Origin of the sequence: Pseudomonas pharyngis, assembly GCF_021602345.1 — a bacterium.
Classification (GTDB): domain Bacteria; phylum Pseudomonadota; class Gammaproteobacteria; order Pseudomonadales; family Pseudomonadaceae; genus Aquipseudomonas; species Aquipseudomonas pharyngis.
Genome location: NZ_BQID01000001.1, coordinates 567,975 through 625,645 on the forward strand (window position 1 = coordinate 567,975; position 57,671 = coordinate 625,645).

45 protein-coding genes (2 of these 45 cut by a window edge) are annotated in these 57,671 nt (G+C 60.1%); 30 read left to right on the forward strand and 15 right to left on the reverse strand.

Going from position 1 to position 57,671, the window contains the following annotated elements; genetic code table 11:
- From L6D74_RS02640 to L6D74_RS02665, 6 genes are all read left to right on the forward strand, one after another.
- Nucleotides 1-245: the 3' portion of an alanine/glycine:cation symporter family protein gene (locus L6D74_RS02640; protein WP_064600511.1), read on the forward strand. 1,201 nt of this gene lie to the left of the window's left edge; 245 of the gene's 1,446 nt are visible here — the last part of the coding sequence; the start codon falls outside the window, past its left edge; the stop codon is at nt 243-245.
- Between the two features lie 99 nt (nt 246-344).
- Nucleotides 345-1,349 (forward strand): asparaginase, encoded by a 1,005-nt coding sequence (locus L6D74_RS02645; protein WP_236187602.1) that lies wholly within the window; start codon nt 345-347, stop codon nt 1,347-1,349.
- 167 nt (nt 1,350-1,516) lie between these two features.
- Nucleotides 1,517-2,515 carry an AraC family transcriptional regulator gene (locus L6D74_RS02650; RefSeq protein ID WP_236187603.1) on the forward strand — a complete coding sequence of 333 codons (999 nt, stop codon included), beginning with the start codon at nt 1,517-1,519 and terminating at the stop codon, nt 2,513-2,515.
- A 133-nt stretch (nt 2,516-2,648) separates the two neighbouring features.
- On the forward strand, nt 2,649-3,674 hold the full coding sequence (locus L6D74_RS02655; protein WP_007954279.1) for a histone deacetylase family protein: 1,026 nt from the start codon (nt 2,649-2,651) through the stop codon (nt 3,672-3,674).
- Between the two features lie 155 nt (nt 3,675-3,829).
- Nucleotides 3,830-8,395: a dermonecrotic toxin domain-containing protein gene (locus tag L6D74_RS02660; protein WP_236187604.1), complete on the forward strand. Its 4,566-nt coding sequence runs from the start codon at nt 3,830-3,832 to the stop codon at nt 8,393-8,395.
- A gap of 141 nt (nt 8,396-8,536) precedes the next feature.
- Complete coding sequence (locus L6D74_RS02665; protein WP_236187605.1) at nt 8,537-13,117, forward strand: dermonecrotic toxin domain-containing protein; 4,581 nt, start codon at nt 8,537-8,539, stop codon at nt 13,115-13,117.
- Between the two features lie 15 nt (nt 13,118-13,132).
- Here the strand turns inward: L6D74_RS02665 and pdxR are convergent, their stop codons facing one another.
- On the reverse strand, nt 13,133-14,686 hold the full coding sequence (gene pdxR, locus L6D74_RS02670; RefSeq protein WP_236187606.1) for a MocR-like pyridoxine biosynthesis transcription factor PdxR: 1,554 nt from the start codon (nt 14,684-14,686) through the stop codon (nt 13,133-13,135).
- 92 nt (nt 14,687-14,778) lie between these two features.
- Between pdxR and L6D74_RS02675 the strand changes: the two genes are divergently transcribed.
- The 5 genes from L6D74_RS02675 (at nt 14,779) to L6D74_RS02695 (ending at nt 21,388) form a co-directional block, all read left to right on the forward strand.
- Nucleotides 14,779-15,402: an FMN-binding negative transcriptional regulator gene (locus tag L6D74_RS02675; RefSeq protein ID WP_236187607.1), complete on the forward strand. Its 624-nt coding sequence runs from the start codon at nt 14,779-14,781 to the stop codon at nt 15,400-15,402.
- A gap of 10 nt (nt 15,403-15,412) precedes the next feature.
- Entirely contained in the window at nt 15,413-15,859 is a 447-nt protein-coding gene (locus L6D74_RS02680; protein WP_011336633.1) for a GNAT family N-acetyltransferase, read from the forward strand.
- 12 nt (nt 15,860-15,871) lie between these two features.
- A complete protein-coding gene (locus tag L6D74_RS02685; protein WP_236187608.1) occupies nt 15,872-16,543 on the forward strand; it encodes a GNAT family N-acetyltransferase in 672 nt (223 codons plus the stop codon).
- Between the two features lie 220 nt (nt 16,544-16,763).
- Nucleotides 16,764-19,721 (forward strand): autotransporter outer membrane beta-barrel domain-containing protein, encoded by a 2,958-nt coding sequence (locus L6D74_RS02690; RefSeq protein ID WP_236187609.1) that lies wholly within the window; start codon nt 16,764-16,766, stop codon nt 19,719-19,721.
- A gap of 200 nt (nt 19,722-19,921) precedes the next feature.
- Entirely contained in the window at nt 19,922-21,388 is a 1,467-nt protein-coding gene (locus L6D74_RS02695; protein WP_309295704.1) for an autotransporter outer membrane beta-barrel domain-containing protein, read from the forward strand.
- Between the two features lie 104 nt (nt 21,389-21,492).
- On the opposite strand, the gene oadA is transcribed toward L6D74_RS02695, so the two are convergent.
- Both oadA and L6D74_RS02705 read right to left on the reverse strand, forming a co-directional pair.
- Nucleotides 21,493-23,301, reverse strand: coding sequence for a sodium-extruding oxaloacetate decarboxylase subunit alpha (gene oadA / locus L6D74_RS02700; RefSeq protein WP_236187610.1), 1,809 nt, complete (start codon nt 23,299-23,301; stop codon nt 21,493-21,495).
- Between the two features lie 11 nt (nt 23,302-23,312).
- Nucleotides 23,313-24,728: an acetyl-CoA carboxylase biotin carboxylase subunit gene (locus tag L6D74_RS02705; protein WP_007954255.1), complete on the reverse strand. Its 1,416-nt coding sequence runs from the start codon at nt 24,726-24,728 to the stop codon at nt 23,313-23,315.
- Nucleotides 24,729-24,918: 190 nt separating this feature from the next.
- On the opposite strand from L6D74_RS02705, the gene L6D74_RS02710 reads away from it, so the two are divergent.
- On the forward strand, nt 24,919-25,881 hold the full coding sequence (locus L6D74_RS02710) for a LysR family transcriptional regulator (protein ID WP_039765068.1): 963 nt from the start codon (nt 24,919-24,921) through the stop codon (nt 25,879-25,881).
- Here L6D74_RS02710 and L6D74_RS02715 read toward each other — a convergent pair.
- Complete coding sequence (locus L6D74_RS02715; RefSeq protein ID WP_007954251.1) at nt 25,823-26,029, reverse strand: PA3496 family putative envelope integrity protein; 207 nt, start codon at nt 26,027-26,029, stop codon at nt 25,823-25,825. The two genes, L6D74_RS02710 and L6D74_RS02715, sit on opposite strands and share 59 nt — an antisense overlap.
- Nucleotides 26,030-26,137: 108 nt before the next feature.
- Nucleotides 26,138-27,004: a transcriptional regulator HexR gene (gene hexR, locus L6D74_RS02720; RefSeq protein WP_007954250.1), complete on the reverse strand. Its 867-nt coding sequence runs from the start codon at nt 27,002-27,004 to the stop codon at nt 26,138-26,140.
- 289 nt (nt 27,005-27,293) lie between these two features.
- Here hexR and L6D74_RS02725 point away from each other — a divergent pair, with 289 nt between their 5' ends.
- From L6D74_RS02725 to L6D74_RS02735, 3 genes are read left to right on the forward strand one after another with little or no spacing between them, the layout of a single operon-like run.
- On the forward strand, nt 27,294-28,787 hold the full coding sequence (locus tag L6D74_RS02725) for a DUF6531 domain-containing protein (protein ID WP_236187611.1): 1,494 nt from the start codon (nt 27,294-27,296) through the stop codon (nt 28,785-28,787).
- A 17-nt stretch (nt 28,788-28,804) separates the two neighbouring features.
- Entirely contained in the window at nt 28,805-31,495 is a 2,691-nt protein-coding gene (locus tag L6D74_RS02730) for an RHS repeat-associated core domain-containing protein (protein ID WP_236187612.1), read from the forward strand.
- Nucleotides 31,479-32,015 carry a hypothetical protein gene (locus L6D74_RS02735; protein WP_236187613.1) on the forward strand — a complete coding sequence of 179 codons (537 nt, stop codon included), beginning with the start codon at nt 31,479-31,481 and terminating at the stop codon, nt 32,013-32,015. The genes L6D74_RS02730 and L6D74_RS02735 overlap by 17 nt, the downstream gene beginning before the upstream one ends.
- Nucleotides 32,016-32,057: 42 nt before the next feature.
- Here L6D74_RS02735 and L6D74_RS02740 read toward each other — a convergent pair whose 3' ends face one another.
- Nucleotides 32,058-34,928, reverse strand: coding sequence for a GGDEF domain-containing phosphodiesterase (locus tag L6D74_RS02740; RefSeq protein ID WP_236187614.1), 2,871 nt, complete (start codon nt 34,926-34,928; stop codon nt 32,058-32,060).
- A 259-nt stretch (nt 34,929-35,187) separates the two neighbouring features.
- Between L6D74_RS02740 and uvrD the strand changes: the two genes are divergently transcribed.
- The 4 genes from uvrD (at nt 35,188) to L6D74_RS02760 (ending at nt 39,465) form a co-directional block, all read left to right on the forward strand.
- Nucleotides 35,188-37,371, forward strand: coding sequence for a DNA helicase II (gene uvrD / locus L6D74_RS02745; RefSeq protein WP_007954248.1), 2,184 nt, complete (start codon nt 35,188-35,190; stop codon nt 37,369-37,371).
- A gap of 53 nt (nt 37,372-37,424) precedes the next feature.
- Nucleotides 37,425-37,865, forward strand: coding sequence for an EamA family transporter (locus L6D74_RS02750; protein WP_064379739.1), 441 nt, complete (start codon nt 37,425-37,427; stop codon nt 37,863-37,865).
- A 175-nt stretch (nt 37,866-38,040) separates the two neighbouring features.
- Nucleotides 38,041-38,919 (forward strand): Tim44 domain-containing protein, encoded by an 879-nt coding sequence (locus L6D74_RS02755; protein WP_236187615.1) that lies wholly within the window; start codon nt 38,041-38,043, stop codon nt 38,917-38,919.
- A gap of 138 nt (nt 38,920-39,057) precedes the next feature.
- Nucleotides 39,058-39,465, forward strand: a complete 408-nt coding sequence (locus L6D74_RS02760; RefSeq protein WP_007954245.1) for an SMI1/KNR4 family protein — start codon at nt 39,058-39,060, stop codon at nt 39,463-39,465.
- A 21-nt stretch (nt 39,466-39,486) separates the two neighbouring features.
- Here L6D74_RS02760 and L6D74_RS02765 read toward each other — a convergent pair whose 3' ends face one another.
- A complete protein-coding gene (locus L6D74_RS02765; protein WP_236187616.1) occupies nt 39,487-41,250 on the reverse strand; it encodes a cation:proton antiporter in 1,764 nt (587 codons plus the stop codon).
- Between the two features lie 282 nt (nt 41,251-41,532).
- On the opposite strand from L6D74_RS02765, the gene L6D74_RS02770 reads away from it, so the two are divergent.
- A complete protein-coding gene (locus L6D74_RS02770) occupies nt 41,533-42,015 on the forward strand; it encodes an acyl-CoA thioesterase (RefSeq protein ID WP_003229693.1) in 483 nt (160 codons plus the stop codon).
- A 117-nt stretch (nt 42,016-42,132) separates the two neighbouring features.
- On the opposite strand, the gene pdxY is transcribed toward L6D74_RS02770, so the two are convergent.
- Nucleotides 42,133-43,005, reverse strand: a complete 873-nt coding sequence (gene pdxY, locus L6D74_RS02775) for a pyridoxal kinase PdxY (RefSeq protein ID WP_039765058.1) — start codon at nt 43,003-43,005, stop codon at nt 42,133-42,135.
- 117 nt (nt 43,006-43,122) lie between these two features.
- On the opposite strand from pdxY, the gene L6D74_RS02780 reads away from it, so the two are divergent.
- Nucleotides 43,123-43,536, forward strand: a complete 414-nt coding sequence (locus tag L6D74_RS02780; RefSeq protein WP_007954242.1) for a DUF3301 domain-containing protein — start codon at nt 43,123-43,125, stop codon at nt 43,534-43,536.
- Nucleotide 43,537: 1 nt separating this feature from the next.
- Here L6D74_RS02780 and L6D74_RS02785 read toward each other — a convergent pair whose 3' ends face one another.
- On the reverse strand, nt 43,538-44,509 hold the full coding sequence (locus L6D74_RS02785) for a CobW family GTP-binding protein (RefSeq protein WP_236187617.1): 972 nt from the start codon (nt 44,507-44,509) through the stop codon (nt 43,538-43,540).
- A gap of 25 nt (nt 44,510-44,534) precedes the next feature.
- On the opposite strand from L6D74_RS02785, the gene L6D74_RS02790 reads away from it, so the two are divergent.
- A complete protein-coding gene (locus tag L6D74_RS02790) occupies nt 44,535-44,891 on the forward strand; it encodes an NADH:ubiquinone oxidoreductase (protein WP_236187618.1) in 357 nt (118 codons plus the stop codon).
- Between the two features lie 4 nt (nt 44,892-44,895).
- Here the strand turns inward: L6D74_RS02790 and L6D74_RS02795 are convergent, their stop codons facing one another.
- Together L6D74_RS02795 and zigA are read right to left on the reverse strand one after the other, a co-directional pair.
- Nucleotides 44,896-45,546 carry a DUF1826 domain-containing protein gene (locus L6D74_RS02795; protein ID WP_236187619.1) on the reverse strand — a complete coding sequence of 217 codons (651 nt, stop codon included), beginning with the start codon at nt 45,544-45,546 and terminating at the stop codon, nt 44,896-44,898.
- The gene (gene zigA / locus L6D74_RS02800; RefSeq protein ID WP_236187620.1) at nt 45,546-46,751 is read right to left on the reverse strand and encodes a zinc metallochaperone GTPase ZigA; all 1,206 of its coding nucleotides are present in this window, start codon (nt 46,749-46,751) and stop codon (nt 45,546-45,548) included. Before zigA ends, L6D74_RS02795 begins: the two co-directional genes overlap by 1 nt.
- A 223-nt stretch (nt 46,752-46,974) precedes the next feature.
- Here zigA and L6D74_RS02805 point away from each other — a divergent pair, with 223 nt between their 5' ends.
- Nucleotides 46,975-47,349 (forward strand): hypothetical protein, encoded by a 375-nt coding sequence (locus tag L6D74_RS02805; protein ID WP_064600551.1) that lies wholly within the window; start codon nt 46,975-46,977, stop codon nt 47,347-47,349.
- Here L6D74_RS02805 and L6D74_RS02810 read toward each other — a convergent pair.
- Nucleotides 47,346-48,545, reverse strand: coding sequence for an N-acetylmuramoyl-L-alanine amidase (locus tag L6D74_RS02810; protein WP_064600553.1), 1,200 nt, complete (start codon nt 48,543-48,545; stop codon nt 47,346-47,348). The genes L6D74_RS02805 and L6D74_RS02810 overlap by 4 nt on opposite strands.
- An 84-nt stretch (nt 48,546-48,629) precedes the next feature.
- Here L6D74_RS02810 and folE2 point away from each other — a divergent pair, with 84 nt between their 5' ends.
- From folE2 to L6D74_RS02840, 6 genes are read left to right on the forward strand one after another with little or no spacing between them, the layout of a single operon-like run.
- Entirely contained in the window at nt 48,630-49,526 is an 897-nt protein-coding gene (folE2, locus tag L6D74_RS02815; protein ID WP_064600558.1) for a GTP cyclohydrolase FolE2, read from the forward strand.
- Nucleotides 49,523-50,191 carry a metal ABC transporter ATP-binding protein gene (locus tag L6D74_RS02820; RefSeq protein ID WP_236187621.1) on the forward strand — a complete coding sequence of 223 codons (669 nt, stop codon included), beginning with the start codon at nt 49,523-49,525 and terminating at the stop codon, nt 50,189-50,191. The genes folE2 and L6D74_RS02820 overlap by 4 nt, the downstream gene beginning before the upstream one ends.
- Nucleotides 50,191-51,057, forward strand: a complete 867-nt coding sequence (locus L6D74_RS02825) for a metal ABC transporter permease (protein ID WP_085612445.1) — start codon at nt 50,191-50,193, stop codon at nt 51,055-51,057. The genes L6D74_RS02820 and L6D74_RS02825 overlap by 1 nt, the downstream gene beginning before the upstream one ends.
- 11 nt (nt 51,058-51,068) lie before the next feature.
- On the forward strand, nt 51,069-51,944 hold the full coding sequence (locus L6D74_RS02830; RefSeq protein WP_236187622.1) for a metal ABC transporter substrate-binding protein: 876 nt from the start codon (nt 51,069-51,071) through the stop codon (nt 51,942-51,944).
- Nucleotides 51,941-52,501, forward strand: coding sequence for a gamma carbonic anhydrase family protein (locus tag L6D74_RS02835; protein WP_085612447.1), 561 nt, complete (start codon nt 51,941-51,943; stop codon nt 52,499-52,501). The genes L6D74_RS02830 and L6D74_RS02835 overlap by 4 nt, the downstream gene beginning before the upstream one ends.
- Before the next feature lie 3 nt (nt 52,502-52,504).
- Entirely contained in the window at nt 52,505-53,842 is a 1,338-nt protein-coding gene (locus tag L6D74_RS02840; RefSeq protein ID WP_236187623.1) for a dihydroorotase, read from the forward strand.
- A gap of 37 nt (nt 53,843-53,879) precedes the next feature.
- Here the strand turns inward: L6D74_RS02840 and L6D74_RS02845 are convergent, their stop codons facing one another.
- On the reverse strand, nt 53,880-54,398 hold the full coding sequence (locus tag L6D74_RS02845) for a DUF3617 domain-containing protein (RefSeq protein WP_039765036.1): 519 nt from the start codon (nt 54,396-54,398) through the stop codon (nt 53,880-53,882).
- A 146-nt stretch (nt 54,399-54,544) separates the two neighbouring features.
- Here L6D74_RS02845 and cls point away from each other — a divergent pair, with 146 nt between their 5' ends.
- Nucleotides 54,545-55,984 carry a cardiolipin synthase gene (gene cls, locus L6D74_RS02850; protein WP_085612449.1) on the forward strand — a complete coding sequence of 480 codons (1,440 nt, stop codon included), beginning with the start codon at nt 54,545-54,547 and terminating at the stop codon, nt 55,982-55,984.
- Nucleotides 55,985-55,986: 2 nt separating this feature from the next.
- Here cls and cfaB read toward each other — a convergent pair whose 3' ends face one another.
- Nucleotides 55,987-57,174: a C17 cyclopropane fatty acid synthase CfaB gene (gene cfaB, locus L6D74_RS02855; protein ID WP_064600572.1), complete on the reverse strand. Its 1,188-nt coding sequence runs from the start codon at nt 57,172-57,174 to the stop codon at nt 55,987-55,989.
- Nucleotides 57,175-57,351: 177 nt separating this feature from the next.
- Nucleotides 57,352-57,671, reverse strand: the 3' end of a protein-coding gene (locus L6D74_RS02860) for a heavy metal translocating P-type ATPase (RefSeq protein WP_236187624.1). The gene runs 1,588 nt beyond the window's last position; the window shows 320 of its 1,908 coding nt (coding positions 1,589-1,908); its start codon lies off the right edge, out of view; it ends in the stop codon at nt 57,352-57,354.

The window sequence follows — 57,671 nt, forward strand, 5'->3', positions numbered from 1 at the left end:
TCGCCGACATCACCATGACCTGCCTGGCCTTCGTCAACCTGATGGCCCTGGCCTTGCTGTTCAAGGTCGGCATGCGCGTGATGCGCGACTACGATGCGCAGCGCCGCGCAGGCGTCGACCAACCGGTGTTCGACTCCAGCAAGTTCAGCGACCTGGATCTGGACCTGAAAGCCTGGCCTGCCAACCCGTCGGCCGACACCCAGACTGACGCTCAGCCGCAAGGCATCCCGGCAGCGCAACGCTGATCGGGTAAAAACCGGGCGCAGATCCTGCGCCCGGCGTGACACAAGCAGCGGTCGGCGTCATGCTCGACCGCATGCTGTCCTCGTTCAGGAGAACTCCCCATGAATTCCTCGACCTACCCTGCCGCCCAGCACGTCATGGTGCTGTACACCGGTGGCACCATCGGCATGCAGGCCAGCGCCAATGGCCTGGCCCCGGCGTCCGGTTTCGAAGCGCGGATGCGCGATTACCTGCACAGCCAGCCGGAGCTGGTGGTGCCGCAGTGGCGCTTTCGCGAAATGTCGCCGCTAATCGACAGCGCCAACATGACCCCGGCCTACTGGCAGCAACTGCGAGAAGCGGTGGCCGACGCCGTCGATGTGCAAGGCTGCGACAGTGTGCTGATCCTGCACGGCACCGATACTTTGGCCTACAGCGCCGCAGCCATGAGCTTCCAGCTGCTCGGCCTGCATGCCCGCGTGTGCTTCACCGGCTCGATGCTGCCGGCCGGCGTCACCGACAGCGATGCCTGGGAAAACCTCAGCGGCGCACTGGTCGCCCTCGGCCACGGCCTGGCGCCGGGTGTGCATCTGTATTTCCACGGCGAACTGCTGGCCCCGACCCGTTGCGCGAAAGTGCGCAGCTTCGGCCGTCATCCGTTCAAACGTCTGGAGCGTCAGGGCGGCGGCGTGAAAGCCACGTCCCTGCCGGCTGCGCTGAACTACAACCAGCCGAAACAACTGGCCAAGGTTGCGGTGCTGCCGCTGTTCCCGGGCATCGGCGCCGAGATCATCGACGGCCTGCTCGACAGCGGCATTCAGGGTCTGGTGCTGGAGTGCTACGGCAGCGGCACCGGGCCGAGCGACAATCCAGAGTTCCTCGCCAGCCTCGGCCGGGCGCGGGACAACGGCGTGGTCGTAGTTGCAGTCACGCAGTGCCATGAAGGCGGTGTGGAACTGGATGTGTATGAAGCCGGCAGCCGCTTGCGTGGTGTTGGCGTGTTGTCCGGTGGCGGCATGACCCGCGAAGCAGCGTTCGGCAAGTTGAACGGACTGTTCGGTGCAGGCCTTGATACGGCTGAAGTACGGCGCCTGGTCGAACTCGACCTGTGCGGTGAGTTGGTCTGAGACCACGTCATCGCCCTGTGGGAACGGGCTTGCTTTCGAAAGCGCTATGTCAGATGCGTTGATGTCGTCTGACACAACGCATTCGCGTGCCAGCCCGCCCCCACAATTGACTCTTCGTGCGGCATGTAACTTGCTGCGTTCCAGCTATCCCAAGGCTGGAAGATCTTATGCTCCACTCCCACCTCACTACGCTCAATGCGGTCTCGTTGATCCTCAACACGTTCAAGACCGAAGGCCTACCCAGTGAAGCGCTGCTCGCTGGCAGCGGCATCCGTGCAGCCGATCTGGCCCGCGCCGACACCCGCATCACCACCAATCAGGAGATGCAGGTCTGCGCCAATGCGGTCGCGCTCAAGCACGACATCGGACTGGAACTGGGCCGGCGCATGCATGTTTCCTGCTACGGCATCCTCGGTTACGCGCTGCTGACCTGTGCCACCTTCGGTGACGCTTTACGGCTGGCGATCCGTTATCCGGCGCTGCTGGGAACACTTTTCGAGCTGAGCCTGGAGGACGACGGCGAGCGCGTCTGGTTCGTTGCCGCCGATTACCGCGAAAGCCCGGCAATGGCGGTGTTCAATGCCGAGTTCTGTCTGGTGTCGCTGAAAGTCATCTGCGACGACCTGCTCGGCCATCCGCTGCCATTGCTGGCTGCCCGCTTCGAACACGCTGCGCCGGACTATCGCGACAGCTACGCCGAGCACTTCAAGGCGCCCGTGCATTTCGGCGCCAAGGACAACGCCTTCGCCTTCGACCGATGCTGGCTAGACCAGCCGCTGCCACTCGCCGACATCATCACCCATCAAGCCATGGCCGAGCGGTGCCGCAAGCAGAACATCGAGTTCACTGGCCGTCAGGCGTGGCTTGGGCGGATCCGTCAGTTGCTCTGCGCACAACTCAATGCCGCACCGGGGCTGGAAGGTCTGGCGCAGCAGATGAACTGCTCGCCGCGCACCCTGCGCCGGCATCTGAAGGACATGGGTTGCAGCTATCAGGAACTGCTCGACGAACTGCGTTTCGAGCGGGCCAAGCAGATGCTTTGCGAGGATCAGTTACCGATCTACCGCATCGCCGAAACCCTGGGTTTCAGCGAGACGGCAAGCTTCCGTCATGCCTTCGTGCGCTGGAGCGGCGTGGCACCGAGTCAGTTCCGGCCACACGGTTAAACCGTCGAGGGGCGATATCAGGTCAGTATTTTTGGCCACATCGATCCTCTTTTGGCCTCTCTGGCCGTTCTCCGATTCGTCCCGCGCCGCAACACTGGAGCCAACCGAATCAGCCCCCTGCGGAGAACAACAAATGTTGACGATCTACTCTGACGATCACCACCTGCACCATGGCCGCTGCGAGTTGATCGACGGGCAGCTCAAGCCTTGCTTCGAGATGCCGTCGCGTGCCGACCACGTGCTGCAACGGGTAAAAAATCAAAACCTCGGCCCGGTCGAGGCGCCGAAGGATTTCGGCCTCGGGCCGATCGAGCGCATCCACAGCCGCGACTACCTCGACTTCTTCAAAGGCGCCTGGGCGCGCTGGACCGAATTCAACACCGACGGCGATTTGCTGCCTTACACCTGGCCGGCGCGCACCCTGCGTCAGGTCAAACCGACCAGCCTGCACGGCCAGCTCGGCTATTACAGCTTCGACGGCGGCGCACCGATCACCGCCGGCACCTGGCAAGCGGCGTACAGCGCGGCGCAGGTGGCGCTGACCGCACAAGCGGAAATCCAGCGTGGCGCCCGGGGTGCCTTCGCCCTGTGCCGTCCGCCGGGACACCACGCTGCCGGCGATTTGATGGGCGGTTATTGCTACCTCAACAACGCCGCCATCGCCGCGCAGGCGTTCCTTGATCAGGGCCACAAGAAGGTCGCGATCCTCGACGTCGACTATCACCACGGCAACGGCACTCAGTCGATTTTCTACGAGCGCAGCGACGTGCTGTTCACCTCGATCCACGGCCACCCGGAAGCGGAATTTCCGTTCTTCCTCGGCTACGAAGACGAACGCGGTGAAGGGGCCGGCGAAGGCTTCAACTTCAACTACCCGCTGCCGGCCGGTTCCGGCTGGGATGTCTGGAGCGCAGCGCTGGATCAGGCCTGCCAGGAGATCGATAACTACGGCGCCGACATCATCGTCGTGTCGCTGGGCGTCGACACCTTCAAGGACGATCCGATCTCGCAGTTCAAGCTCGACAGCCCGGATTACCTGGCGATGGGCAAGCGCATCGCCGCCCTCGGCAAACCGACCCTGTTCGTCATGGAAGGTGGCTACGCGGTAGAAGAAATCGGTATCAACGCGGTGAATGTGCTCGAAGGTTTCGAGCAATGAGCCGCTTCAAGTCCGCCACCTGATACCCCGACCCGCACACGCGGGTCTTTTTTTGCCTGCGATATTTATGTACCGCAACCGCTCCCGTCTCGCCCGCTACCTTGCTCGACCCGGCGCCGCTTCCGGCCGCCTGAGGTTCAATCAAGGAGATGGCCATGCCTGAAATCCCGACGCCCAGCGCTGTCGACGTACTGACCCAACTGGTGACCGGTCCGTCACTGTGGGAGGTCGCCACGAATACCTTGCGCCCGGCACTCAAGACCCTGTATCCGGAACTGGAGCTCGACCCGCGCCAGACCCTCGTGGTGACTCCGGTCTGGCAAATCGACGGAGATCGCGTGATTCCTGGCCGAAGCCGCTCCGAATCCCTGACCAATGTGCTGGTGCGTCTCGCACTTGGCGCGACCACCGTCACCTGGATCGATGGGGAGCATTACCTTGTCCGGCGCTCGACGAATGAGCAACCGGTCACGCTGGCGGTCAAGATCGATGCGCTCGCCCGCTTGATCAATGAACTCGCGCCACTGCTGTTCGTGGCTTATCAGGAACAACAGATCGATTACTGGAACGAACCCACAGGCCTGTCGCATCCGCGCTGGTATTCGTTGTCGGACGCCTTGCGTGCACTGTGGGACGTCAAGGATACAACCGACTGGGACGAACATCGGCTGGCCATGGCCCGGGCCGTTTTCGCCGATCCTGACAAAACGCAGCGCCTGCCCCGGGACAAGTACAAGACCCGCGCGTACCTGATCGATGTCGACGCGGGTGACGAGGTGCAACGCCGCCATCTCCACGTCCTCGACACCGCCGTGCTGGTCGGCTCGGTAGCCGGGCGCACCCTGATCCTGAGCCACTCACTGCCGCTGGGTTTCCAGCGCTTCGACTCTTTCGAGGAGCTGGGCGAGGCTATCAGGAACGCGTATCCGGCGAAGGCTGTTCCGGTCTCGCTGAACTGGCGGCTGATCGAGCCGGAGGGCAATTTTTTTGATCGCCAGGCCTGCATTCTCATCGCTCTGGAAGCAGACGCCATCGGCGCGCTCGGGTCGCCGCCCTCTACCCGGCCGGGCGTTCTACCGCATCCGGGCACGCTCGGCAGACACACCGCAGAGCTGCCACCGCAACTCCAACCCCAGGCCGAGCACTTGCGACCACTGCTGCCGTCCTGGCTGGACCAGGCCAGGGCCGATGACCAGACCTGCTACAGCCGCCACCTGCTGGATCTGGTGCTGATACAACACCAAAACGCCGGCAAGACGTTCCAGAACGAAGTCCCCGACCTGCGCACTTTCACCCTCGAAGCCCTGAGCGCACAGATCCGCAGAGAACAACCCCGGGCAAACGATGTAAGGGTCGACAACCTCGAAATCAGCATTACCAGCCTGGTGGTCTGGGGCACGTTCATGTGGCCGGGCAATACCGAGACCCTCACGCTGTCCCTCACCGATCTCGCCTTGCAGAATCTGGCCGGGCTGCCGCCGGGCAACAAAGTCGTGCGCTGCAAGGACGGCACTCCGGTGCCTGACTGGATGAGTGCCGATTATCTGGAAAGGCTCGTGACCACCGTCGACATCGGGGCCCGTTACCCGGCCATGCTGAAACGCTGCCTGGTCGAGGACAGCACCCGGGCCTCCACCCTGCAGCGGCTTTACACTCGACAGTTAGCCGCCGAGCTGCCGCTGCTGGCGTTGCAACACAAGATCCGTGGCGAAATGGATATCGACGAACAAGGCTATCGGTACATTGTCGCTGCACTGGCCGACACCGCCAGCGAACGGCAAGTGGATGGACAGCAGATCGTTGTCCGCCCGCTGGCTTTCATTGTCGGCCAGCGCCCCCGTGACATCGTTGCCAATATGTTCATCATCGGTCCGCGCCAGACCGACCAGGGCCCCTGCCTGCTTTACCGGCCTCTGCTCGATCCGCCACTGATCCAATACGCCAGCCCCGCCAACCTGCTATACGCAATCAAGCATTCACGCTCGATTCGCCAGGCGGTACTGGCCTGGTTGCCTGACGACGTGCGCTTCAATTACGAGCAGTACGTATTTCCCGCCAGGCTGCCTTCGATCTGGACGATTCCCCAATCGCTGGTCGATCCGAGCGCCGCCCTCGATATGAGCGGTCCTGTTTCGTTGGCCAGCGACGTGATCGAAGACCCGATTTTGCCAGCCCTGTTCAACGCCAATGTGCAAGCCATGCTCACCCAGTCGGACCGGCAGTCGGTATCCAACGCTGAAGCACGCTGGGCTTCGCTGAAGAATGGTGGCTGGCGGATTTTCAATGCGGCGCTGCCGTTCCTGGGGCGCAGCGTGGGGACGGCGGCGTGGATCTGGCAGATCATCGATGACTTGCAGGCAATGAATGACGCCGCCAATGAGGCTCCGGCCCGACTCGACTGGAGCGCGCTGGCCGACATCCTCCTGGCACTGGGCATGGTACTGGCCCACAGGGCCGCTGTTGGCAGAAGGCCGGTCCATGAATCAACGGCGTCGCCGCAAACCGTCGTTGAAACACCTGCCCGAACGCTATCCCCGGCCATCAAGGTGCTGCGCCTGCCGGACATCGGCGACCGCGAACTGTCCGCCAGCCATGACATCTCGGTCAACGCCATCGGCGCTCTGGACCGCTCGCAACCGGGGCTTGGCTCGCTGCTCGACAGCCTCCAGGTCCCCAGGCCCGAAGGCCTGGGTGATGCCCAGGACGAGGGCCCATACCAACACCTTCATGCCCATGGGCGCGCCTGGTATGCAGCAGTCGGTCAGCGCTGGTTCGAGGTGATCGTGAATGACGACGAACGTGTCCAGATCAGCGATTCGCGCCAGCAGCCTGCGCGTACCGGGCCGCTGCTGACTCACAATGCCGACGGTCAGTGGTTCGTCGATCTTCGCCTGCGCCTCAACGGTGGCGGCCTGCGCAGCCGGCTCAGGAAACTGCAGGACGAGAACCGGGCGCGGCTGATTCAGATGAAGGCAGCGCTCACCGACTTCGACGCCACCTTGCAGGCCAAACAGACCCAGCTCAAAGAGGTGCGCGAGGCCATGCTGCAGGCCACCCCCGATAACCGTTCGAGCGCCCGGGAGCAGTTTCTCGACACCCTGGAGGTGCAGATCAGGGCGTACGGTGAGCATATCCAGCAGCTCAAGGCCATGAACGTCGTCGAACCTATCCCCAATTACCGTACCGCCATGATCGAGCGGTTATCACTGCAGCTGTTTCTGGTGCAATCCTGGCTCGACGAACAATCGTCCGAATTCCGCAGCAGCCTGAGCACTACCCTGGCATTGCTTGACGAACCCTCGGCACCCCTGTCGGCAGAGCGCAACGCGCCTTTTACCAAAGCCAGTGACATGACCCAGGACATGATCGACAAGATCGAATACGCCCGTAGCCGACTCGATGAACTGAGCCTGCTGGGCAGGGACGCCCTTGAAGTCACGCGAGACTACAAGGCGAAACTCCCCCGCTACACGATCGATGACCTCAAGCTGCTGCAAATCACGCTGGAGCAGGAGCTGTGCATCAGGCCGGACCTGACACAAGAGCCGGTCGATGCGCGGCTGGCGCTGGAAAACCTGATCGATGATGCGGCGCTGAACATCCAGAGCTCTCTGGAAGTGAGCAACGAGGAGAGTCTGCAAAATCTGAGTCAGCGGATCGAGACGATGAGCAATCTGGCCGAACAGTTCGTCGCTGTCGATCAGCGCTTTGCAGACCTGCTCGTCGAGTATCCGGAGCAACTGCTTGCCGATCGCATCGAACAGGTACGCCGGCGCGTTGCCGGATTTGCCGACAGGACGGTCGACCGGCTGGTGAACCTGCTGCGCGACCAACGACAGTTCGATCCCGTACCGGGCCCTTCTAAACCATCGACGGCGTCGGCCAAAAAGGTCATCAAGACCCGTTACAAGGGCACGGTCGTCGGTGAGCCACGCAAGGACGCCAGTGGCCGGGAAACCGATCTGGTCGACGTGCGCGCGCCCCTGACGGGCAAGATCATCGCCACCTTTCACGAAAAGAGTCCGGGTGTCTGGCTCGAAAGGGTCACACCCAAACCCGTGTCAAAAGGACCGGCACCCAGCCTGCACCGCTGTATCGAGGAAGGCCAGGCGCTGATCGATGGCCTGCCTGCCTTTCACCGGCGCACGGAGGCCCACATCAACCGGGCCGCGCGCATTCCGAGCGAAATTCAGGATCTCTACTACCTGCATGCCGACCGGTTGCGCGAAGCGAGGGATGCAATCGACCGGGCCCTGACCGCGCGCAATCTCACCGATGATCGCAATGCCACGGCCAGCACCCTGAACAGAGAACTCGCCGATGCCGCCACCGCGCTTTATCAGCGCGGCCAAAGCGCACGCATCCGGATCATCAAGCAGCAACCACCCACCGCGGCCCGTGTCGAATGGCTCAAGAGCAAGGGCCAGGTGGACATCTCGAAAGCCGCTGCCCGGCAGCGGCTCAAGGGCTCCGGGAAGGGTTACCTGGACGAGTACGAGGTGCTTGACCACGAAACCCGCGCGGTTCTGTGGTACGCGCACTTTCACTACAGCGGAATCGATGATCCGGTGACCGCCTTCAACGCCGCGCACCTGAAAACCGTAGAGCAACGCCGACTGGGTGGACGCTTCGATCCGCGCACCACCGGCAACCAGGAACTCATCGCCATTTACCGCGGTGAAATCAATCGTGCGCAGGCCGCTGCGCTGTTCTTTTCCTGACGCCGGTGCGCCGCTGCCCGCGAAATTCGGGCATCGGCCGACGGCATATATCTATGCACCGCCCTGCCCGATGCCCGCCCGGATAACGTGCGTCGCATCAGGGCCGCCAGCCGCGCTGCCCTTTCACACGGGATCTGAACCATGACTGAAACCGCCGCCGGCACCACGCCTGCCTCTTCCCCGTTTTTGCTCGAACAGAGCCGGCTGATCGATCTGATCAGCCAGGGCCCGACGCTGAATCAGGTGGCCTCGACGCTACTGCAACAGGCGCTGGGAAAGCACTATGCACACCTGCAGATCGACCCCGATCACACCATGCTCGCCACTCCGGTTTGGCGCGACGATGAACAAGGGTTCGCGATCGAGTCTTTCCGGTTCGAATCCCTGACCCACGCGCTCATCCGACAGAGTGTCGAGAAAACCCGAGCGAACCTGATCGAAGGCGAACATTTCCTGACGGTCACGCCGGACGCCCAACCGGCCACTCACCTGGCCGTCGACATGGATGAGCTGACATCGCTGCTCAACGAGCACGCCGCATTCTTTTTCATCGCCTTCGCACAGCAACAACTCGACTACTGGAATGGAACCGGCGCACATTGCCCCCGCTGGCAGGAGCTGTCCGACACACTGAAAACCGCCGTGGACGTGCAATCCGCTGTTGGCTGGGATGCCGACGCCTGCGCCTTGGGGCGGTGGGTGGCCAACCATCCGGAAAAGCCCATGCGTCAATCGACACTAAACGGATTCAGCCAGATCCGCGCCTGCCTGCTGGATATCGACCTGGTCGAGGGCTCGAACACCACCCACTTGACCATCGCAGGCGCGATCGTGCTGACCGCGACCGTCAAACAGCGCGAACGGTTTTTGATGTACACCATCGGCGCCGGCCACGAATCGTTTTCGTCCCTTGCCGAACTGGGAGAGTCACTGCCCGGACGCCTCGACCTGGACCTGAGCGGGCGCAGCCTCGAGTGGCGACTGGTGGAGCCGCAGGAAAACATTTTCGACAGTTGTACGTGGGCATTGGTGAACATTCAGCTGGACGACATCAAGGCCCTTGATCCCGCCAACCGCCCCGTCGTTCCGACTGCCCTTTCCTCGCCATCGCACAACAGGCATTTAAGCGGCAGGGACCATGCCCGGCTCAGCCAGTTGAACCGGGCCATTCCCAAGTGGCTTAACACGGGGTCGATCCGTGATTTTCAGGCTTACACACGCTACATCGTCGAACTCGGAAGGCTTCATAAGGAGGAACCGAGTGATAACGTCGGACAGCCTCTGCTTTCGATCAAGTCCTACGCCCAACAACAGATGCGCGAGGCGATTGTCGCCGACAAAGCTGCCGAAGACGCCGCCTCGCTGCCGCTCGACGACCTGCAGATAACCGTCACTCACAGCTTCGAGGTTGCCGGCCTGACCCTGCCCAACCCTCTGGAGCAGGAACATCAGACCCTCGGCGAGTTCGCCCTTGAAAACACCACGCCGTATCTCGCCAGCGTCGCGTTCACCAATGGCCATCGCGTGCCGGCATGGTTGACCGTCGACTACCTGACGCAGATGGCAGAGCAGGTCGATATTGGAGGCCATTACCCGGCACTGATAAAAAGGGCACTGATCGACGACCCGCAACAGGCCGCCCGCTACCGGCGCCAGCTGCCGACCCTGCTGCCGCTGTTGGCCCTGGAGTGCAAGCTCCGGCATCGAGGCGATGTCGACGAGCGCGGTTACACGTATATCTGTCAACTGATGGCATCCATCAGCGCGGGACAGTCCGACACCGAGCCCGGCGTGTACATCCGCCCTTTGGCCTTCAGGCCTCGATACCGCATGAGCAACGTGGCCGACACGGTGGCCAACACGTTCATCATCGGGCCGCGCGAGCCGGAGCTGGGCCCCTGTGTGCTTTACCGGCCATTGTCGGACACCCCGCTGCGGCAGTTCGCTTCCCCGCAAAACCTGCTCTACGCGATTTATCAGCCTGGAGAGTTGCGAGACTCGGTGCTGGCCTGGCTGGCCAGCCCGTCGCTGAGTTTCGAATACGCCCAGTTCGTTTTTTCCAGCGGCATTCCGTCACCCTGGATCATTCCCCGGATGGCGTTCGAGCCCTTTATCCACTTCGACTTGATCGGCCCGATCGGACTGGACGATACGCCGCTGACCGGCGATATCCTCGACGCCCTTCACACTGCCAACAGCCAGGCGCTGGCCGAACTGGCCGACCGCCAGTCAGTCTCCAACAGCGAACGTCGGCGAGCCTTGCTCGCGAACAGCGGCTGGGCGGTGTTCAGTATCGCGTCCAATTTCATGGTTGGCGCAGCAGGCACCGCCGTGTGGGTCTGGCAAACCATCGAACAGATCCAGCAGGCAATCGATGCCCGGGAACAGGGAGACACACTGGTGGAGTGGCGCTCCGTCGGAGACATCCTGCTGACCCTCGGCATCATCCTGACGCAGCACATCGCCACGCTGCGCAGTCGTACGCCCCTGGCGCTGTTCGAGACCTCGGCTGAACAGACACTGGAAGAGATACCCGCCGTTTCCGTTGCTTTCCCGCCAACGCCGCCGACCATCCGTTTCAACGCAAACGCCATGACCGACGTGATTGCCCCGAACCATCTGTCGAGCGTCGAGCCAGGCACTCTGGTACGCCCGTCAACCAGCGCCGGATTCACGGCCATGCTGGAGCGTTTCCAAATACCCGATCCGGATCTGGACGGACATTCGATTTCCCCGGTCAGCCACCTCTACACCCTCGGCGATCGGTTATGCGCACGCGTGGGAGCGCGCTGGTTTCAAGTGACGGCGCCCGACAATGAACCGGTCTGCATCGTAGACCCGGCCGACCCTTCGCATACCGGCCTGGCCATCAAATTCGATGACACGCTGGGTGAGTGGCACTGGGACCCGAAACTGCGACTGCGCGGAGGCAGCCCGACCGGGCGAATCGAGGCGCTGCGGCGCGCCAAGGCGCAAAACAAGGAAAAAGCCTGGACGGCCCTTCATCAGTTCATGGCGCAGGAAGTGATCCGCAAAAACGCAGTGAGCAGCGCCCTGCTCGAGTTGCCACGGGACGGTTCCTCGAGTGAATTCGAACCCAGGGCCCAACGCTACCTAGCGTTGGCCGAGGCGCTGGGTGACGAATACACCCAGGCGCTCGGACACCTGGAAACCTGGCGTCAGAGCGGAGGCGGTGGCGTGTTCTATCAGTCCCAACTGATGCGCCTGACCGCAGAACAACACCGATGCCTGGGCGGTGCACTGCGCCTGCAGATGCGTGTCTATGCACAAATGACCGAAAAATTCGCCAACAGTGCAAGCACAGATATCTCCCTGTCACGGGACGAACAGATCGATATCACCACCCGAGCCACGGCACTGAGCGACCAGATGATCGCCCGGCGGCAGGTTCTGCGTCAGTCGCTGGACACCCTGGGACAACTGGCGGGGATTTCGAGCAAAGTGGGGCACGATCTGGAACGGCTGCTTCCGGCGTTCACCGATCTGGACCTCAAGGCCAACGAAATCAGCATGGCTTACGAATGGTGCGTGCGCGAACAGCCCGGCCCGGCCATGGAAGATGCCCGAGAAGCCGTCAACCTCATCACCGGCAACGCTTCGACTGCCAGCCATGACCTGATCGAGCTGACCAGGGCTGAACCGATCGCTGGCGCGCAGCACCAACGAATCGAGCAATTGGCCCGCTTGAACGACCGCTTCGCCAGCCTCGCGCAAGAAATCGAGCAGTTGCCCGCCGCCCACCCGGGACTGTTCGTGCAGGCGCGACTGGATCGCATCCATGAGCTGATCGGTGAATTCCATGCGCTGGCCGGCGCGCGCCTGGTCGCAGAACTACCGGAGCGCACCGAGCAGCCGGTCGTGTCCGTTTCGCAGCCGGGACCGTCGACGTCGAGACCAAGGGTGAAGGTCAGCAAGAGCCGCCCTCGTCAGGGCGCCAGCGAATCGTCACGCGAGAGCGAAGAGTCCGGTGCTATCAGGGAAATCCCCTTTATCAAACTGTCGCGTTCGCGGCTCCCCAAAAAATCCGATGCCGTCGATGTCATCGCGCGGGCATTGGAACTGAATCTGAAAATCAACGAGTTCAACCGTACAACCCGGGAAGATGCCAAACGTCCCGGCCGCATTCCAGCGGACATACGTGACATGTTCGAACAGCAATCGGTCAGGCTCACGCAAACGGCCAGCGACGTCGACGCTGCGCTCGCAGCCCAGCAAAGGGCTGGGCGCCCCCCTCTGCCGGTGGCCTCTCTCAGTCAGGAACTACGCAACGGAGCGCAACGCACCCGGACCGAAGGCATCAGCACCTATGCCGCGATGCTCAAGCAACGCAAACCCCGGGAGGCGTACTTTCACTGGCTGTATGACAACGGGCTGGTGGAGGTGGTCAAGGATGAACGCGGACGCATCCGCACCCGGCAACGCGGGGATTATTTTCAGGAATACCGGATCCTCGACAAAGCCCGCAATAATGAACCGCTTTGGGTGGCGCATTTCCATTACGACGCCCTGAAGGACCCCGACGCGAAATACACCACCGCCCACCTCAAACCCGCCGAGCCCTACTTGCAAACGCTCGACGCGGCGACGCGGCAATCCTTGAGCACGTTCGATGCGGTCGAGAATGCGCTGCGTAAAATTGTCGATCCGGTGGTTCGGGACCTGTTCCTGAAGCCGCAGCCCCGCGACCCGGTCGACGATTGAAGTCACGTCGCAGGCTCACACCCGCCAGGCCCGGCGCAAACGGCCCAGCGCCGAATCGATCGCCGGCTCCGGGACGGCGGCGAAACCCAGCACCAGACCGGCTCGCCGATCGAGCGGGGTCAGCGAGTCGGGCAGCCAGTAGTTACTCAATCCGCTGATCTCAACCTCTACGCTGCGCGCCAGTTCGATCAGCTGGCGCTCGCGCTCGACGCTCTCCACCGGCACCGTCAAATGCAGGCCGGCGGAGACCGCGGGCAGCGGGCCGACACCCTCGACCTCCTGCGGCCAGCCACTCATCAAGGTGTCGCGCCGGCTCAGGGCGGCTCGGCGCATCCTGCGGATATGCCGCTGAAAATGGCCGGCGGCCATGAACTCGGCCATCACCGCCTGAGTGCTGACTTCGGAATGCCGTACGTCTACCGCGCGACGTTGCGAGAAAGCCTCGACCAGGCCCGGCGGCAACACCAGATATCCCAGGCGCAAGGCCGGAAACGCCACTTTGCCGAAAGTACCCACGTACAACACCCGTCCTTGCCGGTCGAGTGCAGCCAGAGGGGCCAGTGGCGCACCGGTGTATCGGTACTCTCCATCGTAATCATCCTCGACGATCCAGCCCTGAGTGCGCTCGGCCCAGGCCAACAGTTCGAGACGACGGGCCAGGCTCATGACCACTCCGGTCGGGTATTGATGGGACGGCGTGACATACGCCACCCGGCAGTCTTCGGCGGCGGCCAGGGCCGTGCAGTCGATGCCCTCCTGATCCACGGCGATGCCCTGCAACCGGCCACCGGCCAGCGCAAAGGCATGACCCGCTGCGCGGTAGCCGGGATTCTCGATGCCCACCCCGGCGCCCGGCTCCACCAGCAACTGTGCACAAAGGCTGATTCCCTGTTGTGCGCCACTGGTGATCACAATTTGTTCAGCCGAGCACTGCATACCCCGCGAACTGCGCAAATAAGCGGCAATCAGACCGCGCAGGCGCGCATCGCCTGCCGGATCGCCATAACACAGCTGCTGCAAATCGGGTTTGCGCCAGAACGCCGCGTTCAGCTTGGCCCAGACGTCGAACGGGAACAGATCGAAGGCCGGAACACCGACCCGGAATGCTCGCGGCGGACCGCTTAGTGGCGTCGGTAAATGGTTCTCTTCAAGCCGCTGCAACGCACCGCTGTGGATAACTTTGCTGGATAAATCACCAGTGGAATCTAACGAAATTGTGGATAAGGCTGTGGGTAAGCCTGTTGAAAAACCTGTGGATACTTTTGTGGATAGTTTTTTCGCGGGCGCCAGCGATTGCGGTAATTGCGCCACGTAAGTGCCGTCCCCGACCCGCCCTTCGATAAAGCCTTCGGCATACAACTGATCGTAGGCACGCACCACGCTGTTGCGGGAAATCGCCAGTGCTGCCGCCAGATCACGGCTCGCCGGCAACCGCGTGCCGCTGGCCAGGCGCCCGTCGAGTACCCGCAGGCGCAAGGCCTGGTAGAGCTGACAGCTGAGGCCTTTGCGGCGGTCGAGTTCGATACCGGCAGGGTTGAACGGCAGCGACAGTGTGGTCGGATCGGGCATGACAATGGACCTATGAAATTGGTCATCAATGGCTCTTACAACAGACCAATAGCCTGCCTACGATGCAGGCATTCGCCAAGGAAATTTTCTCCATGTACACACCCCGCGCCTTTGCCATCGACGACCTGTCCCAACTGCACGAACTGATCCTCGCCGCCCGCCTCGCCATTCTGGTGACCCACGGCGAACAAAGCTTGCAGGCCAGTCATGTGCCGGTGCTGCTGCATCGTGAACAAGGTCCGAACGGTACGCTGTACGGGCATCTGGCCAAGGCCAATCCGCAGTGGAAAGACCTTCGCGACGGCGCCGAGGCCCTGCTGATTTTCCCCGGTGCCGATGCCTACGTCAGCCCGGGCTTTTACCCGAGCAAGGCCGAGCACGGCAAAGTCGTGCCAACCTGGAACTACGTTGCCGTGCACGCCTACGGTCACGCCGAAACCTTCAGCGATGGCGGTCGGCTGCTGGATATCGTCAGCACCCTCACCAATCGCCATGAGGCCGGCCGCGCCCAGCCCTGGTCGGTTGACGATGCCCCGGCCGATTACATCGACGGCATGCTCAAGGCCATCGTCGGGTTTGCCATTCCGATTGACCGGCTCGAAGGCAAGCGCAAGCTCAGCCAGAACCGCAGCGCCGAAGACATCGCCGGCGTGCGCGAAGGCCTGGCCGCCAGCCCCGACATCAACGATCAAACCCTCGCTCACTTGATGCGTTAAGGAAATCACCATGAGTCAGATCGACATCCGTCCGGTCAGCGCCGCCGATCACGCCGCCTGGCTGCCGCTGTGGCAGGCCTACCTGCGCTTCTACAACACGGAATTGCCGGACGCCGTCAGCCAAAGCACCTGGCAGCGCTTTCTCGACCCGAACGAACCAACCCACGCCGCCCTCGCCTGGGCTGACGGCAAAGCGGTGGGCATGGTGCATTTCATCTACCATCGTTCGAACTGGAGCATCGAAAACTCCTGCTACCTGCAAGACCTGCTGGTGGAGCCGCAAACCCGTGGCACCGGCGTCGGTCGCCTGTTGATCGAACACGTCTACGCCACGGCCAAGGCCGACGGTTGCTGCAAGGTGCACTGGCTGACCCACGAAACCAATGCCACGGCGATCCAGCTCTACGAGCGCATCGCCGAACGCCCGGGTTTCATCCAGTTTCGCAAAGCCATTTAAGGAGCCACGCGCATGACCATTTCTCTCGCTGACTGGAAAGGCGTGCCGCCGCCCTCGACCACCCTGATCGAAGGCCGCTTCATCCGTCTGGAAAAGCTCGACCCGGCGCGCCACGGCGACGAGCTGTTCAACGCCCTGCAAGGCCCGGGCGCCGACCCGAAACTCTGGGATTACTTGCCCTACGGCCCGTTCCCGGAACGCAGTGCCTTCAATGACTGGCTGAACAACCACGCCGCCCACAGCGATCCGTATTTCTTCAGCGTCATCGACCGCGCCAGCGGCCAGGTGCAAGGCATCCTCAGCCTGATGTCGATCGTCCCGGCTCAGGGCCGCATCGAAATCGGCCACGTCACCTTCGGCGCCCCGATGCAGCGCTCGCCGAAAAGCACCGAGGCGGTCTACCTGCTGGCCAGGGAATCCTTCGCCCTCGGCTACCGCCGCCTGGAATGGAAATGCAACAACGGCAACGCCCGCTCCAAATACGCGGCCGAGCGCCTGGGCTTCAGCTTCGAAGGCGTGTTCCGCCAACACATGGTGGTCAAGGGCCAGAACCGCGATACCGCGTGGTACTCGATTCTGGATTCGGAATGGCCGGCGATTGCGGCCGGGTTCGAACGTTGGTTGAGCGATGAGAATCAGACGGCGGATGGGCAGGTGAAGGGGTTGGTCGAGTGCCGCGGTTGAGCCAGTGAACGTAAAAGAGCGCAGCCTGCGGCATCTCATTCAAACGATGTCCAAGGCTGCGATTTCGACTCTGCACCACCGTCGGATCTGCAATGAATTGCAGATGAACGTCCAAATCTGAGGCCTGAACTGCAAAAGAATGCACATAGGCCGTACATCATTCTGTAAAAACCCTCCGCTATACAGGACGCCCCGCTTATAACAAAAAGGACGTTCTCCCATGCCCTTCCCGCCCCAGCGCCTGTCATTTGCCATCGCCCTGTTGATCGCCACCAGTGCCGCCCACGGCAAGACCGTGCAGATCGACACCGCCACGACTGCATCGCAGACATTGGGTGGCAGCGACACGCTGACGATTTCGGCGCCGGGCAGCATCACCAACAGCGGCAAGGCTGTGAGCCTCAAGGACGGCACCAGCGGCGTCGGTGTGATCATCGATAACGCCGGCAAGATCATTTCCAGCGGCGGCCGGGCTATCGACAGCAGCGGCGATCTGACCCAGGCACGCAACTACGCGATCTACAACCGCAGCGGCGGGCAGATTCTCGGTTCCAACGATGCGATTCGCATCGACAGCAACTTTGTCAGCGGCAGCCTGTTGATCGACAACAGGGGCACCATTCGCTCGACCACCGGCCAAGGCCTGGATCTGGATGCGTTGCGCAGCGACGGGGTAAAAACCACGATCATCAACCGCGCGGGCGGGTTGATTCGTGGCGACGCCAGCGACGGCATGAAGACCGGTGCCAACGCGACCATCAGCAACTACGGCGAGATTTCCACTGGCGACCCGCACAACGCCGACCAGAAATTCGACGGCATCGATATCGACACCGCGACCGGCGTCAGCGTGACCAACTACGGCGTGATTTCCGGCGGCCGGCATGGCATCACCACCGACCTAGGAGCGACGCTGGTCAACTACGGGCAGATCACCGGGCGCAATGGCTCCGGTTTCGGCTCCGATGGCGACGGCACGGTGATCAACCACGGCACCATCACTGGCGCCTATTCCGGGCTGCAAGCCAATGGCGACGGCGACGGCGTGGACATCGACAAGATCGCCCACATCGAAAACTACGGCACCATCCAGGGCGTCGGCGCCGGCGGTGTGGACAAGGGTGGTTTCGCCAATGGCAGTGAAGGCATTGCCCTGGGCGGCGGTTACATTCTCAACGCCAAGGATGCACTGATCAGCGGCGCCAACAGCGCCATTCTGGTAGATGACGGAAGCGGCGGTGCAGGGCTGGCGGCCACCACGCTGGAGAACTACGGCACTATCCAGGGCCTCAACGGCTTCGGCGTGAAATTCGTCGGAGAGTTCGCCGACAGCGTGATCAACGGCGGCACGATCAGCGGCAGCAACGGCCTGGCGCTGGACCTGGGTGGCGGCAATGACAGCCTGACCCTGCGCAGCGGCAGCCGCTTTGTCGGCGTGGTCGATGGCGGCAGCGGTTACGACCGGGTGGTGATGGACGACGCGGCGGGCGGCAGCTTCGGTGCCAGCCGCAACTTTGAATGGCTGGAAGTCAAACAAGGCGCCTGGACGCTCACCGGCAGCGGCGACTTCAGCGACGGCGGTGCCGTGCGCAACGGCGCCACTTTGGTCAACCAGGGTGGCATCGCCGGCAACCTGACCGTGGACGCCGGTGGTGTGTATGCGGGTGGTGGTTCGGTGGGCAACCTCAACGTCAATGGCACGTTGCGCACCGACACCCGCCTCGGCACCGCGACCATCGTGCACGACTTGAACATGGGCAGCGCATCTACCCTCGCCTACGGCGTCAACGCCGATGGCAGCAGCGCGCCAGTCCAGATCGGCGGCACGGCCAACCTCAACGGCGCGACGCTGGCGGTCAATCCCGGTAGCGGAACCTATCCGTGGCAGAGCCATTACACAGTGCTGCAGGCAGCGCGGGTCAACGGCAAGTTCGGCGCGGTCACCAGCGACTACGCGTTCCTTACGCCGACCCTCGCCTACACACCAACGCAGGTCGACCTGACCTATACCCGCAATGACGTGGCCTTCAATGAATTCGCCGCCACCGGCAACGGCAGCAACGCCGCCAACAGCCTGGCCTCGATCGGCAAGAACAATGCGCTGTACAACGCCTTGCTCAACACCACTCAAAGCAGTGCAGGCGCGGCCATCGAGCAACTGGCCGGCGCCAGCAACGCCAACCTGACCAGCGCCACCCTCGGCGCCAGCAGCCAAGTCGGCAGCAGCATGCTCTCGGCCATGCAGCAAATGGGTGGCAGTCCCGGCTTGATGGTCGGTCTTGATCAGCGTGATACGCCGATCCTCGCGGCTAACGGCGTTCCGTCCGAAGCGCGAAACCTTAATGACCCGAATGCCCGGGGCCGGCTCTGGCTGCAGGCCATCGGCGGCTATGGCAAGCTGGATGGCGAACACGGCAGCAGCGGTCTGGAACAGCGAACCAAAGGCAGCGTGCTCGGTGCCGATTGGGCACTGAATCCACAATGGCGACTGGGCGTGCTCGGTGGTTATTCGAAGACCGATCTGGACGCCACCGGCGTCGACGGCAATGTCGAGAGCTGGCACGCCGGCGTTTACGCGCTGCATCAAAACGGCCCGCTGGCCCTGCGCCTGGGCGCGGCGTACAGCGGCCATCAGGGCGAAAGCAAGCGCACCATCGCATTCAATGGTTTCAGCGATCGTCCCAAAGGCGATTACGACGCCGACAGCCAGCAAGCCTTCGCCGAACTCGGCTATGCCATGGGCACTGGCCGGCTCAGCGCCGAACCGTTCGCCAGCCTCGGCTACCAGCGCTATCACCGCGACCGCTATCAGGAAAAGGGCGGCGCGGCGGCCTTGCAGGTCGACAGCCAGACTCAGGACAACTTCAGCAGCACCTTCGGCGTGCGCCTGGCGCACCTCGGCTCGCTGGACAATGGCATGAGCCTGACCCCGCGCATGGCCGCTGGCTGGAAGCACACCTACGGCGATGTCAGCAGCTCGACCCGTCAGGCCTTCGTCGTGGGTGGCACGGCGTTCAACGTCGATGGCAGCTCGCTGGATCGTGACAGTCTGGTGCTCGAAGCAGGGCTGGATCTGGGCATTTCTTCGCGGCATACGCTGGGGGTTGGATACAGCGGCGAGATTGGCAGCAACAGTCGCAATCACGGGTTGATCGGGCAGTGGCAGATGAGTTTTTGAGATTTTGCCAATCCGGATTTCAGCGGGTGTTGTAGGTAAAAGCGTCTGGACGATTGGGTAATCATGGCGGGTTCACCTCCCGCCGGCGACCGGGCTACAAAAGCAGACGCTATCACCTGCATGTGGCTCGGAATTGCCCGGCATCGGAGGACCGGCGTCGACTTTTACAGTTTGACCTCATTTCACCTGAGGCGAACGGAATGCCCATTCAATGCAAATACAAGCTCCAACATCTTGTCCTGGCGGTTGCGCTGGCAGTCGGTTGCGTGGAATTTTCTCTGGCGGAGCAGTCGGAGCCCGACGTGCCGGTGGTGAAAGAGGTGAAACCCAAGAACCCGCGCAAACCTAAGGACAAACCTACTCCACTCAAGGTCGCTGAAGAAACAACGCGTGAGGAAAGGATCGCTCCACCCCTGGAAAAAATCCCCGTCAGCACCGAGATTCCCGTGGTACCCGCTCACCCAGCCGACGACATTCCATCCAAAACAGTCGCCACGACAGAGAGTGGCAGCGCGCTCGAAGAAAGCCTTGAAAAACCAGCGCCCTTAACGGAACCGGTTCTGGCCGAAACATCCGCAGCTCAACAAACCCAAGCGGTAGACCAGCCGCCGTCAACGGATTCCCCTCCACCTCCAGGCAATGCAGCCATTGCAGCCCTGCTCGCTGCCGACGAAACCACAGCCGCCCTCGCCTACTATCAACTGGCGGGCGGCAGCAATGCCAACCTCGCCAATGCAACCCTGAGCAGTGTCACGCCGGTCAGCGCCAGCCTGCTGTCAGCCATGCACCAACTCGACAATGCCCACGACTCACCGGGCAACTCACCACGCCATGCGGCCGGCAACGCAGACACCGGCAGGGTCTGGCTGCAAGCCCTTGGCCACAGCGGGAAACTCGATCGCGAATTTGAACCGATGCAACACTCCACCAAAGGACTGCTGCTCGGCGCGGACTGGCGTCTTGACGAAGACTGGCGTCTTGGCTTGATGGGCGGCACCTCCGACACGCGCATCGACAGCAAAGAACTGGACGGCGATCTCGACAGTTGGCACCTCGGCGCCTACGCCTTGCGCCAGACCGGCCCGCTGTCACTTCGGTTAGGCGCAGCCTGGAGCCGTCATGAAGGCAATACCCGTCGCGAAGTCGCGTTCGGCCGTTTCCATGACCGGCTAAAAGGCAACTACCAGGCCAGCACCCAGCAAGCGTTCATCGAATCGGGATACAACCTGGGTCGGGCCAACGTCAGCATCGAGCCGTTTGTCGGCCTCGGCTACCAACGCTACCAGCGCCACGGCTACACCGAAAAAGGCGGGGATGCGGCGCTCAAGGTTCACGCTCAATCCCAAGGCAACTTCAACACCACCGTCGGCCTGCGCATGGCGAAAGTCAGCACGCTGGATAACGGCATGCGCCTCACGCCACGACTCAGCGCGGGATGGAAACACGTTTACGGCGAGACCTATACCAGCACCCGCCAACGCCTGGCCACGGAAACTGAAGACTTCACTGTTTACGGCGCCAAACTGGATCGCGACAGCTTGAAACTCGACACCGGGCTGGATCTTGCGGTCTCGAACAGTCACACATTGGGTGTCGCACTGTCCGGAGAGATCGGTACCGACAGCCGAAACCACGGCGTATCGGGGCAGTGGCAAATGGCGTTCTAAGTCCGGACGGGTTGCTGCCGCAGGTTGCGGCAGCACTTCGAAAGCAAAAAAAAGGGGAGCACATGCCCCCCCGAGGTTTAAAGCGTTGTATCGAGGCCGTTATCTCAGCCTTCGATCTCGATCAGGATTTCGCCCGGGTTCACCCGGTCGCCCTTGGCAACGTGGATAGCGGTCACCTTGCCGGCAATCGCAGCCTGAACTTCGGTCTCCATCTTCATCGCTTCGGTGATCAGCACAGCCTGGCCCGCCTTGACGGTGTCGCCTTCCTTGACCAGCACATCGACGATGTTGCCCGGCATGGTGGTGCTGACGTGGCCCGGCGCCGAAGCCTGCTTGCGCTTGCTGCTGCCGCCGCCGACGAATTCGTTGAGCGGTTCGAACACCACTTCTTCCGGCATGCCGTCGATGGACAGGTAGAAGTGACGCTTGCCTTCAGCCTTGACGCCGACACCGGTGATGTCCACGCGGTAGGTTTCGCCATGTACGTCGATGACGAACTCGGTCGGTACGCCTTCGCCGCCGGCCGACGCCACCTTGCCCGCTTCCGGGATCGGCAGCAGCACTTCCGGGGTAAGGGTGCCGGCGGCACGCTCTTCGAGGAACTTGCGGCCGATGTCCGGGAACATGGCGAACGTCAGCACGTCTTCTTCGGACTTGGCCAGTGCGCCGATATCGGCACGCAGCTTGGTCATTTCCGGCTTGAGCAGATCGGCCGGGCGTACGTCGATCACCTCTTCGCTGCCGATGGCCTGACGACGCAGCTTCTCGTTCACGGTGCCCGGCGCCTTGCCGTAGCCGCCTTGCAGGTAAAGCTTCACTTCGTTGGTGATGGTCTTGTAGCGCTCGCCGGCCAGCACGTTGAAGAACGCCTGGGTGCCGACGATCTGCGAAGTCGGGGTCACCAGCGGCGGGAAGCCGAGGTCTTCACGCACGCGCGGGATCTCCGCCAGCACTTCGCCCATGCGGTTCAGAGCGCCCTGCTCTTTCAGCTGGTTGGCCAGGTTGGAAATCATCCCGCCCGGCACCTGGTTGACTTGAACACGGGTGTCGACGGCGGTGAATTCGCTTTCGAACTGGTGGTACTTCTTGCGCACGGCGTAGAAGTACAGGCCGATTTCCTGCAACAGCTCCAGGTTCAGACCGGTATCGAACTCGGTGCCTTTGAGCGCAGCGACCATCGATTCTGTGCCAGGGTGACTGGTGCCGGAAGCGAAGCTGGAGATCGCGGTGTCGATGTGGTCGGCACCGTTTTCGATCGCCTTGAGCTGGCACATCGCTGCCAGGCCAGCGGTGTCGTGGGAGTGGATGAACACCGGCAGCGACTGTTCGGCTTTCAGTGCACGTACCAGTTCACCGGTCGCGTACGGAGTCAGCAGACCGGCCATGTCCTTGATCGCCACCGAGTCGCAACCCATGGCTTCCATTTGCTTGGCCTGGGCGACGAACGCGTCGATGGTGTGCACCGGGCTGGTGGTGTAGGCGATGGTGCCCTGGGCATGTTTGCCGGCAGCCTTCACCGCTTCGATCGCCACGCGCAGGTTACGCACGTCGTTCATTGCGTCGAAGATACGGAAGACGTCAATGCCGTTGACCGCGGCCTTGGCGACGAACGCTTTGACCACATCATCGCTGTAGTGGCGGTAGCCCAGCAGGTTCTGCCCGCGCAAGAGCATTTGCAGACGGGTGTTGGGCAGCGCGGCGCGCAGTTGACGCAGACGCTCCCACGGGTCTTCTTTCAGGAAACGCACGCAGGCGTCGAAGGTCGCGCCGCCCCAGCATTCCAGCGACCAGTAGCCGACTTTGTCGAGCTTGTCGCAGATCGGCAGCATGTCTTCGGTGCGCATGCGGGTGGCGAGCAGCGATTGGTGAGCGTCGCGCAGGATGGTATCGGTGACAAAGATCTTCTTGCTCATTCTTGTATTCCTCACAGGCCTGCGTGGGCGGCGATGGCGGCGGCGATGGCCAGGGCCAGCTCTTCGGGTTTGCGCTTGATCGAGTAGTTGGTCAGTTCCGGATGGCTTTCAACGAAGCTGGTATTGAACTGGCCGCTACGGAATTCCGGGTTGCGCAGGATTTCCTGGTAGTACGCGGCGGTGGTCTTCACGCCTTGCAGACGCATGTCGTCGAGGGCGCGCAGACCACGGTCCATGGCCTCTTCCCAGGTCAGCGCCCAGACCACCAGTTTCAGGCACATCGAGTCGTAGAACGGCGGAATGGTGTAGCCGGTGTAGATCGCCGTGTCGGTGCGCACGCCAGGGCCGCCGGGAGCGTAGTAGCGCGTGATCTTGCCGAAGCTAGGCAGGAAGTTGTTTTTCGGGTCTTCGGCGTTGATCCGGAATTGCAGGGCAAAACCGCGATGCTGAATGTCTTCCTGCTTCACCGACAGCGGCAGGCCGGAGGCGATGCGGATCTGTTCGCGGACGATGTCGATCCCGGTGATTTCTTCGGTGATGGTGTGTTCCACCTGCACCCGGGTGTTCATCTCCATGAAGTACACCTCGCCCTCGGCGAGCAGGAACTCCACGGTGCCGGCGTTCTCGTAGCCCACGGCCTTAGCTGCACGCACCGACAGGTCGCCGATGTAGGCGCGTTGTTCCGGGGTCAGTTGCGGGCTCGGGGCGATTTCGATCAGCTTCTGGTTGCGACGCTGGATCGAGCAGTCACGCTCGAACAGATGCACGACGTTGCCGAAGCTGTCGCCGAGGATCTGCGCTTCGATGTGTTTCGGATTGACGATGCATTTTTCCAGGAACACTTCCGCCGAACCGAAAGCCTTGGTGGCTTCGGAAATGACCCGGGGGAAATTCTGTTCGAGTTCTTCGCGACTGTTGCAGCGACGGATACCGCGACCGCCACCACCGGAAGTTGCCTTGAGCATCACCGGGTAACCGATGCGGTCGCCCTCGCTCAACGCTTCCTCGATGCCCGAGACGTTGCCTTCGGTGCCCGGCGTGACCGGTACGCCGGCCTTGATCATGCTGCGGCGTGCTTCGGTCTTGTCGCCCATGCGGCGGATGACTTCCGCCGACGGGCCGATGAATTTGATCCCGCGTTCGGCGCAGATGTCTGCCAGCTCGGCGTTTTCCGAGAGGAAACCGTAGCCGGGGTGCAGCGCATCGCAGCCGGTTTCCACGGCCAGGTTCACCAGCTTGCGCGGGTTCAGGTAACCGGCCAGCGGCTCGGCACCAATGCTGTGGGCCTCGTCCGCACGCTTCACATGCAAGGCATGCCGGTCGGCGTCGGAATAGATCGCGACCGAACGGATGCCCATCTCGGCGCAGGCACGCACGATTCGTACGGCAATCTCACCACGGTTGGCGATCAGGATCTTTGTTATCACTTGGAGGTTTCCTTGAGCCGGTGGCACCACGACCTGCTAGACCCAGGTCGGCACGTGACCAAATGTTTCAATCTGGTCTCGGCCCCACACTAGCGCTGACAAGGGATTAACAAAAATGAATAAAAATTGGGTCAGGCATAAGTAAAGACTTATAGTCAGTGCATCAGCCAATGGCCAGAGTCGGTAGAAAATGCGTAAGTCCCTGATGCGTATGACATTGCGTCAATTGCAGATCTTCAACGAAGTGTGTGATTTACGTTCCTACAGCCGCGCAGCCGAGGAAATGTCGCTCACACAACCGGCCGTAAGCCTACAGATTCGTCAGCTCGAAGAGCTGATCGGCCAGCCATTATTCGATTACGTCGGCAAAAAACTCTACATGACCGAGGCCGCCGAAGCACTGCAGCGCGCCAGCCGGGACATCTTCGGCCGCCTGGAAAACCTCGACATGCAGCTGTCGGACATGCAGGGTTCGCTGCAGGGCCAGTTGAAACTGGCGGTGGAATCCAGCGCCAAATACTTCGTGCCGCACCTGTTCGCGGCGTTCAAGCGCCAGCATCCGGAAGTGAACCTGCAACTGACAGTGGTCAACCGTGGCCAGGTGATTCGTCGACTCTCCGACAACCGCGACGATCTGGTGATCATGTCGATGGTGCCGCAGGACATGGGCCTGGAATTCCTGCCGTTCCTCAACAACCCGATCGTTGCCGTGGCGCGTCCCGATCATCCGCTGGCGCACATGGGCCCGCTGCGCTTGCAGGACCTCGAGCCATACACCCTGCTGATCCGCGAACCGGGTTCGGGTACGCGGCTGGCCTGCGAGGAGTATTTCAAGGAGAAGCGCGTGCACTTCACCCAGACCCAGGAAGTGGCGTCGGCCGAAGCCCAGCGTGAATGCGTGGTGGCGGGTCTGGGCCTGGCGCTGTTGACGCGCCACGCCCTGAACCTGGAGCTGGCGACCGGCGGCCTGGTCGAGCTGCCGGTCGAAGAGTTGCCGCTGTTTCGCAGCTGGTGCCTGGTGCAAGCCAAAGCCAAACGGCTGTCACCGGTTGCCCACGCCTTCCTGGCGTTTATCCGCAGCGAACGGGTGCAGATCAGCGCGCTGGTTGAGCGCTTCGACGGGAAGCTGCCGGCGCTGCCTGCCAGTGATTGATGTCCTCGGGAAAATCGCCGATTTCGGCCTGAAGCTGGCGGAGTTCGAAGCGATCTTCGATAGCGCGGCGAAATTCCATGCGGCGCTGGTCTTCCTGCTGACGACGGGTTTTCGCGGCGCTGTTGCGTTCTTCGTAAGGCTGAGCCATTTCGAGTCTCCCAAGGCGATTACGGGAGTTTCACGATAGGCCCGGGGGATGACGGTTTGGCTTCGTCGGGGTTACAGGCAGATGAATATTGCCTGCACCCCACAACAATCAGTCATCCAGCGCTTTCACCGATTTTGGCGACAGCCGCAAGCTGCGCAGGCTGCGCTTGACGCTCTTGAGGTGGTTGACCAGGCTCGGCCCGCGCGCCATCGCCACCCCCATCGCCAGCACGTCGATCACCACCAGGTGAGCGATACGCGAGGTCAGCGGGGTGTAGATTTCTGTGTCTTCGTGAACGTCGATCGCCAGATTGACGGTCGACAACTCGGCCAGCGGTGTCTGGCTCGGGCACAAGGTAATGAGCGACGCACCGCTCTCGCGAACGAGGTTGGCGGTGATCAGCAAGTCTTTGGAACGGCCGGACTGGGAAATGCAGATCGCCACGTCGGTCGGCTTCAGCGTCACCGCCGACATCGCCTGCATGTGCGGGTCGGAATACGCCGCTGCCGTCAGCAGCAGACGGAAGAACTTGTGCTGCGCATCCGCCGCCACCGCACCCGACGCACCAAAACCATAGAATTCGACGCGCTGGGCCTGGGACATCAGCGTCACCGCCCGTTGCAGCTCCAGAGGATCGAGCTTTTCGCGAACCTCCATCAGCGTGTGCAACGTGGTGTCGAAGATTTTCAGGCTGTAGTCGGCGACGGAATCGTCTTCATGGATCGCGAACTGACCGAAGCTGGCGCCGGCCGCGAGGCTTTGCGCGAGCTTGAGTTTCAGATCCTGGAAACCGGAGCAACCAATGGCACGGCAGAAGCGCACGATGGTCGGCTCGCTGATGCCGACGCTGTGGGCCAGGTCGGCCATGGAACTGTGCATCACTGCCGCAGGGTCAAGCAGCACGTGGTCGGCGACCTTGAGCTCCGACTTGCGTAACAGGTGACGTGACTGGGCGATGTGTTGCAGCAGATTCAAGGGGCTGGACTCTTCTTATGGTCGGGGATGTAGCAAGCTTGTAGTTATACTACATGAATTGGCTTTTTGCCTGCTCAATGCGTAACTGAATTGTCTCACCGCCCCCTGTTTTCGGCGCGTGCACCTTGTGTAGCCATTTTTAGCCCCCAGACGAATCACCCCAATGACCTGGCAGAGTGGTGACTCTTTAGCTCCGTTTGCAAATGCAATATATATGTACCGCACTTCAAGCGACTTCAGACGCGAGAATCCAAGAGATTAAGGACAACAAATACTCTAAGGATTTTCGATGCGTTCAAAATCATTGGCACGCTATGCATCACTTTCACTTCTATTAGGCATTTCTTTTCAAGCATTATCGGAGGATTATTATTGGCACATCCAACCAGAGGCATATGACTGGATAGAACCTCAGAAAAAGCACTCCTCCCCCGAACTGGCATGCAGGTCGCTCCATACAGATACCGAGTATGGCGAATATGAATACTACAGTGCCACACCCACACCCAGTGAAGACCAATGGACCTGCAACTTTCTTTATGGACCTGATCCAAATGAAGACATCATGGCACTTTCCATTCACAGGTACGGAAATTCGTGCGCACAAAACAAATCATTCAACTCCCTGAATGGACAGTGCGAAACTCAAGGCACTGATAAAAACTTCTGTATCTCGCCAACCGTTGGCAACCCAATCAATTTTACAACCGGTTATAAACTTCAGACAGAACAAGACCTTCCGCATTCGACAGTAGCTGCAAAAAACAAATTAAAATTTATTAAATACTACAGTAGCGCCAATGGCCTTTGGACCCACTCTTACTCCGACAGAATACTGAACGATGGCAAAACAATCACTTTAGCTCATGCCAACGGCGAAAGATCTTTCTTTGACAAAAAATCAGAAACCTATGTAGCCAGACACCCAGGGACAGGATCGATATCAAACATCTCAAATACCTGGGTTTATTTATCAGCAGACAACAGCACCCTTAGTTTTGACTCAACAGGGAGACTGCTCGAGTTCAAAAACCATGAAACGAAATATTCCATCACCTACACCGACAAACACCTGAAAATAACCAACGCACATGGAGATACGCTGGAAATTTTCGAGGACACAAAAAAGCAACCATTAAAAGTAAAAACAAACAACACAGAGTTAGTTTACGACTATAACAAATACAAGCAATTAGTCTCTATGACACGTGCACTCCATGGCAGCTCACAAATTAAACGGTATCTATATGAGGACGATAATGACAGCAGACTTTTAACAGGCATTATCGATGAACGCGGCGTGCTCTACGCCACTTGGAAATATGACCAACATGGCCGAGCGATCTCAAGCGAGCATGCGCAAGGCGCTCAGAAAGTGACTATTGAATATCACCCTGACGATTCCACCACTGTAACCAACGCTCTGGGCAAAAGCACAACTTATAAATTCGGTTATTTTCAGGGTGCCAAGCGCATAATTGCGATTATTGGAGAACCTACCGCTAACTGTCCAAAAAGTAATTCGACATTTACCTATGACGAACGCGGCTTACTGACATCGCAAACTGACAGTAAAGGAATTACTACGCTGTACACCCATAATGATCGCGGCCTGGAAACATCCCGTACCGAGGCAAGTAATACACCTGAATCAAGAACCATTACTACAGAGTGGCACGATACACTATCCCTGCCCTTGAAAATCAAACAGCCAAAGCGATCAATCCAATACACTTACGACGCTGAAGGACGCAAGCTTACCCAGACAATCAAAACACATTGATTCAGAAGGATCTGAACATGAACACACTGATAATAAGACTAGGCCTTTTAGTGCTAGCAATCGGGGGCACCTTCCTTACCGCCCCACTTTTGCAGACGCCAGAACGCGGATGGTTGTTTACCTACAATGCCCGTGGATTGCTGGAACTCTCGGACGGACCAAGAACCGATGTAAATGATTTCACTCGCTACGAATATGACTCACACAGCAACCTGACGCGTGTTATTAACGCAGTCGGGCATACCTTCGAGATGTCAAATTTCGATTACTTAGGAAACCCGCAAACAATTGTTGATCCCAATGGCGTCTTAACCTTATTAACCTATACGTCTCAGGGTTGGTTGTCGTCTGTCAGCATCGAAAAAAGCACCCTAAAATTCGATTACAACGCTACCGGGGACATAACCAGACTGACCCAAGGTGATGGCGATTGGATTGCTTATACTTGGGACGATGCCAGACGATTGATTCGAATTGAAAATAACCTGATGGAGCAAGTTGAATTTGAACTCGATCCGATGGGCAATCGAACAGCAATACGTTTGAAAGACAAAACAGGGAATATAACGAACCAGCATCGAAAGGTATATGACGAACTGGGGCGTTTACTTTACTCAGTAGGTGCTAATGAGCAAACGAGTCATTTGAAATACGACCTTAATGATAATCCTGTTGCGTTCGTCACTCCTCGTGACACTCACTATGGTCACGCTTACGACCCACTCAATCGTTTAATAAAAAGCACCGACCCGCTAAACGGGACGTCTCAGTTTGAGTATGACGCTCAGGACAACCTCACCCACGTCAGCGACGCACGCGGGGTAAGCACCCGGTATCACTTCGATGGCTTGAGTAACCTGACCCAGCTAGACAGTCCAGACAGCGGTACTAGCAAATACAAATATGACGCCGCTGGCAACATCACAGAGAAAACGGATGCTCGAGGGGTTGCCTCGTCCTACGCGTACGACGCTCTCAATCGTTTGCTTAGTCGTCGCTATCCAGCAAACCCAAAGCTTGATGTACGCTTCCATTACGACTCTATCGCTGAAGGCAACAAGGGAGTTGGGCGCTTGACGGCGATTGAGGATGCGAACGGTGTGCAGACCTACTCCTATGACGCACACGGCAACTTGATAGCGCAACTGCACACGCCCTCCATGGCAAACATGGCTCAGTCCGAAAACGTTAGATACGGGTACGACTCGGCCAATCGACTCAACCGAATCGACTACCCGGCTGGATTCAATATTCACTATCTTCGCGACACTGCCGGACAGGTCACTCAAGTGCAGATTCAGGATGGCAGCGAAAAGCCAGTTACCCTCGCACGAGACCTCACCTATTTACCATTCGGCCCATTGAAAAGTCTCACGTGGGGGAATGGCATCACGCTTCAGAGTACCTACAATCGGGATTATTTTTTAACTGCACAGGCGGTTGCTGACAAGAGCAACATTTATAGTTACGACCAAAATGGCAATATCACCAAAATACAAAATAATCATTTTGGCGATACAAGCTATGCATATGACTCAATGGATCGTCTTGTAGAGAAGGACGACGATAGCTCCCAGCAAACATATTCTTATGACGCAGGGGGCAACCGAGTTAAGAGCACCCATAGATTCAAAGGTTTCGAACAAGAGAAACCCAACACTCAAGTTTCGTACCGATATGGAGAGAGCAGCAATCGATTAGTAAAGATTAATGATCAATTAATAACTATAGATCCAACTGGCAATATAATAAGTGACCAACCCCATCGCCAGACCATATATAATGATAACAATCGCATGACTAGCGCAAACATCGATGACATGCCACTGATACATTTCCACTATAACGCTACAGGCCAACGAGTTAGGAAAGAGACTTCGACACAGGTAACTACATTCCTTTACGGATACAACAGAAAATTACTAGGTGAGACACGCCTAAATGAAAAAGGAAAAAGACTTTCTAGCCAGTATTACTTTTGGTTAGACAACATCCTGCTGGGCGGAATCACTATTGATTATGACTCATCCGAGAATGAGATAAAACGTTCCCTTTTCTACATCCACAGCGATCATCTTAATACGCCACATAGAATAACGAATGACGCAAAAGAAATTATTTGGACTTGGAGACCCGATTCTTTCGGTAAAGGAGAGCCTAATGGATCTTTGGTCTTTAATTTACGCTTTCCTGGGCAGTATTACGATATTGAAACAGGATTACATTACAACTATTTTAGATATTACGACCCAGAATCCGGACGCTATTTAGAAAGTGACCCAGTAGGTCTTAGGAGTGGCTTTAATACCTACGCATATGTCAACGGCAATCCGTTGAAATATGTTGATCCCCTTGGATTGGAATCTGTGTTTGAATGGTCGTCAAACGCCGAGAAAATTGCAGAAAAGAGTGGTCTCCCAGGACCATACAATGGCCCCCAAGACGCTTACAGGCACTGTGTTGCATCGTGCATGATTGCGGCATCAAACTGGGGAGAATCAGTAAGCCGATTCGCCGGGTGGGCACATGAAGTATCGAATTTTGGCCAAAACAAATATGAAAGGGCTATGGATGACTGGAATAACCAAGCCGGATTATGTGCTGCCAAAAACAGCGATGCTCCTAGTGACTGCCCCAACAGCTGCATGACTCTTATTGAAAACAATGCCCTTATTATGGAGGCAACATCACATGGCGCCTATTATTAAACGTAGACATTCAAAAACAGCAACGACCTCGGCGGTATTTCTTCTCGCATGCTTTGTATTAGCCATAGCAACACAATACTACTATCCCGCAGATATAGATCAAATTTGCGAAAAAGAATCACCACTGCTTGTGAACAACATCCAGAGTTGCAGCCTCACTCAATCGTTAATCAGCGACCTCAAAAACCAAGGCTACACCCCAATTATTTTAGAAAGTTCCGAGAGTAGCAGAGGCCCATTTAAAGCAAAATTTAATTATGAAGTTTTTGAGGTATTGAACTTTAAGATAGATGAGAATTCTGGCAGCGGCACAGCTCAATTCCGATTCATTAACGGCCGACTTTTTTCAATAGTATATACCCCCGAAAAATCAGGGTCTGCGTTCGAACTGTTCCCTGAAAACAAAACGAAAAGCATAACTATTCAACACTCATCAAACCCTCAAAGGCAGAAATCTATATCCTGGTCAAACAATCAACTTGAGGCATATATTTCGTGGTGGATTAGACGCTTCGCCTAAAGATGATCCTGCTGAGTCAGCAATATCTGCTGACTCAGCAACTCAATTAGCTTCTTGCCCTCGTAATAGGTTGCCTAAGCCGGTTGAGTCCACCGGACGGCTGATCAGATACCCCTGCACTTCATCGCAATGCTCGGCCCGCAAAAATTCCAGCTGTTCCTGCCGCTCAACACCTTCGGCTACCACTTTCAACGACAGCCCATGAGCCATCGCAATGATCGCCCGGGTGATCGCCGCGTCTTCGCTGCCCTCGCCCAACCCGCGGATAAAGGCCTGATCGATCTTCACGTAATCCACCGGAATCCGCTTCAGATAGCTCAGCGATGAATAGCCGGTGCCAAAATCGTCGATGGCCAGTTTCACCCCCAGATCCCGCAACTGCTGGAACGTGGCGATGATGCGTTCGACGCTGTCGAGCAGCTGGCTTTCGGTCAGTTCCAGTTCGAGGTAGTGCGGCGCCAGGCCGGTTTCTTCCAGCACCTGGCGCACCAGACTGACCAGTTTGCCTTGACGCAGTTGATGCACCGACAGGTTCACCGAAACCCGGATCGGCGCCAGCCCCTGACGCTGCCATTCGCACGCCTGCCAGCAAGCCTGACGCAGGACGAACTCGCCGATCGGCCCGATCAGCCCCGTCTCTTCGGCCAGACCGATGAAGTCCCCCGGCGGCACCCGCCCCATGGTCGGATGATCCCAGCGCACCAGCGCTTCCGCCGCGTTGAGACGGCCGGTCCCCAGGCACAGCTTCGGTTGATAGAAGACCTTGAGCTGCTTTTCCTCGATGGCTTTGCGCAGCTGGTTTTCCAGTTGCAGGCGCTCCAGCGTGCTGACCTGCAGACTATCGGTGTAGAACTGGAAGTTGTTGCCGCCCAGGTGCTTGGCATGTTGCATGGCCATGTTCGACTGGCTGACCAGCGCGGAAATCTCCCGGGCGTTGTCCGGCAGCATGCTGATGCCCATCGAGGCGCTGACTACCAGCTCATGCCCTTCCACGGTCAACGGCAGGCGCAGCTTGCTCGACAGTCGCGTGGCGACCCGCGCCAGGCTCGACAGGTTGCCGTAGGCGTCGAACAGTACCGCGAACTCATCGCCGGACAGCCGGGCGATGGTGTCGGCTTCCGGAAGAGCATTGACCAGACGCCGGGACATCTTTTGCAGCAACTGGTCGGCAATCTCGTGGCCAAGGCTGTCGTTGAGCAGCTTGAAGCGATCCAGATTGATGTGCAGCAACGCCAGACTCCGACGCCCGCCCTGTAGCACGCGCTGATGGGCTTCGTGCAGGCGTTCGCGGAACAGCGAGCGATTGGCCAGGCCAGTGAGCTCGTCGTAGTGGGTCAGGTAGCGCATGCGCTCTTCGGATTCGCGGCGCGCCGACAGATCGGCGAAGAAGCCGACGATATGACTGACATTTCCCCGACTGTCGCGCACGGCATTCAATTGCAGCCACTGCGGATACAGCTCGCCGTTCTTGCGGGTTTCCACCAGTTCGCCCTGCCAGCTGCCGTGCTGCTCCAGCGCGTGGCGGATCGCGACGTAATGACGGCGGGCGTCGCGACTGCACGGCAGTTCGACAACGTTGCGTCCGAGCATGTCGTCGATGTCATATCCGGTGACCCGGCTGAAAGCCTGATTGATGGCGATCAGCGAGTAATTCGGGTCGAGAATCACGATGCCTTCGCTGGCAGCCTCGAACACCGTCGCCGCCAATTGCTGTTGGGCTTCCAGGCTTTTGCTGACGCTGATGTCACGGCGGGTTCCGACCATGCGGGTGACCCGGCCGTTCTCGTCGCGCTCCACCGCTCGCCCACGGTCTTCGATCCAGACCCAGTGGCCGTCGCCGTGACGCACGCGGTATTCGATCTGATAATCCTCGGTGCGCCCCTTCAAGTGCTCGATCAGCGCTCGTTTGAGCGGCGGCACGTCTTCCGGGTGCAGCCTTGGTCGCAGATGCCTGAGCAGCCCGGTGACGTATTGCGGGTCAAGGCCGAACAGTTCCTGAATCTGTGTGTGGTGAACCTCGTCGGTCTGCAGGTTCCAGTCCCACAGCCCCAGCTCACTGGCCTTCAACGCCAGGGCCAGGCGCGCCTCGCTTTTGCTCAGCGCCTGGTTGGCGACGTCCAGCTCTCGGCTGCGCTGGGCGACCCGATCCTCCAGCTCGACCTGCGCCTCGCGCAGCTTGCCCTCGGCGCAACGCCGCTGCTCGATTTCCTTCGCCAGCTCCTGATTGAGCTGTTCGCTGCGGGTTTGCGTTTGTTGCAGATGCTCGATCAGGTGCTGGTTCTGGAAGCGACGCAGCAAACCGCGATCGATCAACCGGTTGACCTGCCACGCCACCACGCTCAGCGAGCCGAGCAGAATCAGCCCGAGCCAGCCCCAGCCGCGCGCCAGTTCGTCACCGCCCCAGAACAGGTAGCCGATGGCCGGCAGCAGGCACGGCAAGGTAAAGGAAAGGAAGGCCGGAATACTCACGGCGTAAGCCACGCTGGCCGACAGGGTCGCGGCGCCGATCAGGCCGAACACCCAGGCCTGCTGCATGAAGTTGTCGGCCGGGACCAGCGCGATGCCGGCGCCGGCCAGGGTCAGGCCGGTCATGGTCGAGCCGAGCAGGAACATGCGCCCCCAGATCGGCTGGGCCTGGCGATCGGGAATCGCCGAGTCGAACGCGGCGACCTGAATCACCCGCAACGCCACCAGCGACAACAGCCACACCAGCCAGACGCTGACCACGAAGTAACGCTGCGGGCTCCAGAGCAGAGCGGCGCAGACCAGACCGTTGATCAACATGAACAGGGTGGGCAGCAGCGAACCCTGATAAAGAAGGCGCGTGCGCTCGACCGCCATCTGGGTGGCGTAAAGCTTGCGGATCACCCGAGGCTCCACGGAGGGGCCCGACAGGTCGAAGCTGAGGGTCATAGGCAACGTTCTTGTTCTTATAAGTGTGAGCATGCGCCCGGAAACGTGGACGGAGCATACACAAGCCGAACCACTTGCCAAACTGCCCCAGATCATAATTTCACCGAAACTTTTCCGCCGCCCAGCCCCCACCAAAGCCCTGAGCTCAGGCGGGCCAACGCCTGTAGCCGGTGACCGACCGGTCGTCACGGGCAGCACTTTCATCGGCTAATGCAAAGCTCGGTTTGCCCGGGCCTGCGGCGCACCCTAGAATGCCCCGATGCGCGATGATCTCTCCCTTCTGCTGAACTCCCTCAACGATGCCCAACGCCAGGCCGTAGCGGCCCCCGTTGGTCGTCAATTGGTCCTGGCCGGTGCCGGCTCCGGCAAAACCCGAGTGCTGGTGCACCGTATCGCCTGGTTGATCCAGGTCGAGAACGCCTCGCCCCACTCGATTCTGTCGGTGACCTTCACCAACAAGGCCGCTGCCGAGATGCGTCACCGCATCGAACAATTGCTGGGCATCAATCCGGCCGGCATGTGGGTCGGCACCTTCCACGGCCTGGCGCACCGCCTGCTGCGGGCGCACTGGCAGGAAGCCGGGCTGAGCCAGACCTTCCAGATTCTCGACAGCGACGACCAGCAACGCTTGGTCAAGCGGGTGATCCGCGAGCTGGGGCTGGACGAGCAACGCTGGCCGGCCCGTCAGGCCCAATGGTTCATCAACGGGCAGAAAGACGAAGGTCTGCGTCCGCAACACATTCAAGCCAGCGGCGATCTGTTCCTGGCGACGATGCGCGGCATTTATGAAGCGTACGAGGCGGCATGCCAGCGGGCCGGCGTCATCGACTTCTCCGAACTGCTGCTGCGCGCCCTCGACCTGTGGCGCGACCACCCGGGCCTGCTGGCGCACTACCAGAAGCGTTTCCGACACATTCTGGTGGACGAATTCCAGGACACCAACGCCGTGCAGTACGCCTGGTTGCGTCTGCTGGGCAAGGGCGGCGACAGCCTGATGGTGGTCGGCGACGACGATCAGTCGATCTACGGCTGGCGCGGCGCGAAAATCGAGAACATCCACCAGTACTCTTCCGACTTCCCGGATTCGGTGACCATCCGTCTGGAGCAGAACTACCGCTCCACGGCCGGCATCCTGAAAGCCGCCAACGCCCTGATCGCCAACAACACCGGGCGTCTGGGCAAAGAGCTGTGGACCGATGGCGGCGACGGCGAAGCCATCAACCTCTACGCCGCGTTCAACGAACACGATGAAGCACGCTACGTTGTCGAAACCATCGAAAGCGCGCTGAAAACCGGCCTTGCTCGCAGCGATATCGCGATTCTCTACCGCTCCAACGCCCAATCGCGCGTTCTTGAAGAAGCCTTGCTGCGTGAACGCATTCCGTACCGCATCTACGGCGGCCAGCGCTTCTTCGAGCGGGCGGAGATCAAGAACGCCATGGCTTACCTGCGCTTGCTGGAAGGTCGCGGCAACGATGCGGCGCTCGAGCGGGTAATCAACGTCCCGGCGCGTGGCATCGGCGAAAAAACCGTCGAAGCGATCCGCGACCATGCACGCCACAGCGATGTGTCGATGTGGGAAGCCATGCGCCAGCTGGTGGCCAATAAAGGTCTGACCGGTCGCGCCGCTGGTGCACTCGGTGCGTTTATCGAGCTGATCGAGAACCTCGCCGCCAAGTGCGCCGAGATGCCGTTGCACCTGATGACCCAGACCGTCATCGAGCAATCCGGACTGATCGCCTACCACGAAGCGGAAAAAGGCGAGAAAGGCCAGGCCCGGGTAGAAAACCTTGAGGAACTGGTCAGCGCCGCGCGCAACTTCGAGAACACCGAAGAAGACGAAGAGCTGACGCCACTGGCGGCATTCCTCGGCCACGCGTCGCTGGAGGCCGGCGACACCCAGGCCGACGAGCACGAAGACAGCATTCAGTTGATGACCCTGCACAGCGCCAAGGGCCTGGAATTCCCTTACGTGTTCCTGGTGGGCATGGAAGAAGGCCTGTTCCCGCACAAGATGAGCCTGGAAGAGCCTGGACGCCTTGAGGAAGAACGGCGTCTGGCCTATGTCGGCATTACCCGGGCGATGCAGAACCTGGTCATGACCTATGCTGAAACCCGGCGCCTGTACGGCAGCGAAACCTACAACAAGGTGTCGCGTTTCGTACGGGAAGTACCGAAAGGCCTGATTCAGGAAGTGCGTCTGTCCAACAGCGTCAGTCGGCCGTTCGGCGGCAACCAGTCGATGGGCGGCAGCAACCTGTTCAGCGGCAGCGAGATTCCGGAAACCGGCCTGAGCCTCGGTCAGGCTGTCCGTCACTCGATCTTCGGCGACGGTGTGATCCTCAACTTCGAAGGCGCCGGCGCCCAGGCCCGGGTGCAGGTGAACTTCGCCGAAGGCAGCAAGTGGCTGATGCTCGGGTACGCGAAGCTGGAAGCCATATAAGTCAACGTTCGTTCCCGCGCCCGGCGCGGGAACGAACACTGGAGGCAACATCCATGGGCTCGGGCTTCTTTTCCTCCTGGACGTTCTGGGCCCTGCTCTCGGCTACTTTCGCCGCGCTGACGGCCATCTTCGCCAAGATCGGCATCGAAAACGTCAACTCCGACTTCGCCACCCTCCTGCGCACAATCGTCGTATTGGTCAGTCTGGCCTTGATTTTGTACGCCACGGGCCAATATCAGTCCTTGGGATCGATCTCCGCCAAGAGCTACCTGTTCCTGTTGTTGTCGGGCCTGGGTACCGGCGCTTCATGGTTGTGCTACTTCCGGGCGTTGAAAGTCGGCCCGGCATCGCTGGTCGCCCCGGTGGACAAGCTCAGCGTGGTCTTCGTGGCGGTGCTCGGGGTGATCCTGCTGGGCGAGAAACTCGACCTGCGCCAGTGGGGCGGCATCGGCCTGATCACCGCCGGTGTGGTGATGCTGGCCTTGCGGCGCTGATCCATTTCCTGCTGAACCTATCTCCTTTTCCTACAGACAAAAGTACATGGCCTTATTGCCCCGACCGAGCTGAACGTAACCTGTCAGGCAAAAGCCCGAAACACTCTCTCGCTAGCCAGTAACACTTCAGCTGTGCAACATGGCGCGCGTGTCTCCACAAACGGGAATTCCCTTTATGAAACGTTTTCTTAGCATCGCCATGGCGTTGTGCATCGGCCTGACGATGAGCCTCGACGCCAACGCCAAGCGCTTTGGTGGTGGCAAAAGCGCCGGCGCTGCGCCGACGCACCAGACCAGCCAGATGGCTCCTTCTTCCCCAGGCATGGGCGGCGCTGCGGCGACCGCTGGTGCTGCCGGTGCCGCGGGCGCTGCGGCCAAGGCCGGCGGCGCTTCGAAATGGCTCGGCCCTCTGGCCGGCATCGCGGCCGGTGGCCTGCTCGCTTCCATGTTCATGGGCGGCGGCTTCGAAGGCATGCAGATCTTCGACATCCTGATCATGGCCGTGATCGCGTTCGTGATCTTCCGATTCATTGCCGCCCGTCGCCGCAAACAGCAGGAGCAGTTCGCTCCGGCCGGCGCACCGATGCAGCGTGAAGTGTTCGAACAGAAACCAGCGGCGATGGGTTCGATCTTCGGTGGTTCGGCGGCTCCCGCTGCCGCTCGTCCGGTGATCAACGCACCGGCCTGGTTCAACGAACAGCGCTTCCTTGAAGCCGCCCGCAGCCACTTCCAGGCGCTGCAGCAGCACTGGGACGCCAACGAAATGGACAAGATCGCCGAGTTCGTGACTCCGCAAATGTTCGAGTTCCTCAAGCGCGAGCGCGCGGAACTGGGCGATGCCTTCCAGTCCACCTTCATCGACAACCTTCAGGTACAACTGGATGGCGTGGATGACCGTGCGGACAAGACCATCGCCACCCTGACCTTCAACGGCGTGTCGAAGACCTCGCGTTTCGACCAGCAGGGCGAAGTGTTCAGCGAAAGCTGGAACATGGAACGTCCACAGGGCGACAACCAGCCTTGGCTGGTCGCCGGTATCCGCCAGAACGGCTGATCACCTCCGACGTTTTACGCGCAGTAATGAAAACCCCGGCCTCGGCCGGGGTTTTCTATTTCGCGGTTGCATCTATAGCGAGCTACTGTATAAACCGCCCCATATGAACCGCGCCATTCAAGCAAGAGGATCCCGGACGTGGAAGAAATCATCGAACAACTGCGCGAAGCCAACGAACCCGTACCGGTTCCTTTGGAATTGCCTGACGAAGACCAGTTGGTGGAAATCGAAGAAGAACTCTTCATCAACATCCCGTTCGTCTTCAAAGAGTTTCTGCTGACCGTCAGCGACGTGGTTTACGGCAGCCTGGAGCCGGTGACCGTCACCGACCCGCAATCCCACACCTACCTGCCGGATGTCGCCGCCAACGCCTGGGATGCCGGCGTGCCGCGCGACCTGATCCCGATCTGCCAGGACGGTGACGACTACTACTGCGTCGAAGAAGACGGCACCGTGGTGCTGTGGTCGGGCGAAGAAGAGCTGATCACCGAAGAGTCCTGGGAATCGGTCTGGCACTGGGCGCGGGACGTCTGGCTGGAAAGCTGAAACGTCCATCCCCTTGGATGGTCAGTGCCCCGACGGCTCCTTGTGGTTGTCGAGGGTTTCCAGCAAGGCCACCTGCATCCGCGTGTGCACCCGGATGAACCAGCGCCAGAGCAGCGCCGCCACGGCGGCCGCGACCACGGCGATCAGCACCAGCAACTTGTTGGTCGGCAAGATACTGGCCGACAAGGCTGCCAGCAGCAGGAAAATCACCAGCAGCGAGATGATCGGGATCACTTCGGAGATCACCCGGCGCACTCGCTGTGTGTGACGCCCGGCCATTTCCGGCTTCACGCCCATCTCCGCCAGCAGCATCGACAGCGCCTTGAGCTTGCGATAGGCCGCGATCAGGAACGGCAACGACACCAGCAACGCCCCGCCCCAGATCAACGCTTTCTGCCAGCTCGGATCACTGATCCAGTCCTGCATCCAGATCGAGAGGCGCCCGGCAAAGAAAGCCCCGGCAAAGAAGATCGCGATCACCAGCGCCAGATTGACCCCGACCTGCAGCAGGATCCGCCGGATCATAGAAGCCAGCATCGCGCCCTCACCTTGCGGCTGAATGCTGCGCAGCCACTCGCCGTACATCCCGAACACTCGGCCCAGGCGCTGCGGCATGGCGGCGGACAGCTTGATCGACAGCGGATCGGCAGCCCGGATCAGGTACGGCGTCAGCAACGTGGTGATCACCGAAACCGCCACGGCCACCGGATAGAGGAAGTTGCTGGTGACCTGCAGGGTCATCCCCAGCGCCGCGATGATGAAAGAAAATTCGCCAATCTGTGAAAGTCCCATCCCGACCCGCAGTGAGGTTCGCCCGTCATTGCCGGCGATAAACGCACCGAGCCCGCACGACAGCATCTTGCCCAGCACCACGGCGACCGTGATCACCGCGATCGGCCACGCGTACTGCAGCAGGATCATCGGGTCGAGCATCAGGCCGATGGCGACGAAGAAGATTGCGCTGAAGAGGTCGCGAACCGGCTCGATCAGGCGCTCGATTTTCAGCAGTTGCCGCGACTCGGCCATGATCGCGCCGATCAGGAACGCCCCCAGCACCATGCTGTACTCAAGCTTGACCACCAACAGGCAGAAACCGAAACACAGGCCCAGCACCGTAATCAGCAGCATCTCGTTGCTTTCGAATTTGGCGACGTAAGCCAACAGACGCGGCACCAGCAGGATGCCGACCACCAGGGCGACAATCATGAACAGCGAGAGCTTGCCGACAGTGGAAAACACTTCGCCGGAACTCACCGTGCCGCTGACCGCAATGCTCGACAGCAAGGCAATGATGCCGATGCCGAGAATGTCCTCGACGATCAGCACGCCGAAAATCAGCTGCGCGAAGCGCTCGTTTTTCATCTTCAGGTCGTTGAGCGCCTTGACGATGATGGTGGTCGAGGAAATCGCCAGGATCGCGCCGAGGAACAGCGAATCCATGGTGTTCCAGTCAAACCAGCGGCCGATTTCGTAGCCGATCCAGATCATCAGGACAATTTCGAGGAATGCCGCGATGAATGCCGTGGCGCCGACCTTGAACAGCTTGCGCAGGCTGAACTCCAGGCCCAGGCAGAACATCAGGAAAATCACCCCCAGCTCGGCGAGGGTCTTGATGGTTTCTTCATCGTGGATCAGGCCGAACGGCGGCGTGTGAGGGCCGATGATGAAACCGGCGACGATGTAGCCAAGTACCACCGGCTGCTTGAAACGGTGGAACAACACGGTCACCACACCTGCGACCAACATGATCACCGCCAGATCCTGAATAAAGCTGATGGCATGCATGGTGTGGGCTCCTTGAATGACGAGGCTCACGCAGGCATGGGAAATGTCTGGGCGAGCTGAGTAAAAATCCGCTTTGGGTGTAGGAATCGCCCTTGGGGAGGGGCTTTTGCAGGGTAACACCGCGACTTCCGGCTGAAAGGCGGTGCAATATATGGAAACAGATCGATTCGGGCGTGACGGCGGCCAGTTGCCTGGCGTCCCGATAACGGTGCTTTTGAAAAGCGACCAGGCACCCGCAGAGGTGTTTCTTCCAGCAACCCTGCCTTGACCCGTGAGAACGTTATGGAACCCGGAAACGCCCAGCTGTCGATGACGGTACTGATGACCCCCGACATGGCCAACTTCTCTGGCAATGTCCACGGCGGCACCCTGCTCAAATACCTCGACGAAGTGGCCTACGCCTGCGCCAGCCGTTATGCCGGCCGCTACGTGGTGACCCTGTCGGTGGATCAGGTGATTTTCCGCGAGCCGATCCACGTCGGCGAACTGGTGACCTTCCTGGCGTCGGTGAACTACACCGGCAACACCTCGATGGAAGTCGGTATCAAAGTGGTGACCGAGAACATCCGCGAGCGCTCGGTGCGTCACACCAACAGCTGCTTCTTCACCATGGTCGCGGTGGACGATCAGCGCAAACCCGCCGCCGTACCGCCGCTGCAACCGCAGAACAGCGAAGACAAGCGCCGCTACATGCAGGCGCAGCAGCGCCGGCAGATCCGTCAGGAGCTGGAAAAGCGCTATCAGGAAATCAAGGGCGACGCCTGATCAGCCCTTCGATCTACGGCGCTCTGTAGATAGCTTTCGCGAGCAAGCCCGCTCCCACATTTGGAATGCGTTCCCCCTGTGGGAGCGGGCTTGCTCGCGAATGGGGACAACTCGGTCTTACAGACTGATCGGCGTGGCTTCGAATTTCACCCGCGGATGCGCAATCCGGTCCTGCGCCCGCACAAGTTGCAGCTCGTAACTGGCGCAGGCCTGGGTTTCCAGCAGCACTTCATGCACCGCTGCTGCGGTGAATTCAAAAGCCGCCACCAGGCTGTCACCGAGCAGCACTCTCGCCAGGAACAGACCGGACGTCAGATCGCCCACCCCCACCGGCTGACGCGGAAACGCCAGCAGCGGACGCCGCAAATGCCAGCTGCCCTCGGCCGTCACCAGCAACATTTCAAAGCCATCCGCCGGTTTGCCCGGATAATCCAGATGCTTGACCAGCACCGCTTTCGGCCCACGCGCCAGAAGCGCCCGCGCCATCGCCAGGCAATCGAACAGCGACTGCGGCTTGCGCCCGGAGAAGCTATCCAGCTCCAACTGGTTCGGGCACATGAAATCCGCAACGGCAGCGGCCTCCTCCAGCAGGAAGTCACTGACTTCAGCAGGAACGCTGCAGCCCTTTTCCGGATGCCCCATCACCGGGTCGCACAGATAAAGGGCTTTCGGGTTGGCCGCCTTGATCCGCTCGATGCCACTGAGAATCGCCCGCCCCTGCGCCGCACTGCCGAGATAACCTGACAGCACCGCATCACAATTGCCCAGCTCACCGATCGCGGCGATGCCCTCGACCAGCTCGGGGATCCGGTGCGGTGCCAGCACTTCACCGGCCCACTGGCCGTACTGGGTGTGGTTGGAGAACTGCACCGTATTGAGCGGCCAGACATTCACCCCGACCCGCTGCATCGGAAAAACCGCAGCGCTGTTGCCGGCGTGGCCGAACACCACATGGGACTGGATGGCGAGCAGATGAGGCGTACGTTTCATTCGGGTTTTTCCGTAAAACGATTGAAATTCAAGCCGCGCAGTATGCGACGAAACGCAGCCTGTACGACAGACCGGCGACGCAGTTAAGCTGACGCCATCATTTGGAGTTTCGTGTTGATGCTCACCCTGGAAAACATTTTCGTGCTGATGCTGTTCGCCGTCGCCGGTGCGTGGCTCTGGCACAACCACGGCTTGCGCGAGCGGGCGCTGGAGCGGGTCAAACAGCATTGCGTGAATGTCGGCGTCGAGTTGCTCGACGGTAACGTGGCGCTGAAGAAGATCGGCCTGATCAAGGACGCCAGTGGTCGGCGACGTCTGGCGCGGGTCTACAATTTCGAATTTACCGTGACCGGCGAAACCCGGCATAACGGCACCATCACCCAGTTCGGTGCGCACAGCGCACAGATCGAACTGGCGCCCTACCCGGCGCCATTCGATGACACACCACCCGTGGTGGAGGTGACAAAACCGCGTGGTGAAGTGATCGAGCTGAGCCAGTGGCGTCAGGAGCACACCAAGTGGAAGCCTTGAATCAGCTCGCCTGAAGCCGACACCGGGCCAGCCCGGCCTGTAATTCACCGACCGCTTGCGGCTCGTCGAAAATCAGCTCGATCCGGGAATCCTTGCGCCATTCACTGGGCAGCCAGCTGAGCTCGGCATTGTCCAGCGCATTGGCTGACTGCCAGCCGACCGGGCTGTGAATCACCAGTTTGGCCCGGCGCCAGTTCAGGCTTTTCAGCCATTGGATTATCCCCGACACATCGAACACCTGGCTCGGATGCCAGCGCCAACCGATGCTCCAGCCACCCTCCTGCGCCTGACTCAGGCAGATCGGCAACGCCGGATCGCTCCAGATGGCCGGGATTTGTGCCAGCCCCTGAGGCACGACCAACTTATCAACACCTGCCTGCGCCTGTACGGCCAGCCCCGGCAGCTCGCTGAGCGACAACATCGCCTGTTGCGTCCAGATCAGTCTGACAGGCGGCAACTGTCGGGTGATTCGCTTACGCGTGGGCTCGTCGAGGTTTTCTGCCTTGTTCAATAGCAGCAGACCCGCACTGGACAAAGTTTCCTGCTGCGCGTCCGGCAGCGGTTTGCCCGCGGCAAGGGCCTGGGCGTCCAGCACCAGCACGCAAGGTTGTACGGCGAGTACGCCTTGCCACGGCGCCTCGTTCAGCTGCTTCAGCAACTGCGCCGGATGCCCGAGCCCCGAGGGCTCGATGAACAACCGATCCGGCCGCGCCTTGCGCAGCAATCGCCCCAGACCGATCTGGAACGGCGCACCGTTCACGCAACACAAACAGCCCCCGGCCACTTCGCCCAGTGCGATACCATCGGCGTCGCGGGTCAGCAGCGCAGCGTCGAGCCCGATCTGGCCGAACTCGTTGATCAGCACCGCCCAGCGCTCACCCGCCGGTCGCTGGGCCATGAGCTGGCGGATCAGGCTGGTCTTGCCCGCGCCCAAGGGGCCGGCGATGACGTGGGTGGGAATGTTCTGCAACATGTTCAAGGTTTTCTGGAGGTCGAAGATGCGGTGGATGGGATGGTCGTTGCTGCTGACGCTGGTGTCGAGCGAGGCTTTGGCACAGGCCTGCGTGGTGCACAGCCAGGCGGAGCGGCTCGACGTGAAAGTCTGCCAGCAGAACCGCAACATGCCGGAAAAACTGTTCAACGACGGCTTCTGCCAGCCGACTCTGGCCGGGCAAAAAGTCGAGGTTCAATACGTCGACCAGTGCCCCGCTGGCGCGTTCGGCGTGTGCAGCAACGCGCAAGTCGCCAATATGCCTTATCGCCAGGATATCCACTATTACGGCATAGCCACCGATGCGGCGTATTTGCAGCCCTATTGCGAGGGGCAGAGCCAGGGGAAGTGGCTCAAGCCCTAAGGCGCTATCCGAGCCAGTCGAGGGTCAGCATCAGTCGCCGCTCTCCCGGCGTCGGTTGTGGCGAGCGATGGATCAGGCCGAAACCTTCGTTGCCGTGCCATTTTTCGCCCTTGAGCAATGCCACTTCGCCCCGATTCAATTGCTGAATCCGTGACGTCTCCTGGGGCTCGGCTTGCGGTTGTCCCAGTTGCCGACGGTCCATCTGCCCTTCCCTTAACCATTCACTGCCGACACCGGCGTACGTGGTGATCAACCGCACCGGCACATGATCGACGTGAAAACGCGGACACATGGCCTTGTCCAATACCCGCAAGCGCAAGCCGATTCGCCGCGCGCCCAGCAGGCAGGCGAAGGCGCTGACCAACCATTTCAGATCGGTGATAAACCCTTCGTAGCCCTCCAGGTCGCGAAAACCGCCGGCCAGTCCCGTGAGATCCGGTTCTGCGTCTTCGTCCGGCAATTCCAGGCACAGTGCCTCGGCGTAGGGTTCGTTCAGAGACAGCAACAAGTCCGCAAACTCGGCAATGTGCAGCGGAAGCTGGCGTTGCCAGACCGCGAGGTTGGTCTCATCGTCAAGAATGTCCGCCAGCGCCTGCGGGGTCTGGCCGAACGATTGATGACGTGTACTGCCTGGCAGAGGTTTCAGGGCGAGCATCAGGCCACCTCTTCGTGCCAGGAGCCAAACGGATCGCGCAGTTGTAGCCAGCCTTGAGTACCGAGCGCCATTTCATCATCGGTCAGCAGGCAATCATCCAGTTCCGACGACAGCTGTGCGAAATCGATGTTCTGCCCGATAAACACCAGCTCCTGACGACAGTCGCCTACGCTGGCGATCCAGTGTTCCATGATCGCGGCGGTACTTTCCTGATCCTGCGGCCACTGTTCTTTTGGCACGAAGCGCCACCAGCGTCCGGCGAAACCATGACGCATCAGCCCTCCTGCCTGGGACCAGCTACCGGCGTCGGTGGGTTTGCTGGCCAGCCAGAAGAAGCCTTTGGAGCGCAGCAGTTTGCCGTTTACCCAAGGACGATCGATGAAGTCGAAGAAACGCTGCGGATGAAAGGGCCGACGCGCCCGATAGGCCGTGGATGCGATGCCGTACTCCTCGGTTTCCGGCACATGTTCGCCACGCAATTCCTGCAACCAGCCCGGGGCCTGGGCAGCTTTTTCGAAGTCGAAACGACCGGTATTGAGAATTTTCTCCAGCGGTACCTCACCCATGACCATCGGAATGATCTCGGCCTGAGCGTTGAGGCGTCTGAGAATGGCCATCAGCTCTTCCCGCTCGCGACTGCTGATCAGGTCGATCTTGCTGATCAGCAGGACGTCGGCGAATTCGATCTGTTCGATCAACAGGTCGGTGATCGAGCGCTCATCTTCTTCACCGAGGAATTCGCCACGGGAGGCGAGATTTTCGGCGGCCTGGTAGTCCGGCAGGAAGTTCATGCCGTCGACTACAGTGACCATGGTGTCGAGGCGTGCGATGTCGGCGAGGCTTTGCCCCTGCTCATCACGGAAGGTGAATGTCTCGGCCACGGGTAACGGCTCGGAGATTCCGGTGGACTCGATCAGCAAATAGTCGAAGCGGCCTTCGCGGGCCAACTGACTGACCTCTTCCAGAAGGTCTTCACGTAACGTACAGCAGATACAGCCATTGCTCATTTCGACGAGCTTCTCTTCAGCACGGTTCAGGCTGACATCACGCTGGACTTCGCTGCCATCGATGTTGATCTCGCTCATATCGTTGACGATAACGGCGACGCGCAAATCATCTCTGTTACGTAGTACGTAATTCAAAAGTGTACTTTTTCCGGCGCCGAGAAAGCCGGACAAAACGGTCACGGGAAGTCGGGAAGACATTGGATAAACCTCATCAGACGGTCGCTAAACAGCGCTGGAGGCTCTCGGGGCGAGCGTTCTTGGGCTTCGATGGGGTCACCAAGGAAACGGACGCTTGAAATGGAAGCCACGGAAAGCCTTGTCCGATTAATGTTATAGTATAACAATAAAATCAATCCACTCTCTTCTTGCCCAAAGTGACAAAGGGCTGGAAGCTGTAATCAGGTCGTCGCCGAGTTACGTCATGAAAACCGCGTTGAAATACTCGTTTATCTGGCTGGCATTGCTGACGCTGAATGCCGAAGCACAAGTGCCGGGGCTCGCCAATTGCACGCGAAGCGCAAACCTTTTGGCGTGCATCGATGGCAACGGCAACGCCTACAGCGTCAACACCGTCGGCAGCACGATTTACCTGCGCGGATTTGAAAAAGCGGGAAACCGCTACTGGGCACAAACCAACAGCCGCTACGGGCAACTGACGTTCTTCACCGGCATCGCTTCCGATGGGGAAGCCTGGGTTGGCTACAACCGGCGCGTGGGCTGGACGACAATCAATCGGTTCTCCAGCTCCGGCGGCAGCAGCGCAAAGTTCACCTGCAGCCGGATCACCGGCTGTTAAACCCGCGATCCTTTCTGCTCTTGCTGCCAGGCCATGTAGCTGTCGACAGGTGGATTCTTCTGGAAATAGCGCTGCAAGCCCTCAAACAAACCGTCTGCTACGGCCTGCTGGTGACGCGCGGTCACCAGACGCTGACTGTCCCGCGCGTTAGAAATGAACCCGGTTTCCACCAGGATTGACGGCACATCCGGCGATTTCAGAACGGCAAATCCAGCCTGTTCCACGCGCTTTTGGTGCAGCGTAGTGATGCCAGCCAGACTGCCCAGCACTGTGCTTCCGAGTTGCAGACTGGCAGCGATGGTTGCGTTCATCGACATGTCGAGGATCACGCCAGCGAGCATCGGATCCTTGTCCTTGAGATTGAGCAGGCTGGTGGCGCCAAGCAGATCCACACCGTTCTCACGCTGCGCCATGAACCGCGCTGTAGCAGAAGTTGCACCTCCTTCGGATAGGCAATACACCGACGCGCCAGAGGCGGTCAGACGCGGCGCAGCATCGGCGTGCACCGAGATGAACATGTCGGCTTTGTGCTGACGCGCGATCTCCACACGCTTGCGTAACGGGACGAAGAAATCGTCGTTGCGAACCAGCTTCACATCAAAGCCTTTCTCTCGCTTAAGCCGACGTGCAAGCAATTGCGCGATGGACAGCACCACATCCTTTTCGCGCTCGCCTTTGGCGCCAATGGCACCCGGGTCTTTTCCGCCGTGCCCTGGGTCGACCACCACCATGATGTCGCGCTTGGGGTGAGATTTTTCCTGGGGTGTTTCACGTGGAACGCTTGCCGGGAGCCCTGCTGAAGCAGTCATCAAGTCCAAAACCAAGCGATGTCCTTGCCCATCCTGAGGCGCCAGCAAGAATGAATTGAGCTGAACCGGACTGCTTAAATCCAGCACGATCCGGGTGTTCCCTTGGCCAAAATGGCCGGAGCGAATCGAATGAATAGGGGTGCCGGATAAGGCCAACTGGCTGAAATCTCCATTCAGGCTGGCACCGCTCAAATCGATGATCAACCGCTCCGGCGCACTCAAGGTGAATGTCTTGTAGCTCACGGGACCACTCAGATCGAATACCAGCCGAAGCTTGTCATCCGAACGCCAAAGCCGCGCATTGCGTATCTGCGTAGCGGAAACCGGAAAAGGCAAAACAAAGGCCGCGCTGGCCAGCATCAGGTTGAGCAAGTGGCGTCTGTGCATATGAAAGCCTGTTCATGAAAAAGGCATCGTGGTTTGAATTGTTATAATGTAACATTAAATTCAATCACCATGATGGAACTGCTCATGAACGCGCTGACTTTGCCGGATGTCGCGGCTCAAGCCGCCCGCCAGGCCCTGCCACTCGAATGGGTGGGAATGTGCGGCATCGCATTACCTGTGTTTATCGAAGGCCAACGCCTGGCTGCCAAAGCGGATGCAGGCGTCAGTCTGGATGATGGAGACGCACGAGGCATTCACATGTCGCGGCTCTATCTGGGGCTGGAAGCGCTGGAGCAGGAGAACCTTTCTCCCGCCCTTTTGCGAAAAGTTCTGCAGCGTTTTCTCGACAGCCACGAAGATCTTTCCGAAGCCGCCTATCTCAATATCCACACAGATTTATTGCTGCGAAGGTCGGCATTGGTCAGTCCTTTGGCAGGATGGAAAACCTACCCCGTCACTGTTTCAGCCCACCTGAAAAGCAAAATGTTCCACGTGGAACTGAAAATGGAGGTGGCTTACTCGTCGACTTGCCCCTGTTCTGCAGCATTGGCGAGGCAACTGATCCAGCAACAATTCATCGACGACTTTGCCAACAAACCGCTGCAGCACGCCGACGTGTTGGCGTGGTTGGGTTCGACCCAAGGCATCGTGGCCACACCTCACAGCCAACGCAGTACCGCCCAGTTGCATCTGCATCTGGACGAATTCGTCGACGAATTGCCGCTGACGTCCATCATCAACGACGCCGAAGCGGCCCTAGGCACCGCCGTGCAAACCGCTGTGAAACGCGCCGACGAACAAGCCTTCGCCCTCGCCAACGGCCAGAACCTGATGTTCTGCGAAGACGCTGCTCGACGCCTGAATCTGGCCCTGCGTCGTTCACCCGGTATCAGCGAGTTTCACGTCCGAGTCATCCACGCCGAAAGCCTTCATGCCCACGATGCGGTCGCCGAAAGTCACTGGCGCCGGGAGCAGCCATGATTCGCTGCCAGAACATGAGCTGGGGAGCCCCCGGCCAACCGCTCACTGCGCCTCTGAACCTTCGGCTGGAAAGCGGCAGTCTGACGGCAATCATCGGCGTCAACGGCAGCGGCAAAAGCAGCCTGCTCAAAGTCATCGCCGGATTACAGCGACCGCTGGCCGGCAAAGTCGAACTGGGTGTTCCACGCCAAAGCGGTTTGTCCTTCCTGCCTCAGCAACAGCATCTGGATCGACAGTTCCCGATCAGTCTTCAAGAGTTGGTGGCCGCCGGTTTCTGGGGGCGACGACTGTCATCGCAACTCAGGGCCCAGCGTCTCGAATCCGCACTGGAAGACTGGCATCTGAGCGGTCTGGAGCATCGTCCCCTGATGGCTCTCTCCGGCGGAGAACTGCAACGCGCCCTGCTGGCCCGATTGAGTCTGGTCGACACTCCGTTGCTGCTGCTCGACGAACCCCATGCCGCGCTCGACGAACTGGGGCAGAAACTGTTGTGGCAACACCTGCACGCCTGGCATGAGCAGGGACGAACCCTGGTCGTGGTTTGCCATGACCTTGCCGCCGTGCGCCAACACATTCCACAGACCTTGCTGATCAAACAGAGCGGCTGCGCATTCGGCAGCAGCACCGACCTCATTCAGCAAACGCCTCACACGCAGGTGGCTTGATGCTGACGCTCAGCCATTTATGGCAGCCGTTCCACGAGTTCGTCTTCATGCGCCGGGCCCTGCTCGGCGGTCTGGTCCTGGCGTGCAGCACGGCGCCACTGGGCGTGTTTCTGATCCTGCGCCGGATGAGCCTGATTGGCGACGCCGTTGCCCACGGCATCCTCCCTGGCGCCGCGTTGGGGTTCTGGTTCGCCGGGCTGAGTCTGCCGGCGCTGACCCTCGGCGGACTCGGTGCCGGCCTGAGCATGGCCGGACTCGCCGCGTGGATCACCCGCCGCACCGGCCTGCGCGAAGACGCCAGCCTCGCCGCGATCTATCCCATCTCATTGGCCAGCGGCGTGCTGATTCTCGGCATCGCCGGCAAGCGACTCGATTTGCTGCACCTGCTGTTCGGCTCCGCTTTGGCGGTCGATGGGCCGACCCTCAACGGCATGCTGTGGGTGTCGGCACTCAGCCTGATGGCCATGGCGCTGATCTACAAACCCTTGCTGCTCGACACCCTCGATCCGTTTTTCCTGCGCACGGTCAGCCGACTCGGCCCCGTCGCCCATGGCGTGTTCCTGACGCTGGTGGTGCTCAATCTGGTGATCGGTTTCCAGGCGATCGGCGCCTTGATGGTAGTCGGCCTGATGATGCTGCCCGCCGCCGCGTCACGCTTCTGGAGCCGACGCCTGCCGGTCCTGATTGCCATCGCCGCGCTCATCGGTTGCGCATCGGTATGGCTCGGCCTGTTGCTGTCGTTCTACTACTCGCTGCCCAGCGGCCCGGCCATCGTGTTGGTCGCCGGTGGCGGTTACCTGTTGTCCGTGGTGTTCGGACCGGTGCACGGTCTGTTGCGCCGCCCGCCTTTGCTCACATCCCAATGAGGTGTTTCCCGATGCGCGCTCTACTCGTGCTGTTCAGCCTGATGCTGTCGATGTCGTTATCGGCGGCGGAAAAACTGCCGGTGGTCACCAGTTTCAGCATCCTTGCCGACATGGTGCATCAGGTCGGCGGCGAGCATATCCAGATCACCAACATGGTCGGCCCTGACGCCGATGCCCACACTTACGAACCCACTCCGGATGACGCCAAGGCCCTGCTCAAGGCGAAACTGATCGTCAAGAACGGGCTGGGCTTCGAGCCGTGGCTGGATCGGCTGGTCGCCAGCACCGACACCAGAGCTCCGGTAATCAGCGCCAGTCGTGGCGTGATTCCGCGCTCGCTGGAGGAGGACGGCGAAACCGTCCCCGACCCTCACGCCTGGCACAACCTGGCAAACGCCGAACTGTACGTCGCCAACATCACCAAGGCGCTGATCGCTGCTGACCCGACAAACAAAGCCGACTACGAGCGCAACAGCCAGGCCTACCTGAAACAGATCTACGCCCTCCTCGCCCAGGCGAAAACCAAGCTCGGTTCATTGCCGCCGGGTAACCGCAAGATCGTCACCAGCCACGATGCCTTCGGTTATCTCGGTCAGGCCTACGGCATCGACTTCATGGCGCCACAAGGTCTGTCCACCGAACGCGAACCCTCCGCCGCCGAAGTCGCCGCGCTGATCACCCAGATTCGCCAGGCCAAGGTCAAAGCGGTGTTCATGGAAAACATCAAGGACGCACGCCTGCTCAAACAGATCGCCGACGAAAGCGGCGCACACATCGGCGGCACGCTGTACTCCGACGCCCTCGCCACCAGCGGTCCGGCCAGCACCTTCACCGGGCTGTTCGAATACAACCTCAACACTCTTTACCAAGCCCTGAGCCAACCATGATCCGTAAAAATCCTTCCGGTGATTTGCCGCAGATTGCCGAGTCTGCCTACGTCGATAAAACCGCGATCATCTGCGGCAAAGTCATCATTGGTGAAAACGTGTTCGTCGGCCCATACGCGGTGATCCGCGCTGATGAAGTGGACGCCACGGGCGAGATGGAACCGATCACCATCGGCGCCAATTCGAACATCCAGGACGGCGTGGTGATCCACTCCAAATCCGGCGCGGCGGTGACCATCGGCGAATTCAGCTCCATCGCCCACCGCTCGATCGTGCACGGTCCATGCACGGTCGGAGACCGGGTGTTCATCGGCTTCAACAGCGTGCTGTTCAACTGCGTCGTGGGCAACGGTTGCGTGGTGCGGCACAACTCGGTGGTCGACGGCCGGGATCTGCCGGACGCGTTCTACGTGCCCTCCACCACCCGCATCGGCCCGGGCACCGACCTCTCGCAATTCCCGCCGGTGAGCGTCAGCGCTTCGGAGTTTTCCGAAGACGTGGCGCGCACCAACGTCGACCTGGTGCGCGGTTACAAAGCCTTGCAGAACGAGTTCTGAATCATGAGCAGTGTGTTGATTCGCAATGCGCGGCTGGTGAACGAAGGGCGTGAGTTCGACGCCGATCTGTTGGTCAGCCGAGGGCGCATCGTCAAGATCGCCGGCAGCATCGGAGGGGAAAACGCAACCCGTGAAATCGACGCCAACGGTCAGTGGCTGCTGCCGGGAATGATTGACGACCAGGTGCATTTCCGTGAGCCGGGTGCGCCGGCCAAGGGCAGCATCCACACCGAATCTCGTGCGGCGGTGGCCGGCGGCATCACCAGTTTCATGGACATGCCCAACACCCACCCTGCCACTCTGACTCTCGAAGCGCTGGCCGACAAAAAGCGCCGGGCGGCAATCAACTCGGTGGCCAATTACGGTTTTCACTTTGGTGTCAGTCAGGACAATCTGGACACGGTCGCGGCGCTGAATCCGAGCGAAGTGGCGGGGGTCAAAGTGTTCATGGGCGCGTCCACCGGCAACATGCTGGTGGACGACCCGCACACCCTCGAGCGCCTGTTCGCTGAAGTGCCGACGATTCTGCTGGCCCACTGCGAACACACCCCGAGCATCGAGGTGAATGCCGCGAACCTGCGCGAACGCTTCGGCAACCAACTGCCGCCCGATGCCCACGCGCAGATCCGCAATGCCGACAGCTGCTTTCGTTCATCGTCTCTGGCGGTGGATCTGGCCAAACGTCATGGCACTCGCCTGCACGTCCTGCACCTGACAACGGCCCGCGAGCTGGCGTTGTTCGAAGACAAACCGCTGTCGCAAAAACGCGTCACCGCCGAAGTCTGCCTGCATCACTTGCTGTTCGATGACCGTGACTATCCGAACCTTGGCAACCTGATCAAATGCAATCCAGCGATCAAGTCCCAAGCCGATCGTGATGCCTTGCGTCAGGCACTGCTGAGCAATCGACTGGACGTGATCGGCAGCGATCACGCACCGCACACCTGGGCGGAAAAGCAGCAAGCGTATGAACAGGCGCCGTCTGGACTGCCACTGGTGCAACACGCGCTGCCGGCGCTTCTGGAACTGGTGGCGGATGGCGTATTGCCGATCACCACGCTGGTGGCGAAGACCAGCCACCGGGTGGCTGATCTGTTTGCCATTCCCGATCGCGGTTATTTACGTGAAGGGTATTGGGCGGATCTGGTGTTGGTTCAACCGGAGCCTGGGGGTGTTGCGGTGTCCCGCCAACCGGTTCTGTCGCAATGCGGCTGGACGCCTTTCGCTCAGCGCAGCTTTCGGCATCGGGTCAGCACGACGATGGTGTCGGGGCAGATCGCGTGGCATGACCATCGGATCCATGACAACTGTCAGGGATTGCCGCTGCGGTTCATGCGCTGAAAAAAACCGCCTCCACTCGATGTGGAGGCGGTTTGATTTACGCTCTCGGTTTGACGGTACCGCAATCCTGCCCCAGCCAGACCGCCCGGGTTTCCAGACTGCCCTTCTGGTTGATCCCGATAGCGTTGAAAGTGCCGTTGGCGACGGTGGTGAACTCACGATCACTGAGGAACGTCGCGACGCCGGTGCCCTGGGCTTTCGGGCAACTGAAGCGGAATTTCCACTGGTTGCCGACGCGCTCGGTGATCTGCTGTTTGCAGCCGGACTGCGGATCCGCCAGCGGGATATCGTTGGTTGCTACCTGCTGTGGCGTCAGGCAGGCGCGGATGCCCTTGCCACCGATGTTGATCCCCTGCTTCTCCAGTTGCGCCCGCTGCTGCGGGGTGATTTGGCCCTGAATCTGGCCGAGGATCGATTGCACATCCATCACCTGATCATCGACCTTCACATTGCTCGACGTCATTTCCCACAACCCCGGCTGCAGCATTTGCGCCTGAGCAACCACCGGCAAGGCCAAACCCAGGCCCAGCGCCAAACCCAGCAGACGAACGTTCATTGAAAAACTCCTGATCAGTAGTGGCCGTTAGACGCCGGCCGCCTGTTTCGGTTCATGGCGGGCGCTGGCGTCTTGAAAACAAATAGCGACAATCGCCATGGAACATGGTCTGTTAAGCATTGAATCTTCAGGAGCAAGGTTGCCCCATGGATTATTTCGGACCGCACATTTTCGGTTATCTGATCGCCCTGATACACACCCTCGGCTCGATCGCCGCGATCCATGCCGTGTTGACCGTCCGCACCGCCCAAGGCTCGATCGCCTGGGCGCTGTCGCTGATCTTCATTCCCTACCTCACCCTCATTCCTTATCTGGTGTTCGGCCGCAGCACCTTCGATGGCTACATCAAGGCCCGCCGTCAGGCCAACGAACAAATGCGCCTGGCGATTTCCGAGCTCAACTGGCGGCCCTGGGTGGAAGAAGCCCTGACCGCCCGCGCCTCGAATGCTTACGACTCGTTGCGCGCAATGCCGAAGCTGGGGCGCATGCCATGCCTGGCCAACAATGAAGTGCGATTGCTGATCAATGGCGCGGCGACCTTCGAGGCGATTTTCCACGCAATCGACCAAGCGCGGAAAGCCGTACTGATCCAGTTTTTCATCATTCACGACGATCGCCTCGGCCAGCGTTTGCGTGACCTGTTGCTGAAGAAAGCCGCCGAAGGCGTGGTGATTCATTTGCTCTACGACCGCATCGGCAGCCACGCCCTGCCCCACAGCTATGTGCAGGCGCTGCGCGATGGCGGCGTCGAGGTCAAGGCGTTCGCCACCCGCAGCGGCTGGCTCAATCGGTTCCAGGTGAATTTCCGCAACCACCGCAAGATCGTGGTGGTCGACGGGCTGATCGGATTTGTCGGCGGCCACAACGTGGGCGACGAATACATGGGTGAAAAACCACCGCTGGCACCGTGGCGCGACACTCACGTCCAGGTGCGCGGCCCGGTGGTGGCGTGCATGCAGGAGTCTTTTGCCGAAGACTGGTTCTGGGCCGCGCGGTCATTGCCGCCGCTGATCCTGCCGGACGCTTACCCGGATGAAGGCGTGCTTTGCCAATTGCTCGCCAGCGGCCCGGCGGACGCCTACGAAACCTGCTCGCTGTTCTTCGTCGAAGCCATCCACGCCGCCGCCGAGCGCGTGTGGATCACCAGCCCCTACTTCATTCCCGACGAAGCCGTATTCGCAGCATTGCGCCTCGCCGTATTGCGCGGGGTCGACGTGCGCCTGTTGCTGCCTTCGCGCCCCGACCATCGCATCGTCTACGCCGCCTCCAGCCTGTATGCGTTCGAAGCGGTACGCGCCGGCGTGCGGGTATTCCGCTACGAACCGGGGTTCCTGCATCAGAAAGTGGTGTTGATCGACAGCGAGATCAGCGCCATCGGCAGCGCCAACCTGGACAACCGCTCGTTCCGGCTGAATTTCGAGGTGATGCTGCTGACCGTCGACAGCGAATTCGCCGCCAGCGTGGAACAGATGCTCAACGATGACTTCGCCCAGGCCTACGAAGTCGCCAAAGAAGAAAGCCGGGAGATCCACCGCCTGCAACAGGTCGGTATGCGGATCGCCCGGCTGATTTCACCGATCCTCTAGGTTCAAGGGTGGTAGATGTCGTCCCTCGTCCACGGCAGTTCATGGCTGCCGTCGGCATGGGCCTTCACGGCGAGGATCTGGTGCAGGTTGATCCAGCCGCGAGCGAATGCATAAGCGCAGCCTGCCAGGTACAGACGCCAGATACGCAGCGCCTGGTCCGGCACCAGTTTCGCGGCGGCTTCAAGGTTGTCCTCGAGCCGTTCGCTCCAATGGTCCAGGGTGCGCGCGTAGTGCAGGCGCAGACTCTCGACATCGACGATCTCCAGACCCGCTTCGCTGATCTCGGCCGAGATCATCGCCAGGTGCGGCAGCTCGCCGTTGGGGAACACATATTTCTCGATGAAATCCCCGGCGCCGCGCCCCACAGGGCGGCCATCGGTGTGCTTGGCGGTGATGCCGTGATTCATCACCAGACCACCCTCTTTCACCGCGCCGAACAGGGTTTTGCAGTATTCGGCGAGGTTGGCGTGGCCGACGTGCTCGAACATGCCGACGCTGACCACTTTGTCGAAGCGACCATCCTGGGGCAGATCGCGGTAGTCAAGCAGCTGCAGTTCGATCTGGTCTTCCAGACCTTCAGCTTTGACCCGCTCACGGGCCAGCGCCAGTTGCTCTTTGCTCAGGGTGATACCGAAGACCTTGGCGCCGAACTCTCGGGCGGCATAACGCGCCAGTCCGCCCCAACCGCAACCGACGTCCAACAGATAGTCGCCGGGCTGCAGGCGCAGCTTGCGGCACAGGTGCCGGAACTTGGCTTGCTGGGCTTGCTCCAGGGATTCGCTGCCGGTTTCGAAATACGCGCAGGAATACGCCATGTCGCTGTCCAGCCACAGCTGGTAGAACGCGTTGGAAAGGTCGTAGTGATAGGAAATGGCTTTGGCGTCGGTTTCCTTGTCATGCACGGTGCGCACCGGCTGACTGTCTTCGTCCTCGTCGAGCAGCGCCGTGCTCAACTCATCGCACACCCGGATGACCTCGCTGATCGAGCCCTCCAGTTCGAGTTTGCCCTCGACGAACGCCGCCCCCAGCGCGTCGAGACTTGGATGGGTCAACTGGGACACCATCAACGGGTCCTTGACCACGATGGTGACACTGGGCGCCGGGCCCAGATTGAATTCATGGCCGTCCCAGAGTCGCAGGCGTAGCGGAAGCTGCAGATTCTGTAAGGCCGGTGGAAGTTGCGCGAGCATGGAATATCCCCCTGGTTTCAGACGTCTGATCTGAGGGTAGACCATCCTTGAAAATTAGCAGGCTATCGATTTGATAGTCGCCGACTATCAGCCACAGAGGCTGCCACCGCGCTGTCATCCCTGGTTCAGTGCGCCTTCTCAAATGACTGCGAGACCGGCGCACAGTTCGAAAATTGATCAGTCCGGCGCTTTCAGCTTCAGCAGTGGCTCCTGAAATCGCAGCAGGCGTCCGGCGTTGCCCAGCACCAACAGCGTGCTCAGGTTGTGCAGCAACGCGGCGATCATCGCCCCCGCCGCACCGAGCCAGCCGAAGGCGGCGAAAACCACGATGGCCAGCGTCCAGCCCAGGCCGATGATCACGTTCACCTGCAAGGTCCGTCGGCACTGGCGGCTCAGGCGCACACAAGTGCCGAGCCGACGCAGGTCGCTGCCGATCAGCACGATATCGGAGGATGCCAGCGCAATATCCGCGCCGCCCGCGCCCATCGCCACACCCA

Bases quoted from the DNA above. Each gene is read 5' to 3' on its own strand.
- L6D74_RS02645 (WP_236187602.1), top strand. From the start codon at position 345: ATGAATTCCTCGACCTACCCTGCCGCCCAGCACGTCATGGTGCTGTAC.
- L6D74_RS02650 (WP_236187603.1), top strand. From the start codon at position 1,517: ATGCTCCACTCCCACCTCACTACGCTCAATGCGGTCTCGTTGATCCTC.
- L6D74_RS02655 (WP_007954279.1), top strand. From the start codon at position 2,649: ATGTTGACGATCTACTCTGACGATCACCACCTGCACCATGGCCGCTGC.
- L6D74_RS02660 (WP_236187604.1), top strand. From the start codon at position 3,830: ATGCCTGAAATCCCGACGCCCAGCGCTGTCGACGTACTGACCCAACTG.
- L6D74_RS02665 (WP_236187605.1), top strand. From the start codon at position 8,537: ATGACTGAAACCGCCGCCGGCACCACGCCTGCCTCTTCCCCGTTTTTG.
- pdxR (WP_236187606.1), bottom strand. From the start codon at position 14,686: ATGCCCGATCCGACCACACTGTCGCTGCCGTTCAACCCTGCCGGTATC.
- L6D74_RS02675 (WP_236187607.1), top strand. From the start codon at position 14,779: ATGTACACACCCCGCGCCTTTGCCATCGACGACCTGTCCCAACTGCAC.
- L6D74_RS02680 (WP_011336633.1), top strand. From the start codon at position 15,413: ATGAGTCAGATCGACATCCGTCCGGTCAGCGCCGCCGATCACGCCGCC.
- L6D74_RS02685 (WP_236187608.1), top strand. From the start codon at position 15,872: ATGACCATTTCTCTCGCTGACTGGAAAGGCGTGCCGCCGCCCTCGACC.
- L6D74_RS02690 (WP_236187609.1), top strand. From the start codon at position 16,764: ATGCCCTTCCCGCCCCAGCGCCTGTCATTTGCCATCGCCCTGTTGATC.
- L6D74_RS02695 (WP_309295704.1), top strand. From the start codon at position 19,922: ATGCCCATTCAATGCAAATACAAGCTCCAACATCTTGTCCTGGCGGTT.
- oadA (WP_236187610.1), bottom strand. From the start codon at position 23,301: ATGAGCAAGAAGATCTTTGTCACCGATACCATCCTGCGCGACGCTCAC.
- L6D74_RS02710 (WP_039765068.1), top strand. From the start codon at position 24,919: ATGCGTAAGTCCCTGATGCGTATGACATTGCGTCAATTGCAGATCTTC.
- L6D74_RS02715 (WP_007954251.1), bottom strand. From the start codon at position 26,029: ATGGCTCAGCCTTACGAAGAACGCAACAGCGCCGCGAAAACCCGTCGT.
- L6D74_RS02725 (WP_236187611.1), top strand. From the start codon at position 27,294: ATGCGTTCAAAATCATTGGCACGCTATGCATCACTTTCACTTCTATTA.
- L6D74_RS02730 (WP_236187612.1), top strand. From the start codon at position 28,805: ATGAACACACTGATAATAAGACTAGGCCTTTTAGTGCTAGCAATCGGG.
- L6D74_RS02735 (WP_236187613.1), top strand. From the start codon at position 31,479: ATGGCGCCTATTATTAAACGTAGACATTCAAAAACAGCAACGACCTCG.
- L6D74_RS02740 (WP_236187614.1), bottom strand. From the start codon at position 34,928: ATGACCCTCAGCTTCGACCTGTCGGGCCCCTCCGTGGAGCCTCGGGTG.
- uvrD (WP_007954248.1), top strand. From the start codon at position 35,188: ATGCGCGATGATCTCTCCCTTCTGCTGAACTCCCTCAACGATGCCCAA.
- L6D74_RS02750 (WP_064379739.1), top strand. From the start codon at position 37,425: ATGGGCTCGGGCTTCTTTTCCTCCTGGACGTTCTGGGCCCTGCTCTCG.
- L6D74_RS02755 (WP_236187615.1), top strand. From the start codon at position 38,041: ATGAAACGTTTTCTTAGCATCGCCATGGCGTTGTGCATCGGCCTGACG.
- L6D74_RS02765 (WP_236187616.1), bottom strand. From the start codon at position 41,250: ATGCATGCCATCAGCTTTATTCAGGATCTGGCGGTGATCATGTTGGTC.
- L6D74_RS02770 (WP_003229693.1), top strand. From the start codon at position 41,533: ATGGAACCCGGAAACGCCCAGCTGTCGATGACGGTACTGATGACCCCC.
- pdxY (WP_039765058.1), bottom strand. From the start codon at position 43,005: ATGAAACGTACGCCTCATCTGCTCGCCATCCAGTCCCATGTGGTGTTC.
- L6D74_RS02780 (WP_007954242.1), top strand. From the start codon at position 43,123: ATGCTCACCCTGGAAAACATTTTCGTGCTGATGCTGTTCGCCGTCGCC.
- L6D74_RS02785 (WP_236187617.1), bottom strand. From the start codon at position 44,509: ATGTTGCAGAACATTCCCACCCACGTCATCGCCGGCCCCTTGGGCGCG.
- L6D74_RS02790 (WP_236187618.1), top strand. From the start codon at position 44,535: ATGCGGTGGATGGGATGGTCGTTGCTGCTGACGCTGGTGTCGAGCGAG.
- L6D74_RS02795 (WP_236187619.1), bottom strand. From the start codon at position 45,546: ATGCTCGCCCTGAAACCTCTGCCAGGCAGTACACGTCATCAATCGTTC.
- zigA (WP_236187620.1), bottom strand. From the start codon at position 46,751: ATGTCTTCCCGACTTCCCGTGACCGTTTTGTCCGGCTTTCTCGGCGCC.
- L6D74_RS02805 (WP_064600551.1), top strand. From the start codon at position 46,975: ATGAAAACCGCGTTGAAATACTCGTTTATCTGGCTGGCATTGCTGACG.
- L6D74_RS02810 (WP_064600553.1), bottom strand. From the start codon at position 48,545: ATGCACAGACGCCACTTGCTCAACCTGATGCTGGCCAGCGCGGCCTTT.
- folE2 (WP_064600558.1), top strand. From the start codon at position 48,630: ATGAACGCGCTGACTTTGCCGGATGTCGCGGCTCAAGCCGCCCGCCAG.
- L6D74_RS02820 (WP_236187621.1), top strand. From the start codon at position 49,523: ATGATTCGCTGCCAGAACATGAGCTGGGGAGCCCCCGGCCAACCGCTC.
- L6D74_RS02825 (WP_085612445.1), top strand. From the start codon at position 50,191: ATGCTGACGCTCAGCCATTTATGGCAGCCGTTCCACGAGTTCGTCTTC.
- L6D74_RS02830 (WP_236187622.1), top strand. From the start codon at position 51,069: ATGCGCGCTCTACTCGTGCTGTTCAGCCTGATGCTGTCGATGTCGTTA.
- L6D74_RS02835 (WP_085612447.1), top strand. From the start codon at position 51,941: ATGATCCGTAAAAATCCTTCCGGTGATTTGCCGCAGATTGCCGAGTCT.
- L6D74_RS02840 (WP_236187623.1), top strand. From the start codon at position 52,505: ATGAGCAGTGTGTTGATTCGCAATGCGCGGCTGGTGAACGAAGGGCGT.
- L6D74_RS02845 (WP_039765036.1), bottom strand. From the start codon at position 54,398: ATGAACGTTCGTCTGCTGGGTTTGGCGCTGGGCCTGGGTTTGGCCTTG.
- cls (WP_085612449.1), top strand. From the start codon at position 54,545: ATGGATTATTTCGGACCGCACATTTTCGGTTATCTGATCGCCCTGATA.
- cfaB (WP_064600572.1), bottom strand. From the start codon at position 57,174: ATGCTCGCGCAACTTCCACCGGCCTTACAGAATCTGCAGCTTCCGCTA.